The 48,132-nt window shown below is 74.7% G+C and carries 38 protein-coding genes and 1 tRNA gene; 22 read left to right on the top strand and 17 right to left on the bottom strand.

The genetic code is table 11. The annotated features are described in order from the left end of the window. The first annotated feature begins 210 nt into the window (after positions 1–210). From ACPYN7_RS16000 to ACPYN7_RS15990, 3 genes are all read left to right on the top strand, one after another. Positions 211–987, top strand: coding sequence for a creatininase (locus tag ACPYN7_RS16000; RefSeq protein WP_058873014.1), 777 nt, complete (start codon positions 211–213; stop codon positions 985–987). A gap of 7 nt (positions 988–994) precedes the next feature. Beyond that, positions 995–2,743: a BCCT family transporter gene (locus ACPYN7_RS15995; protein WP_424348295.1), complete on the top strand. Its 1,749-nt coding sequence runs from the start codon at positions 995–997 to the stop codon at positions 2,741–2,743. A gap of 157 nt (positions 2,744–2,900) precedes the next feature. Next, positions 2,901–3,731, top strand: coding sequence for an IclR family transcriptional regulator (locus tag ACPYN7_RS15990; protein ID WP_424348294.1), 831 nt, complete (start codon positions 2,901–2,903; stop codon positions 3,729–3,731). Between the two features lie 12 nt (positions 3,732–3,743). On the opposite strand, the gene ACPYN7_RS15985 is transcribed toward ACPYN7_RS15990, so the two are convergent. Continuing rightward, positions 3,744–4,937, bottom strand: coding sequence for an acyl-CoA dehydrogenase family protein (locus ACPYN7_RS15985; RefSeq protein ID WP_424348293.1), 1,194 nt, complete (start codon positions 4,935–4,937; stop codon positions 3,744–3,746). Beyond that, the gene (locus tag ACPYN7_RS15980; RefSeq protein ID WP_231738270.1) at positions 4,934–5,608 is read right to left on the bottom strand and encodes a TetR/AcrR family transcriptional regulator; all 675 of its coding nucleotides are present in this window, start codon (positions 5,606–5,608) and stop codon (positions 4,934–4,936) included. The genes ACPYN7_RS15985 and ACPYN7_RS15980 overlap by 4 nt, the downstream gene beginning before the upstream one ends. 121 nt (positions 5,609–5,729) lie before the next feature. Between ACPYN7_RS15980 and ACPYN7_RS15975 the strand changes: the two genes are divergently transcribed. From ACPYN7_RS15975 to ACPYN7_RS15945, 7 genes are all read left to right on the top strand, one after another. Continuing rightward, the gene (locus ACPYN7_RS15975; RefSeq protein ID WP_424348292.1) at positions 5,730–7,337 is read left to right on the top strand and encodes a carboxyl transferase domain-containing protein; all 1,608 of its coding nucleotides are present in this window, start codon (positions 5,730–5,732) and stop codon (positions 7,335–7,337) included. Further along, positions 7,334–9,388 (top strand): biotin carboxylase N-terminal domain-containing protein, encoded by a 2,055-nt coding sequence (locus ACPYN7_RS15970; protein WP_424348291.1) that lies wholly within the window; start codon positions 7,334–7,336, stop codon positions 9,386–9,388. The genes ACPYN7_RS15975 and ACPYN7_RS15970 overlap by 4 nt, the downstream gene beginning before the upstream one ends. Next, positions 9,385–10,545, top strand: a complete 1,161-nt coding sequence (locus tag ACPYN7_RS15965; protein WP_058873020.1) for an acyl-CoA dehydrogenase family protein — start codon at positions 9,385–9,387, stop codon at positions 10,543–10,545. The genes ACPYN7_RS15970 and ACPYN7_RS15965 overlap by 4 nt, the downstream gene beginning before the upstream one ends. A 10-nt stretch (positions 10,546–10,555) precedes the next feature. Continuing rightward, positions 10,556–11,044 carry a MaoC family dehydratase gene (locus ACPYN7_RS15960; protein WP_058873021.1) on the top strand — a complete coding sequence of 163 codons (489 nt, stop codon included), beginning with the start codon at positions 10,556–10,558 and terminating at the stop codon, positions 11,042–11,044. Between the two features lie 88 nt (positions 11,045–11,132). Further along, positions 11,133–11,954, top strand: a complete 822-nt coding sequence (locus ACPYN7_RS15955) for an HpcH/HpaI aldolase/citrate lyase family protein (RefSeq protein ID WP_058873022.1) — start codon at positions 11,133–11,135, stop codon at positions 11,952–11,954. 179 nt (positions 11,955–12,133) lie between these two features. Next, complete coding sequence (locus ACPYN7_RS15950; RefSeq protein ID WP_424348290.1) at positions 12,134–12,958, top strand: electron transfer flavoprotein subunit beta/FixA family protein; 825 nt, start codon at positions 12,134–12,136, stop codon at positions 12,956–12,958. Positions 12,959–13,025: 67 nt separating this feature from the next. Next, positions 13,026–14,183: an electron transfer flavoprotein subunit alpha/FixB family protein gene (locus tag ACPYN7_RS15945; protein WP_424348289.1), complete on the top strand. Its 1,158-nt coding sequence runs from the start codon at positions 13,026–13,028 to the stop codon at positions 14,181–14,183. 120 nt (positions 14,184–14,303) lie between these two features. On the opposite strand, the gene selB is transcribed toward ACPYN7_RS15945, so the two are convergent. The 3 genes from selB to ACPYN7_RS15930 all read right to left on the bottom strand — a co-directional run bounded on the left by selB (position 14,304) and on the right by ACPYN7_RS15930 (position 17,582). Then, a complete protein-coding gene (gene selB / locus ACPYN7_RS15940) occupies positions 14,304–16,100 on the bottom strand; it encodes a selenocysteine-specific translation elongation factor (protein WP_424348288.1) in 1,797 nt (598 codons plus the stop codon). Further along, positions 16,097–17,443: an L-seryl-tRNA(Sec) selenium transferase gene (selA, locus tag ACPYN7_RS15935; RefSeq protein WP_424348287.1), complete on the bottom strand. Its 1,347-nt coding sequence runs from the start codon at positions 17,441–17,443 to the stop codon at positions 16,097–16,099. The genes selB and selA overlap by 4 nt, the downstream gene beginning before the upstream one ends. Positions 17,444–17,487: 44 nt before the next feature. Next, positions 17,488–17,582 (bottom strand) — tRNA-Sec (locus ACPYN7_RS15930). A 68-nt stretch (positions 17,583–17,650) separates the two neighbouring features. On the opposite strand from ACPYN7_RS15930, the gene selD reads away from it, so the two are divergent. After that, the gene (selD, locus tag ACPYN7_RS15925) at positions 17,651–18,640 is read left to right on the top strand and encodes a selenide, water dikinase SelD (protein ID WP_424348296.1); all 990 of its coding nucleotides are present in this window, start codon (positions 17,651–17,653) and stop codon (positions 18,638–18,640) included. 27 nt (positions 18,641–18,667) lie between these two features. Here the strand turns inward: selD and nrfD are convergent, their stop codons facing one another. The 4 genes from nrfD to ACPYN7_RS15905 form a co-directional block, all read right to left on the bottom strand. Continuing rightward, positions 18,668–19,759 carry an NrfD/PsrC family molybdoenzyme membrane anchor subunit gene (nrfD, locus tag ACPYN7_RS15920; protein ID WP_058873026.1) on the bottom strand — a complete coding sequence of 364 codons (1,092 nt, stop codon included), beginning with the start codon at positions 19,757–19,759 and terminating at the stop codon, positions 18,668–18,670. Beyond that, on the bottom strand, positions 19,756–20,766 hold the full coding sequence (locus ACPYN7_RS15915; RefSeq protein ID WP_058873027.1) for a 4Fe-4S dicluster domain-containing protein: 1,011 nt from the start codon (positions 20,764–20,766) through the stop codon (positions 19,756–19,758). The genes nrfD and ACPYN7_RS15915 overlap by 4 nt, the downstream gene beginning before the upstream one ends. Next, the gene (gene fdh / locus ACPYN7_RS15910) at positions 20,767–24,138 is read right to left on the bottom strand and encodes a formate dehydrogenase (protein ID WP_424348286.1); all 3,372 of its coding nucleotides are present in this window, start codon (positions 24,136–24,138) and stop codon (positions 20,767–20,769) included. Positions 24,139–24,262: 124 nt separating this feature from the next. After that, entirely contained in the window at positions 24,263–25,522 is a 1,260-nt protein-coding gene (locus tag ACPYN7_RS15905) for a heparan-alpha-glucosaminide N-acetyltransferase domain-containing protein (protein ID WP_424348285.1), read from the bottom strand. Between the two features lie 443 nt (positions 25,523–25,965). Here ACPYN7_RS15905 and ACPYN7_RS15900 point away from each other — a divergent pair, with 443 nt between their 5' ends. The 8 genes from ACPYN7_RS15900 to ACPYN7_RS15865 all read left to right on the top strand — a co-directional run bounded on the left by ACPYN7_RS15900 (position 25,966) and on the right by ACPYN7_RS15865 (position 34,831). Beyond that, complete coding sequence (locus tag ACPYN7_RS15900; RefSeq protein WP_424348284.1) at positions 25,966–26,460, top strand: hypothetical protein; 495 nt, start codon at positions 25,966–25,968, stop codon at positions 26,458–26,460. A gap of 364 nt (positions 26,461–26,824) precedes the next feature. Beyond that, complete coding sequence (locus ACPYN7_RS15895; RefSeq protein WP_424348283.1) at positions 26,825–28,459, top strand: peptide ABC transporter substrate-binding protein; 1,635 nt, start codon at positions 26,825–26,827, stop codon at positions 28,457–28,459. Positions 28,460–28,560: 101 nt separating this feature from the next. Continuing rightward, complete coding sequence (locus tag ACPYN7_RS15890) at positions 28,561–29,484, top strand: ABC transporter permease (RefSeq protein WP_424348282.1); 924 nt, start codon at positions 28,561–28,563, stop codon at positions 29,482–29,484. Further along, a complete protein-coding gene (locus tag ACPYN7_RS15885) occupies positions 29,477–30,454 on the top strand; it encodes an ABC transporter permease (RefSeq protein ID WP_424348281.1) in 978 nt (325 codons plus the stop codon). Before ACPYN7_RS15890 ends, ACPYN7_RS15885 begins: the two co-directional genes overlap by 8 nt. Continuing rightward, positions 30,451–31,518 carry an ABC transporter ATP-binding protein gene (locus tag ACPYN7_RS15880; protein ID WP_424348280.1) on the top strand — a complete coding sequence of 356 codons (1,068 nt, stop codon included), beginning with the start codon at positions 30,451–30,453 and terminating at the stop codon, positions 31,516–31,518. Before ACPYN7_RS15885 ends, ACPYN7_RS15880 begins: the two co-directional genes overlap by 4 nt. Then, positions 31,511–32,557, top strand: a complete 1,047-nt coding sequence (locus ACPYN7_RS15875; protein WP_058873035.1) for an ABC transporter ATP-binding protein — start codon at positions 31,511–31,513, stop codon at positions 32,555–32,557. The genes ACPYN7_RS15880 and ACPYN7_RS15875 overlap by 8 nt, the downstream gene beginning before the upstream one ends. 214 nt (positions 32,558–32,771) lie before the next feature. Then, positions 32,772–34,025 carry an NRAMP family divalent metal transporter gene (locus ACPYN7_RS15870; protein WP_197412633.1) on the top strand — a complete coding sequence of 418 codons (1,254 nt, stop codon included), beginning with the start codon at positions 32,772–32,774 and terminating at the stop codon, positions 34,023–34,025. Beyond that, positions 34,022–34,831, top strand: coding sequence for a putative hydro-lyase (locus ACPYN7_RS15865; protein ID WP_424348279.1), 810 nt, complete (start codon positions 34,022–34,024; stop codon positions 34,829–34,831). The genes ACPYN7_RS15870 and ACPYN7_RS15865 overlap by 4 nt, the downstream gene beginning before the upstream one ends. Here the strand turns inward: ACPYN7_RS15865 and ACPYN7_RS15860 are convergent. Further along, positions 34,794–35,528 (bottom strand): GntR family transcriptional regulator, encoded by a 735-nt coding sequence (locus ACPYN7_RS15860; RefSeq protein ID WP_424348278.1) that lies wholly within the window; start codon positions 35,526–35,528, stop codon positions 34,794–34,796. The two genes, ACPYN7_RS15865 and ACPYN7_RS15860, sit on opposite strands and share 38 nt — an antisense overlap. A 113-nt stretch (positions 35,529–35,641) precedes the next feature. On the opposite strand from ACPYN7_RS15860, the gene ACPYN7_RS15855 reads away from it, so the two are divergent. Further along, on the top strand, positions 35,642–36,604 hold the full coding sequence (locus ACPYN7_RS15855) for an ABC transporter substrate-binding protein (protein WP_058873036.1): 963 nt from the start codon (positions 35,642–35,644) through the stop codon (positions 36,602–36,604). 32 nt (positions 36,605–36,636) lie between these two features. Here the strand turns inward: ACPYN7_RS15855 and ACPYN7_RS15850 are convergent, their stop codons facing one another. The 3 genes from ACPYN7_RS15850 to ACPYN7_RS15840 are packed head-to-tail and all read right to left on the bottom strand — an operon-like array spanning position 36,637 to position 40,785. Then, complete coding sequence (locus tag ACPYN7_RS15850) at positions 36,637–38,364, bottom strand: acetyl/propionyl/methylcrotonyl-CoA carboxylase subunit alpha (RefSeq protein WP_424348277.1); 1,728 nt, start codon at positions 38,362–38,364, stop codon at positions 36,637–36,639. Between the two features lie 4 nt (positions 38,365–38,368). Then, positions 38,369–40,024, bottom strand: a complete 1,656-nt coding sequence (locus ACPYN7_RS15845; RefSeq protein WP_424348276.1) for a 5-oxoprolinase/urea amidolyase family protein — start codon at positions 40,022–40,024, stop codon at positions 38,369–38,371. Then, entirely contained in the window at positions 40,021–40,785 is a 765-nt protein-coding gene (locus ACPYN7_RS15840) for a LamB/YcsF family protein (protein WP_058873038.1), read from the bottom strand. The genes ACPYN7_RS15845 and ACPYN7_RS15840 overlap by 4 nt, the downstream gene beginning before the upstream one ends. 212 nt (positions 40,786–40,997) lie before the next feature. Between ACPYN7_RS15840 and ACPYN7_RS15835 the strand changes: the two genes are divergently transcribed. Beyond that, entirely contained in the window at positions 40,998–41,504 is a 507-nt protein-coding gene (locus tag ACPYN7_RS15835; RefSeq protein ID WP_424348275.1) for a PTS sugar transporter subunit IIA, read from the top strand. 4 nt (positions 41,505–41,508) lie between these two features. On the opposite strand, the gene ACPYN7_RS15830 is transcribed toward ACPYN7_RS15835, so the two are convergent. The 3 genes from ACPYN7_RS15830 to xylA all read right to left on the bottom strand — a co-directional run bounded on the left by ACPYN7_RS15830 (position 41,509) and on the right by xylA (position 45,352). Next, the gene (locus ACPYN7_RS15830) at positions 41,509–42,549 is read right to left on the bottom strand and encodes an aldose epimerase family protein (RefSeq protein WP_424348274.1); all 1,041 of its coding nucleotides are present in this window, start codon (positions 42,547–42,549) and stop codon (positions 41,509–41,511) included. Further along, positions 42,539–43,963 (bottom strand): xylulokinase, encoded by a 1,425-nt coding sequence (gene xylB / locus ACPYN7_RS15825; protein ID WP_424348273.1) that lies wholly within the window; start codon positions 43,961–43,963, stop codon positions 42,539–42,541. The genes ACPYN7_RS15830 and xylB overlap by 11 nt, the downstream gene beginning before the upstream one ends. A gap of 165 nt (positions 43,964–44,128) precedes the next feature. After that, positions 44,129–45,352: a xylose isomerase gene (xylA, locus tag ACPYN7_RS15820; protein ID WP_424348272.1), complete on the bottom strand. Its 1,224-nt coding sequence runs from the start codon at positions 45,350–45,352 to the stop codon at positions 44,129–44,131. A 150-nt stretch (positions 45,353–45,502) separates the two neighbouring features. On the opposite strand from xylA, the gene ACPYN7_RS15815 reads away from it, so the two are divergent. Further along, positions 45,503–46,669, top strand: coding sequence for an ROK family transcriptional regulator (locus ACPYN7_RS15815; RefSeq protein WP_424348271.1), 1,167 nt, complete (start codon positions 45,503–45,505; stop codon positions 46,667–46,669). Positions 46,670–46,790: 121 nt separating this feature from the next. On the opposite strand, the gene ACPYN7_RS15810 is transcribed toward ACPYN7_RS15815, so the two are convergent. Next, positions 46,791–47,960 (bottom strand): endo-1,4-beta-xylanase, encoded by a 1,170-nt coding sequence (locus ACPYN7_RS15810; protein ID WP_424348270.1) that lies wholly within the window; start codon positions 47,958–47,960, stop codon positions 46,791–46,793. Between the last annotated feature and the right edge of the window lie 172 nt (positions 47,961–48,132).

The raw sequence follows: 48,132 nt of genomic DNA, 5'->3' as shown, positions 1-48,132 counted from the left end.
GGGTCCCCCCCCCCCCCCCCCCCCCCCCCCCCCCCCCCCCCCCCCCCCCCCCCCCCCCCCCCCGCCCGGCCGGGGCGCGGGGGGGGCGCCGGGGCGCCCCCCCCCCCCCCCCCCCCCCCCCCCCCCGGCCGGGTGCGGCCGCCCGGACCCGGCCGGTCGCACCCGGCACCGCCGCCAGTCCCACGCACCCAGGCACACGGAAGGAACCCTGTGGCCAGCACCCGTTTCCTCGAAGACCTCGACGCGCACAGCTACGAGGACTACACGTCCACCGGCCAGGGGCTGGTGCTCATCCCGACCGGGGCCACGGAGCAGCACGGGCCCCACATGCCGCTGGGCGTGGACGCCATGCTCTCCCGTGCCATCTCCGCCGCCGCGGCGGAGGACCTCGACGCCCTGGTCGCGCCGGTCTTCGCCTACGGCTACAAGTCCCAGCCCCGCTCCGGCGGCGGCAACCACCGCACCGGCACCACCAGCCTCTCGGCGCAGGCCCTCATCGCGCAGACCAAGGACGTCGTGCTGGAGCTCTTCCGCCACGGCATCCGCCGGGTCGTGGTCGTCAACGGCCACTTCGAGAACTACCAGTTCCTCTACGAGGGCCTCGACCTCGCGGTGCGGGAGGCCCGGGCCGACGGCCTCGACGGCAGCCGGGCCATGCTGCTCTCGTACTGGGACTTCGTCGACGACGCCACCCTGGAGGCCGTCTTCCCGGACGGCTTCCTCGGCTGGGACATCGAGCACGGAGGAGTGCTCGAGACGTCCCTGATGCTCCACCTGCACCCCGAGAAGGTCGACATGTCACGGGCTCCCGACCATCCCCCCGCTGAACTGACCGCCTACGACGTGTTCCCCGAGGACCCGGCCCGGACCCCCGGCTCGGGATGCCTCTCCTCTCCGGCAGGCGCCACCGCAGAGCGGGGCGAGCTGCTGCTCTCCACCGTCCGTTCCGGGATCGTCCGGGCGGTCACCAGCGAGTTCGGGAAGTGAGATCCATATGAAGAAGTCAGACCCCTCGGCGACGGCCGCCACGGAACCCGTGACCGTGCCGCGGTTCCGCGGGCGGAACCTGCCCGCCCTGGACCGGGCCGTCATCACGGTCCTGCCGCCGCTGCTCATCATCGCCGTGCTGGTGGTGGTCACCCTGGACCCGGGCGGCGCCGCCGAGGCCATCGCCACGGCGCGCACGTTCGTCACCGGGAACTTCACGTGGTTGTTCATCCTCTACTCGCTGGTGGCGGTCGCCGTCTGCGTGTGGCTGGTCTTCAGCCGCATCGGCAAGGTGCGCCTCGGCGGCCCGGACGCCCGCCCGGAGCACGGCAAGTTCGCCTGGTACTCGATGCTCTTCGCCTGCGGGCAGGGCATCGGCCTGATCTTCTGGTCGGTCGCCGAACCGATCCTGCTCCGGGACGAGAACCCCGTGGTCCCCGCCGGGCAGGACGGCGCGGCCGAGGGCGCCATGGTGTGGTCCTACTTCCACTGGGGGTTCACGGCCTGGGCCATGTACTGCGTGGTGGCCGTGTGCCTCGCCTACTCCCACCACAACCTCGGCAAGACCCTCACCTTCCGCGAGGCCACGGTGGACATCCTGCCGAAGTGGTCGCAGCGCGGAGCCGGCGTGGTCGTGGAGCTGCTCGCCATCATCGCCACCGTCCTGGGCCTGGCCACGTCCTTCGGCTTCGCCGCCATGCAGTTCAGCTCGGGCCTCTCGTCCTTCACCGGGATCTCCCCGAGCTCGGGCGTCTGGCTGCTCGTGATCCTGGGCCTGGGCGGGCTCACCGCCGTCTCCGCGTTCTTCGGCATCAACAAGGGCATGAAGCGGATCAGTGAGCTCAACTCGGTGCTGAGCATCGTGCTGCTCGTGGCCGTGTTCGTCTTCGGCCCCACGATCTTCCTCATCTCCAACATCACCCAGACCTTCGGCTCCTTCTTCGCCAACTTCGCGGCGATGAGCTTCTGGACCGACGCCGGCACCGCCGGTCAGGGCATCTCGACCTGGCAGGACAGCTGGAACGGCTGGTGGACCGTGTTCATCTGGTGCTGGGTCATCGCCTTCAGCCCGTTCGTGGCCGGCTTCATCGCCCGCATCTCCCGCGGCCGGACCATCCGCGAGTTCGTCATCGGCGTCACCGTGGTGCCGTCGCTGATCGTGATGGTGTGGATCGGGGTGATCGGCTCCGCCGCCCTGCACTACGACGACGCGAGCGAGCGCGGGATCTCCGCGGCCGTCGCGGCCGACACCTCCAGCGGACTGTTCGTGATGCTCGAGTCCGTGCCGGTCATCGGCTCGCTGCTGCTCGTCGTCGCGACCGTCCTCGTCGCCACCTACTACGTCACCTCCCTGGACTCCGGCGCCCACGCCCTGGCCGAGTTCGTCTCCGCGCCCCGCCGGGCCGGTCCGGTCTTCCGCGTGGTGCTGGTCGCCAGCATCGCCGCCGTGGCGGTCACGCTGCTCACCCTCGGCGGCACCGCGGTGGTCGACACGGTCCAGACCGGCACCATCATCGGCGCCTTCCCCTTCTCCTTCGTCATCCTGTTGATGATCGCGAACCTGGTCCGCCGGCTGCTGACCCGCACCCCGGACACCGTGCGCCTGGAGCGGGAGGTCAACGACCCCGCGCCGGACCCGGACACCGGCGTCCCCGGCAGCGGCACGGTGGAGCGGACGGCGCCGGTGCCCCCGGCGCGGCGGCTCGGGGCGGGTCCCGCACGGGAACCGGTCCCGGAGGCGCTCGCACGGCCGTGACCACCGTGCCGGCCCTCGCCCCCTGACGGCGTCCACTCCGTCAGGGGGGCGAGGCCCGGCACAACGGGTCCGGGATGCGGGACCGTGGACCACGGTCCCGCATCCCGGACACACCACAGCGGCGGCACCGCCGCCGTGCAGGAGAATGAGAAGTCCTATGACTGAGTCACCCGCAAGTGCATCCTCGCGCGAAGCGCGCGCCGCGTCCGTCGTCTCCCACGCCCTGCACGTCCTGCGCTGCTTCTCCGCGGACGAGCCGACGCTCGGGGTGACCGAGATCGCCGCCCGAGTGGGCCTGCACAAGAGCACCGTCTCCCGGCTCCTGGTCACCCTCGAGCAGGAGGACGTGGTGGAGCGCGACCCGCAGACACGGCGCTACCGCCTCGGGCTCGGGCTCATCTCCGTGGCCGGGCCGCTGCTCGCGGAACTGGACGAGCGGCGGGTGGCATATCCCGTGCTGCTCGAGCTGACCGAGCAGACCGGCGAGACCAGCGCGCTGCTGGTCTGGAACGGCGACCAGGCGGTCTGCGTGGAGCAGATTCCCAGTCCGCGGCAGATCAAGCACACCACTCCGCTGGGCACCCGCTACAACACGGCCCTCAGCTCCTCGGTGCAGCTCTTCCTCGCGGAGCAGCCCCCGGAGCGGGCCCGGGCGCTGCTCCTGTCCGGCATGCTCGAGCTCCCCGACCCCACCGAGGCGAGCATCGACGTCTACCTCGAGGCCCTGCGCCAGGTCGCCGACGACGGGGTGGCCGTCAACTACGGCAGGACCTCCCTGGACGAGGTCGGTGTCGCCGCCCCCGTCCGTGACCACCGGGACCAGGTGGTCGCCGCCGTCATGATCGCCGCTCCGCGCTACCGGGTCACGCCCGAGCAGGCCGAGCTGCTCGCGGCCGCGGCCGTGGCGGCGGCCCGGGAGGTGTCCCTGCGTCTCGGCGCCTCCCCGGTTTCCCGCCGGGCCGGGCGGGCGCCCCTGGAGGCGCGCTGACCCGGTACCTCCTCAGGCCCCGGCGGCCAGGTCCCGGCCGATCGTCTCCCGCAGGATCTCGCTGGTGCCCCCGAAGATCGTCAGCAGCCGGGAGGCGAGATACGCCTGCGCCACCGGGTAGTCGAGGATGTAGCCGTACCCGCCGTGCAGCTGGAGGCACCGGTCCGTGACGGACTTCGCCCGCTCCCCGGCCCAGTACTTGGCCTTGGACGCGCCGACCACGTCGAGCGCCCCCGCGTTGAACGCGTGCACCGCCCGCCGCACGTAGGCCTCGGTGACCTCCACCTCGACCGTCAGCTCCGCGAGCTCGAACCGGGTGTGCTGGAAGTCGAGCACCCGGGTGCCGAAGGCCGTGCGCTCGCCGGTGTACCGGAGCGTGCTCTCCAGGGTGGAGCGGGCCACGGCGCTCGCGGCCACGGCCACCGCCAGCCGCCCCTGGGGCAGCGCCTGCCGGATCTGCCGCAGCCCGCCGCCCTCGGTCCCCACCAGGTTCGCGGCGGGGACCCGGACGTCCTCGAAGAACAGCTCGACGGTGTCGGAGGCCCTGACCCCCATCTTGTCGAGCTGCCGGCCGGTCTCGTAGCCGGGGGAGTCCGCCTTGTGCACCAGGAACAGGCTGAAGCCGTCCTCCCCGGCCCGGCCGGTCCCGCCGTCCGTGCGCGCCAGGACCAGGGCGGCGTCCCCGCTCATCCCGTTGCCGATGAACGTCTTCTGGCCGGTGAGCACCCACTCCTCGCCGTCGCGCACGGCCCGGGTGCGCACCCCGCGCAGGTCGGAGCCCGCGCCCGGCTCGGTCCAGGCCACGGAGGTGACGAGCTCCCCCGTGAGCATCCGCGGCAGCCACCGCTGCTTCTGCTCGCCGGTGCCGTGGGCGAGCAGGTGGGGCAGCACCCAGTCGTCGTGCAGGTGCAGGGCCAGGGCCACGCCGAGGGCGCTCTGCCGGACCAGCTCCTCGTCGAGCACGGCGCGGAACCGGTAGTCGGTCAGGCCCATGCCCCCGAACTCCTCGGGCACCGCGAGGCCCAGCAGCCCCGCCTCGCCGGCGGCCGTCCACAGGCTGCGGGGCATCAGGTGCTGGGCGTCCCACTCGGCGTAGTGCGGAGCCACCTCGCGAGCCGTGAACGCACGGGCCACCTCGCGGAACTCCTCGTGCTCCTCCGCGTAGAACGGCTCGGGGAGCGGCTGGGCGGCCGGGGACTCGGTCACGGAGTGCCTCCTGGGGCGGTGGGGGCCGGCGCGAACGCGGTGCGCAGCGCGGCCCAGGTCATCTCCTCGAGGGCGGCCCGGGCGGTGTCGAGCCGCTCCGCCTCCGGCGGGGTGCGCAGCCGGTGCGCCGTCCGCAGGGAGTGGGGAGTCGAGTTGATGAGCCCGAAGGCGGCCTGGGCGCGCAGGGTGAGCTCCGCGACGTCGCGCGCGGGGGCCAGGTCCTGCAGGGCGTCCACCCACAGCGTCACGTAGCCGCGCTGCAGGGCCCGGACCGTGTGGCGGTCCTCCTCGGTGAGGTTCGGCAGCTCCCGGTCCTGCACCACGATCACGGCGGGCCGGTGCAGCGCGAACTCCACCTGGAAGGAGATCAGCGCCCGCAGCCGCCGGGCCGGATCGGGGGAGCGGGCCACGACCTCGCGACCCCGGTCCAGCAGGTCGTGGCTGACCTCGAGCAGGACCGCGCCGAGGACCGCCTGCTTGCTGGGGAAGTGCCGGTAGACCGCGGGGCCGCTGACCCCTGCGGCCGCGCCGATGTCGTCGATCGAGACGCCGGCGAAGCCCCGCTCGGCGAACAGCGCGGCGGCGGCGGTGAGCAGGTCCTCGCGCCGCTGGGCCTTCGCCCGTCCGCGCACGGTGGTGGGCGGACGGGGGGTGTGCTCGGTCTGCGTCACGGGTCCTGCTCTCGGTCGCGGATTCCTGGACATCCTAGTGAGTCGCCACTAACCTGAACTCCAAGTTAGTCGATATTAACCGAAATGGCACCCCAGGCCGCCGCCCGGACGGAGGGAACCGATGCGCGTGCTGAGCACCGAGGTCGATCCGGGCGGCGCGGAGTTCGCCGCCAACACGGCCGCCCAGCAGGAGCTGGTCGAGGAGCTGGCGCGGCGCCTCGATCGGGCGGCCCGGGGCGGCCCGGAGGCCTCCCGGCAGCGGCACGTGGGGCGCGGCAAGCTGCTGCCGCGCGAGCGGGTGGACCACCTCCTGGACACCGGCAGCCCGTTCCTGGAGATCGGTGCCCTCGCCGCGGAGGGGATGTACGACGACGAGTGCCCCGGGGCCGGCCTGATCGCCGGGATCGGCCTGGTCCACGGCCGGCAAGTGATGGTCGTGTGCAACGACGCCACGGTCAAGGGCGGCACCTACTACCCCATGACGGTCAAGAAGCACCTGCGCGCCCAGGAGATCGCCCTCGACAACCGGCTGCCCTGCGTCTACCTCGTCGACTCGGGCGGGGCGTACCTGCCCCTGCAGGACGAGGTCTTCCCGGACCGGGAGCACTTCGGGCGGATCTTCTACCACCAGGCCAACCTCTCCGCGGCCGGGATCCCGCAGCTCGCGGCCGTGCTCGGCTCCTGCACCGCGGGCGGGGCCTACGTCCCGGCGATGAGCGACGAGACGGTGATCGTGCGCGAGCAGGGCACCATCTTCCTGGGCGGGCCGCCGCTGGTGAAGGCCGCCACCGGGGAGGAGGTCACCGCCGAGGAGCTCGGCGGCGGGGACCTGCACGCCCGCACGTCCGGGGTGGTCGACCACCTCGCGGAGAACGACGTGCACGCCCTCGGGATCCTCCGGGACATCGTGGCGACCCTCCCGCCACCGGGTCCCCGCGCCTGGCCGGTGCTCGATCCGGTGCCCCCGGCCGTGGCCGAGGACGAGCTCGCCGGGGCCGTGCCGGTGGACCCCAACTCCGGCTACGACGTGCACGAGGTCATCGGCCGGCTCGTGGACGGCAGCCGCTTCGCCGAGTTCAAGGCGGAGTACGGCACCACGCTGGTCACCGGCTTCGCCCACGTGCACGGCCACCCCGTGGGGATCGTGGCCAACAACGGGGTGCTCTTCGGGGAGTCGGCGCTGAAGGGCGCGCACTTCGTGGAGCTGTGCGACCAGCGGGGGATCCCGCTGCTGTTCCTGCAGAACATCACCGGCTTCATGGTGGGCCGCGACTACGAGGCCGGCGGCATCGCCAAGCACGGCGCCAAGATGGTCACCGCCGTGGCCACCACCCGGGTGCCGAAGCTCACCGTGGTGATCGGCGGCTCCTTCGGAGCCGGCAACTACTCGATGTGCGGGCGGGCGTACTCCCCGCGCTTCCTGTTCCTCTGGCCCCAGGCGAGGATCTCGGTGATGGGCGGGACCCAGGCCGCCTCGGTGCTGGCCACCGTGAAGGCCGACCAGCTGGCGGCCCGCGGGCAGGAGTGGGACCCGGCCGAGCGCGAGGCGTTCATGGCGCCCATCCGGGCCCGGTACGAGGCCCAGGGCAGCCCCTGGTACTCCACCGCCCGGCTGTGGGACGACGGCGTGATCGCCCCCGCCGACACCCGGGAGGTGCTCGGGCTGGCCCTCGAGGTCTGCTCCCGGGTCCCGCTGCCCGAGCCCGCCCTCGGCCTCTTCAGGATGTGAGCCCCGTGACTGCCGGCACGCCCCCCGCCCGCTTCGACGTCGTCCTCGTGGCCAACCGCGGCGAGATCGCCCGCCGGGTCCTCCGCACGCTCAGGGCGCTGGGCATCCGCTCGGTCGCCGTCTACAGCGAGGCCGACCGGGACGCGGTGCACGTGCGCGAGGCCGACGTGGCCGTGTGCGTGGGCCCCGCCGCCCCGGCGCAGAGCTATCTGCGCATCGACGCCGTGCTCGGGGCCGCGCGGGCCACCGGCGCGCAGGCCATCCACCCCGGCTACGGGTTCCTGTCCGAGAACGCCGCCTTCGCCCGGGCGTGCGCCGCCGCCGGGATCGTGTTCATCGGCCCCGGCACCGAGGCGCTCGAGACCATGGGCGACAAGATCCGCGCCAAGCAGCACGTCGCGGCCGCCGGGGTGCCCGTCGTCGCCGGGGTCTCGGAGGCCGGGCTCGACGACGACGCCCTGGTCGCCGCGGCCGCCGGGATGGACTATCCCGTCCTGATCAAGCCCTCGGCCGGCGGCGGCGGCAAGGGCATGCACGTGGCCCGCACCCCTGCCGAGCTGCCGGAGGCCCTGGCCACGGCCCGGCGGGTGGCCGCGGCCGCCTTCGGGGACGACACCCTCCTGCTGGAGCAGCTGATCGAGTCGCCCCGGCACATCGAGGTGCAGGTCCTCGCCGACGCCCACGGCGCCGTGGTGCACCTGGGGGAGCGGGAGTGCTCCCTGCAGCGGCGGCACCAGAAGATCATCGAGGAGGCGCCCTCGCCGCTGCTGGACCCCGCCACCCGGGAACGGATCGGGGAGGCCGCCTGCACGGTGGCCCGCTCCGTCGGCTACACCGGTGCGGGCACCGTGGAGTTCCTGGTGCCGGCCGCGCAGCCCGAGACCTTCTTCTTCATGGAGATGAACACCCGCCTGCAGGTGGAGCACCCCGTCACCGAGCTGGTCACCGGCGTGGACCTCGTGGCCCAGCAGCTCCGCGTCGCCGCGGGAGAGCCGCTGGGCCTGGCGCAGGAGGACGTCGTGCTCACCGGCCACGCGGTCGAGGCCCGGCTCTACGCGGAGGACCCCGCGCGCGGCTTCCTGCCCACCGCCGGGACCGTGCTGGCGCTGGAGGAGGCCTCCGGCCCCGGGATCAGGGTGGACTCCTCGCTGGCGCCGGGTCTGCGGGTGGGCCCGGACTACGACCCGATGCTCGCCAAGGTCGTCGCGTGGGGCGCCGACCGGGCCCAGGCCCTCGACCGGCTGGACCTGGCCCTGGCCCGCACCGTGGTGCTCGGGGTCGGCACCAACACCGAGTACCTGCGCGCCCTGCTCGCCGATCCCGGCGTGCGCGCCGGGGACGTGGACACCACCCTCGTCGAGCGGCGCCTGCCCGAGCTGGAGTTCACGGCCCCCGACGAGACGCACCTCGCCGCCGCGGCCGCGTTCCTCGCCCGGCACCACCCCGCCGATCCGCGCCCCGCCGGAGACCTGAGCCCCTGGTCCCGCCCGGACGGCTGGCGGGCCACCGGGCGCGCCCGGCCCGCGGTGGTGCTGGCCCACGGGCTCGAGGAGCCCCGCCGGACCGTCGTGGACCCCGCCGTGCGCCTGAGCCCGCTGCCGGGCCGTCCGGCCGCGCACCTGCTCGAGGCCGGCGGCACGTCGCGGGTGGTCCACCTCGCCGCGGCCCCCGACGGGCTCAGCGTCTGGGTGGGCGAGGACGGCTTCGCCGTGCAGCTCGACGTCCTGTCCCGCGAGGCCCTGCTCGAGCGGGCGCTGGCCGCCCTGGAGCGCACGGCCGGGCCCGCCGCCCCGGAGCTGCACTCGCCCATGCCCGGCACCGTGGTCGCCGTGCCCGCGGCCACGGGGGAGCGGGTCGCCGAGGGCCGGACCGTGGTGGTGGTCGAGGCCATGAAGATGGAGCACCGGCTGACCGCGCCCACCGCCGGCACCGTCGAGGTCCTGGTCCGGCCGGGCGAGCAGGTGCGGCTGCACCAGCTGCTCGCCCGCGTGGTCCCCGACGCCCGTCAGCCGACCGAGCCCCTTCCGACCGACCAGGAGCAGAGCACATGAACTTCGAGCTCGACGAGGAGTACCAGGACCTCTCCGACACCGTCCGCGACTTCGCCGACGAGGTGATCGCCCCCGTCTCCGCGCGGTACGACGCGGCCCACGAGTTCCCCTACGACATCGTGGCGCAGATGGGGGAGATGGGCCTGTTCGGCCTGCCCTTCCCCGAGGAGTACGGAGGGATGGGCGGGGACAGTTTCGCCCTGTGCCTGGCGCTGGAGCAGATCGCCCGGGTCGACCAGTCCGTGGCCATCACCCTCGAGGCCGGGGTGTCGCTGGGCGCCATGCCGATCTTCCGCTTCGGCACCGAGGTGCAGAAGCAGCAGTGGCTCCCCGACCTCGCCGCGGGCCGGGCGCTCGCCGGGTTCGGTCTCACCGAGCCCGAGGCCGGCTCGGACGCCGGAGGCACCCGCACCACCGCGAAGCGCCAGGACGGGCAGTGGGTGCTCAACGGGGCCAAGGAGTTCATCACCAACTCCGGCACGGACATCACCCGCCTCGTGAACGTCACCGCGGTCACCAGCACCACGGAGCTGCCGGACGGGCGGGTCCGGAAGGACATCTCCACGATCATCGTCCCCACGGACACCCCCGGCTTCCGCGCCGAGAAGGCCTACGACAAGGTCGGCTGGAACGCCTCGGACACCCACCCGCTGTCCCTCCAGGACGTCCGGGTCCCCGAGGAGAACCTGCTGGGGGAGGAGGGCCGGGGCTACGCCAACTTCCTGTCCGTCCTGGACGAGGGCCGCATCGCCATCGCCGCCCTCGCCACGGGCGCGGCCCAGGGCTGCGTCGAGGAGTCCGTGCGCTATGCGCAGGAGCGGCAGTCCTTCGGGCGCCCCATCGGGGCGAACCAGGCCGTGTCCTTCAAGATCGCCCGCATGCAGGCCCGCGCGCACACCGCACGGCTGGCCTACTACGACGCCGCGTCCCGGATGCTCGCCGGCCGGCCGTTCAAGACGCAGGCCGCGATCGCCAAGCTCGTGGCCGGGGAGGCCGCGATGGACAACGCCCGGGACGCCACCCAGGTCTTCGGCGGCTACGGGTTCATCAACGAGTCCCGGGTGGCCCGCCACTACCGGGACGCCAAGATCCTCGAGGTCGGCGAGGGCACCACCGAGGTGCAGCTCATGCTCATCGCCCGCGAGCTGGGACTGTGAGGAGGCTGCCGTGACCGGGGAGCGCAAGGTGGTCCGCCAGCGCGGGCTGTGGTTCGAGGAGTTCGCGGTCGGCACGGTCTACGAGCACGCCCCGGGCCGGACCGTGACCGAGGCGGACAACGTGCTGTTCACGACCCTCACCATGAACACCCAGTCCCTGCACCTGGACGCCGCGTGGTCCGAGCGCCAGCCCTTCGGCCGGCGGCTCGTGAACTCCATGTTCACCCTCTCGACCCTCGTGGGGGCGTCCGTGGCCCAGCTGACCCAGGGCACCATCGTGGCGAACCTCGGCTTCGAGGAGGTCGCCTTCCCGCACCCGCTCTTCCACGGGGACACCCTGTACTCGTCCTCCGAGGTCCTCGGCGCGCGGGCCTCCTCCTCCCGGCCCGGGCAGGGAATCGTCCGGCTCCAGCACGTGGGCCGCAACCAGGACGGCGCCGTGGTCGCCCGGTGCACCCGCTCGGTGCTCGTGTGGTCCCGCGACGCCGCCCCGCAGTGACCGCCCGCCGCAACTCCCACGGCGATCCCCGCAACGACCCCGCCCGCAACGACCCCGCCCGCAGCGAGACCCCGGCGAAGGAGTCCCGATGACCGACCCGTTCCTCCTCGGACCGGCCCTGCTGTTCTGCCCGGCCGACCGCCCCGAGCGCTACGCCAAGGCGGCCCAGCGCGCCGACGCCGTGATCCTCGACCTCGAGGACGCCGTGGCGCCGTCCGCCAGGCCCGCCGCCCGGGACGCCCTCGTGGCCACGCCCCTGGACCCGGCCCGCACGATCGTGCGGATCAACGCCGAGGACACCGAGGACTTCGCCCACGACCTCGTCGCCCTCCGGCACACCGGGTACACCACCGTGATGCTGCCCAAGACGGCCTCCGCCGAACGGCTCGCCGTCGCCGCGGAACTGGGCCTGTACCGCGTGGTCGCCCTGTGCGAGACCGCCGAGGGCGTGGTCAACGCGGCCGAGATCGCCCGGTCCCCCAACGTGGTCGCCCTGATGTGGGGCGCCGAGGACCTCGTCGCCTCGCTCGGCGGCAGCTCGTCCCGGCGCGCGAACGGCACCTACCGGGACGTGGCCCGCCACGCCCGCTCCGCCGTCCTGCTCGCGGCCGGCGCCGCCGGCCGGCCGGCGATCGACGCGGTGCACCTCGACATCGCCGACCTCGACGGGCTGCGCGAGGAGGCCCTCGACGCCGTGGCCTCCGGCTTCACGGCCACCGCCTGCATCCACCCGGGGCAGGTCGAGACCGTCCGCGCCGCCTACCGGCCCGACGCCGCGGAGGTCGAGGCCGCCCGCGAGCTGCTCGACGCCGCCCGCCGCACCCCCGGGGTCTTCACGTTCCGCGGGCGGATGGTCGACGAGCCCCTGATCCGCCACGCCGAGCGCCTCGTGCGCCGCGCGGACGCCTGACGCTCCCGTGCCGTCCGGGCCCGAGCCGCCGGCCCCACCCGTCCGGCCCGGACCCGTCGAGTCCTGTCCCGTCCCGTCGAGCCCTGTTCCGTTCCGTCCCGTTCCGTTCCGTCCCGTTCCGTCCCGTTCCGTCCCGTTCTGTCCCGTTCTGTCCCGTCCCGTTCCGTCCGGAGGAGATCATGAGCCAGCCCCTGACGATCGTCGTCCCCGTCAAGCACGTCCCCGACGCCGCGGGCGACCGCGTCCTCGCCGGAAGCCCGCCCCTGCTCGATCGCTCGTCCGGGATCCTCTCCGAGCTCGACGAGTACGCGCTCGAGGCCGCACTGCAGATCGTGGGGATGCACGGCGGTCCGGGAGCCGGGCACCGCGTGCTCGCCCTGACCATGGGCCCGGCGGGCGCGACGGACGCGCTCAAGCGCGCCCTCCAGCTGGGCGCCGACGCCGGGTTCCACGTGCTCGACGACGCCCTCGCCGGCTCCGACGCGTGGGTCACCGCCCGCGTGCTCGCCGCCGCGGTCGAACGGATCGCCCGGGCCGAGGACCGCGCCGTGGACCTGGTGCTCACCGGCATGGCCGCCACCGACGGCGAGACGTCCCTGGTCCCGGGCCAGCTCGCCGAACGGCTCGGCCTCGCCCACGTCGGCTTCGCGAGCTCCCTGGCGGTGGCCGAGGACGCCGCCTCGCTGACGGCCGTGCGGCACACGGAGACCGAGGCCCTGCAGGTCGTCGCGGACCTCCCGGCCCTCGTGGCCGTGACCGACCAGGCCAACACCCCGCGCTACCCCAACTTCAAGGCGATCATGGCGGCCAAGAAGAAGCCCGTGCAGACGTGGTCGGCCGCCGACCTCGGCCTGGACGCGGACGCCGTGGGGCTCGCGGGCTCGCTCACCGAGGTGCTCGACGCCGTGCCCCGCCCGCCCCGCGCGCACGGCGAGGTCGTGGTCGACGAGGGCGAGGGCGGCGTCCGCCTCGCCGAGTTCCTCGTGGCCCGGCAGCTCGTCTGAGCGCCCGGCCGCACCGCGCCGGACCCGCAACGCACGCGCCCGCCCGCCGGGCAGGAGGAGGACCACCATGACCACGACCACCACGACCACCGGCGAGGCCGCCGCCCTGGTGGTGCTGGCCGGCACGGACCGGCTGCGCCGCGCCGACCGGGAGCTGCTCGTGCTCGCGGGCACCCTGGGGCAGACGCACGTCGTCGTGCCGGCCGCGCCCGGCGACGCCCTGCTCGACGCGCTCGCCGCCCACGCGGTGCACACCGTGCACGCCCCGGAGGGCGGGCCCGGCGACCGGCTCAGCACGCCCGCGGTCGCGCTTGCGGAGGCCGCCGCCCGGGCGACCGGGGCCCGGGTGCTGCTGCTCGCCGGCACCCCCGAGGCCAAGGACGTCGCCGCACGCCTGGGCGTGCGGCTCGAGGCCGGGGTCGTCACCGACGTCGTGGCCCTCGACGCCGACCTCGTCGCCACCAAGTCCGTGCTCGCCGGGGGCTGGACCACCCGGTGCCGGGCCACGAGCCCCGTGCTGATCGCGACCGTCCGCCCGAACTCGGTCGAGCTCCCGGCGGAACCCCCGGCGGAGAACCTGGGGGAGGTCCCAGCGGGGAACCCGGCGAAGGTCCCGGGGGAGGCCCCGGTGGAGAACCTGGCGGAGGTCCCGGGGGAGGTCCCGGGGGAGGACCCGGCGGAGGACGGCGCGGACGCTCCCGGCGGTCCTCCCGCGGCGGCCCCGGGCACCGGACCCGCCGCGGGGCAGCCCGGAGCGCGGCGCCCGCGGGTGCGCACGCACGCGCTCGAGGACACCGTGCCGGCGGCCCGGGTCGTGGGCCGGACCGAGCTGCCCGTCTCCGGGCGGCCCGCCCTGGGCGAGGCCCGCGTGGTCGTGGCCGGCGGCCGCGGCACGGGCGGGGACTTCGGTCCGCTCGAGGAGCTCGCGGACGCCCTCGGCGGGGCGGTCGGCGCCTCCCGCGCGGCGGTGGACGCCGGGTGGATCGGCCCCGAGGCGCAGGTGGGCCAGACCGGGCGCACCGTCTCCCCGCAGCTCTACGTCTCCTGCGGGATCTCCGGGGCCGTCCAGCAGCGCGCGGGCATGCAGACGGCGAGGACGATCGTGGCGGTGAACAAGGACGAGCAGGCCCCGGTCTTCGAGATCGCCGACCTCGGCATCGTGGGCGACCTCCGGACGGTGCTGCCCCAGGCCGTCGAGCACCTCCGGAGGCTGCGCGGGGAGTAGCGCGGGAGGCCGACCACCGGGGGACGCACCACCGGCCGGGGACCCGGGCGCCGGCGGGGACGCCGCCACCGGCGGGGGCCCGGGCGCCGGCGGGAACCGCTTCCTGCGGGGACCTCCCGGTCAGCGGGCCACCGTGCGGTGGCCGGCGTCCAGCCGCCGGGTCCAGCCGCGGGCGTCGAGGTGCTCGAGCAGCGGGATCGCGACGCGCCGGGTGGTGCCGAGCGCCTGGCGCGCCTGGCTGGTGGTGAAGGGCTGCGGCAGGCCGGTGAGCTCGCGCATCGCCAGCGCGGGGGCGGTGGGGAGCAGTACGACACCGTCCCCCAGGCGGAGCAGCCGGCCGGTGCGCTCGGCCGCGGCCAGCTCACGGGCGCCGAGCCGCAGCGCCGTCAGGTCGTCGGCCTCCGGGCTGCGGAAGGGCTCGGCCGCGAGCCGCCGCTCCAGCTCGAGCACCGCGGTCTCGTGGGCGCCGAGGCCCCCGCGGTGGTGCGGGGAGCGGATGTGCCCGGCGTCCTGCTCCAGGCCGGCGCCGCGGACCACGGGATCGACCAGCGCGGCGTCCGGCAGCGCGAGCAGGTCGCGGGCGGCGCCCCGCGAGAGCCCCGTGGCCAGGGGGTCCCGGGCGTGCAGCTCGTCCACCGCGGTGCGCAGCCGCCGGGTCCAGGACTCGAGCAGGGGGGCGTGCACCCACCAGTCACCGAGCACGCGCACGTCCCCGGGCGGGGCGGCGTCCGGGGCGGGCAGCAGCCCGAGGCGGTGCAGGTGCTGGGCCCGCACCGCGCCGCGGCGGGCCACCTCCCCGAGGACGTCCCCGCGGACGTCCGTGCGGGCGAGCCGGGCGGCCCGGCGCGCCCGGTCCCCGCGCCGCCGCAGCGCGGGGGGATCGGCGTCGAGGACCAGGGCGCCGCCGAGCACCGCGCGGCTGCCGGGGTCGCGGAGCACCAGGCGGTCCCCGAGGACCAGGGGCAGAGCCCGGTCGAGGACCAGCCGGGCGTGGTCGGCGTCGAACGGGCTCAGCCGGGCGGGCACCGCCGCGGTGCCGGCGTGGACCACGAGGTGCTCGGCCGTGGCCGTGAGAGCGGGCCCCGTGCTGCGGCGGACGTCGAGGACACCGGTGAGCGGCCACGTCCCCGGGGTGACCAGGGCGTCGCCGCGGTGCACGTCCTCGGCCGAGACCCCCCGCAGGTTCAGCGCCACGCGGGTGCACGGCTCCAGCGCCGTGTGCGGCTCGTTCCGGCTGTGCAGGCTCCGGACCACCGCCGGCCGGGCCCCGCCGGCGCCGAGCAGCTCCAGCCGGTCGCCCTGCCGGAGCGTGCCCGCCGTCAGCGTGCCGGTCACCACCGTGCCGGAACCGGTGATGGTGAAGGACCGGTCCACCCAGAGCCGCAGCCGCCCCTCGTCGGGTGCGGGCGCCGCCGCCAGGACGTCGTCGAGGGCGGCGCGCAGCTCGGCCAGGCCCGTGCCCTCGAGCGCCGAGACGGTGACCACGGGCGCGTCGCGCAGACCGGTCCTGGCCAGCTCCGCGCGCACCTGGGCGAGCACCTCGCCGATCCGCCCGGGCGCCCGGTCGGCGCGGGTGAGCACCACCACGCCGTGCTCGATGCCCAGGGCCGCGACGGCGTCGCGGTGGTCGCCGGACTGGGCCTGCCAGCCCTCGTCGGCCGCGACCACGAAGCAGACGACGGGAGCCGGCCCGAGCCCGGCGAGCATGTTGCCGAGGAAGCGCTCGTGGCCCGGCACGTCCACGAAGGCCACGTCGCGTCCGGACGGCAGCGTGGTCCAGGCGTAGCCCAGGTCGATGGTCAGCCCCCGGCGGCGCTCCTCCTCCCACCGGTCGGGCTCCATGCCGGTGAGGGCCCGCACCAGGGTGCTCTTGCCGTGGTCGACGTGCCCGGCCGTGGCGACGACGTGCGTGCTCACCGGGTCCGCCCGGCGACGTCGTCCGCCCGGTCCGCCACGCCCGGCGCGGCCAGGGCGGCCTGCACCGCCGCGCGCAGACGGTCGTCGTCGGACTCGGGCACGCAGCGCAGGTCGAGCAGGCACGCGCCGTCGTGCACCCGGGGCAGGACGGCGGGGCGGCCGGTGCGCAGCAGGGGGGCCGCCGCCTCGGGCAGCCGCACCGCCCACCCCGGCAGCGGCACGCCGGGCGCACCGCCGCCGCCGACCCGGCCGTCGTGGGCGACCACCGGGGCGCCGACGGCCGCGGCGAGCCGTTCGGCGCGCTCGCGGAGCCGCTCCGGGTCCGCGTGCAGCGCGCGCACGACCGGGACGGGCCCGCCGGCGAGCGTGGCCTCCAGCGCGGCGAGCGCGAGCTTGTCGGCACGGACGGCGCGGGCGAGGGGGTGGGCGGTCATCCGGGCGACGACGTCCGAGCCGCCGAGCACCAGCCCGGCCTGCGGACCGCCGAGCAGCTTGTCGCCGCTGGCGATGACGATGTCGGCCCCGCCCTCGAGGGCGGTGGCGGCGTCGGGCTCGCCCGGCAGCTGCGGGTCGGGGGTCAGCAGCCCGCTGCCGAGGTCGGCCACGAGGGGCACGCCGTGGGTCCGGGCCAGGGTCCGCAGCTCGTGGACCTCGACGGCCGCGGTGAACCCCTCCAGCCGGAAGTTGCTCGGATGCACCTTGAGCAGGCACCCGGTCTCCGGGCCGATCGCCTCGGCGTAGTCGCGCAGGTGGGTCCGGTTGGTCGTGCCGACCTCGCGCAGCCGGGCGCCGGTCGACTCGATCAGCTCCGGCAGCCGGAACCCGGCCCCGATCTCGACGAGCTCGCCGCGGCTGATCACCACCTCGCGGCCGGCGGCCAGGGCCGTGGTGGCCAGCACGAGGGCGGCCGCGCCGTTGTTGACCACCAGCGCGTCCTCGGCGGGCGGGCAGGCGGCGAGCAGGGCCGCCCGGGCCGCGGTGCCGCGGCGGGAGCGGGTGCCGGTGCCCAGGTCGAGCTCCACGTCGACGTACCCGGCGGCCGTGCGCAGCGCCTCGACCGCGGCCGCGGACAGCGGGGCGCGGCCCAGGTTGGTGTGCACGACCACGCCGGTGGCGTTGAGCACCGGCGTCAGGGTCGACGCGGAGCGGGTCCCCAGCGCGGCGAGCACCGCCGGCTCGACGTCCTCGGGGGCGAGCTCACCGCGCCGCGCCCGGTCCTGGGTCTCGCGCACCAGGGCGCGGAGCACGCCCTCGCTCAGCCGGTCGCGGGCGTCGCGGACGGGCGGCAGGGCCATGAGCTGGTCGGTGCGCGGGATCAGCCGGCGCGGGTCGTCCAGGGCCACGGGTCCTCCTCGTCGCGCGCGGCGCGGATGAGCGGTGCAGAGGTTGGCGGAGGCGGACGGGAATCGAACCCGCCAGGCCGAGATGCTCGGCCTCACCGGTTTTGAAGACCGGGGGGCCCACCAGGACCCGGACGCCTCCGCCGTCCAACCTAGCACCGCCACCAGTAGGCTGACGGCATGGAACAGACCCGGACGTCGACCCCACCCCTGTCCGCCGCCGGAGCGGTCCGGCTGACCGGCTTCGCCCACGGCGGCGGGTGCGCGTGCAAGATCCCTCCCGGCGAGCTCGAGGACGCGGTCCGGGGCCTGACCGGGCAGCCGGGGGCCGGCGTGCTGGTCGGACTCGACGACGGGGACGACGCCGCGGCCGTCCTGGTGCGCGAGGACCTCGCGGTGCTGTCCACCGCCGACTTCTTCACCCCGGTCGTCGACGACGCCTACGACTGGGGCCGGATCGCCGCCGCGAACGCGCTGTCGGACGTCTACGCCATGGGCGGGCGCCCGGTGATGGCGATCAACCTGGTCGGCTGGCCGCGGGAGAAGCTGCCGATGGAGCTGCTGACCGAGGTGCTCCGCGGCGGGCTGGCCGTCGCGTCCGAGGCGGGGTGTCCCGTGATCGGGGGGCACTCCATCGACGACCCGGAGCCCAAGTACGGCATGGCCGTGACCGGCGTGGCCGACCCGGACCGGCTGCTGCGCAACGACGCCGCCGCGCCGGGGCTGCCCCTGACCCTCACCAAGCCGATCGGCGTGGGGCTGCTCAACAACCGGCACAAGGCCACCGGCGAGGTGTTCGCCGAGGCGGTCGCCACGATGACCCGGCTGAACCGGGACGCGGCCGAGGCGGCGCTCGCGGCCGGGGCCCGGGCGGCCACGGACGTCACGGGCTTCGGCCTGCTCGGGCACCTGCACAAGATGTGCCGTGCCTCCGGCGTCGGCGCGGTGCTGGACCGGGCGGCCGTGCCCCTCGTCGAGGGGGCCGAGGAGGCGCTGCGGGACGGCTACGTCTCGGGGGGGACCCGCCGCAACCTCGACTGGGTGCGCCCCCACCTGCGCTCCGCCGCGGGCGTCGACGAGGACGACCTGCTGCTGCTGGCCGATGCGCAGACCTCCGGCGGGCTGCTCGTCGTCGGCGAGGTGCCCGGATACCCGGTGGTGGGCCACACCGTGGCGGGCTCCGGCATCGAGGTGCGCTGAGCGCCGTCGCGGGACGGCGCCGAGAACTCAGCCGACGGTGGTGATCGAGTCGTCGGTGACCCCGGCGGCCCGCCGCGCCGCCAGCCGCGCCTTCTGCGGCTCGATCGTGTAGCGCGGGTCCACGGCGGAGTGCAGACCGGCCTCCATCACGCCGAACCGGGTCAGCGCCGAGGAGGCCAGCAGCGCCAGCCCCGAGAGCGCGGCGACGGCCCGGTGCCGCCCGCCCAGCAGCGTGCCGAGACCGCCGGCGACCGCGAGCCGCTCGCTCCAGGCGAGCATCGTCCCCGCCTGACCGTGGTGCAGCGGCTCGGCGGCCACGGGGTCCATCCGGCGCTCCATGAGCTTCGTGGCGACCAGCTCGCCCGCCACCCCCAGCACCGCCAGCCGCCGGGCGGGGCCGGCCTCGCCCACGGACGTGGTGACCATCGCCAGACCGCCCGCGGCGAGGCTCGCCGAGCTCACGAAGACGAACGCCAGGTCCTCGCGGGCGGCGTTCCAGGTGGGCGTCGCCGTGTCGGAGAGCAGGGCCGCGGTGTAGGCGGCGAGCGGACCGGCGAGGACCGCGGCCTCCACACCGGCGGGCCCCTCCACGGCGCGCAGCACCGGGCGCAGCGGGCCCAGCGGGAGCCGGTCCCCGGTCATCCGGTCGACCTCGGAGGCGACCGCGGTCCCCATGCCGGCCCCGAACGCGCTGAGGATCCACGTGCCCATGCTCATCGGCGAGGTCGGTTTGAACGTGCGCAGCATGTGCAGGAACCGCTCGGGCCGGCCGAGGTCCGCGACGAGGGCCGCGCCGCCCAGACCGAGCGCGGTCACCGAGCCCAGCCGGGCGTTGCGCCGCAGCTCGTCCCGGCCGGTCAGCTGACCGCCGAGCGCGAGCAGCGCCGAGCCGCCGGCCACGCCGCCGAGGAACAGGTATGCAGCGACCTCGTGGCCCCAGGGCGCCGGCTTGACCACCGGGCGGCCGTAGTAGGAGCCGAACTCCGGCTCCGGGACCATCGGCATCTCCCGGGAGCCGTCGCCGCCGGCCTGGCCGGCGCCCCGCCGGCGCGCTCCGTCCCGCCGCCGGCGGCGCGGCGGCTCGGGCGGACGGTAGCTGTCGAACTCGGACAGGCTCACGAGCGGCCTCCCGCGAAGGCCAGGGCGGCGGCGGCGAGCATGCCCGCCGCGGCCAGGCCGGCCCGTTGGTACATCCGGGGCAGGTCCGCGGTGGGCACCCGCGGGTCCGGGGGCAGCCCGTAGACCTCCGGCTCGTCGAGCAGCAGGAACACCGAGCCGGTGCCGCCGACGCCGTCCAGCTCGTTGGCGCCGTAGAGCCGGGCCTCGGTGCGGCCCTCGGCGTGCAGCTCGGCGACCCGGTGCCGGGCCTGCTCGACCATGTCGTCGTGCTCGCCGTACTTGATGGAGGTCGTCGGGCACGTCTGCGCGCACGCCGGCGTCTGGTCGTCCACCATCCGGTCGTAGCACAGGGTGCACTTCTGGGCGACGCCCACGTTCTTCACCTCGGGCTTGCCGGGCTTGCCGGGCTTGCCCGGCTGCCCGTCCCGCTCCGTGCGGGGTGCGGCCGTGCCGTCGGTGCGCCGCTCGATCACGCCGAACGGGCAGCCGGCCACGCACGTGCCGCAGCCGTTGCACACGTCGTCCTGGACCACCACGGTGCCGTGCTCGGTGCGGAACAGCGCCCCGGTGGGGCACACGTCGAGGCACCCGGCGTGCGTGCAGTGCTTGCAGACGTCGGAGGACATCAGCCAGCGGAACTCCGGGGTGTCGGGCGGGGTCGTGTCCCCCGAGGGCTGCGGGCGCGCCTCGGGCGGGCCGACGCGCGGCATGCCCAGGCTCACGAGCTTGCGCCCGGACTCGCGGGCCTCCTCGATGCGCTCGCTGTCCTGCTCCACGAACGCCACGTGCCGCCAGGTGCTGGCCCCCAGGGAGCCGGTGTTGTCGTAGGAGGACTCGAGCAGCTCGAGCTCCCCGTCCTGCGGGTTCTGGTTCCACTCCTTGCACGCCACCTCGCAGGCCTTGCAGCCGATGCAGATCGAGGTGTCCGTGAAGAAGCCCTTCCGCGCGTGCTGGTGCTCCCAGTGCGCGTCGGCCGTGGGGTCGGTCGGTCCGGCCAGCTGGCCCATCTAGGTCTCCCTCGTCGGGTCGGTGGTCGTGTCAGTGGTCTCGCCGGCGGCCGGGTCCGGGCTCGGCTCGCCGCTCCGGCCGGGGTCCGGGATCCCGCCGGGCCGGTCGATCCGGGTGTTGCCGGTCGCCACCGTGGCGCCGGCGCGCTCCTGGTACTCCGCGACCAGGTCAAGCAGCTCGGCGCCCCGCGGCCGGCGGCCCGGGCGGATGTGGCACGAGCCCACCTTGGAGTCCTGGATCTGCACGTTGGGCTCGAGCGTGAGGCCCAGCAGGTCGTTGGCGGAGTCGCCGCTGACCACGGCGTCGTCGCCCACCCCCCAGTGGTACGGGAGCCCGATCTGGTGCACGGTGTGCCCGCGCACCGTCAGCGGGGTCATCCGCTCGGTGACCAGCACCCGCGCCTCGATCGCCGCCCGGGGGGAGACGATCGTGGCCCAGCCGTAGGGCTCCAGCCCGCACTCGGCGGCGAGCTCGGGGGAGACCTCGCAGAACATCTCGGGCTGCAGCTCGGAGAGGTACGGCAGCCAGCGGCTCATGCCGCCGGCCGTGTGGTGCTCGGTGAGCCGGTACGTGGTGAACACGTACGGATACACGTCCGCCCCCGGGGTCCCGGCGCTCGGGGCGCTGAGGTTGTCCTGGCGCGCGAACAGCACCCGGGAGGGATTGCGCTGCTGCGAGTACAGGGCGTTGGCGACCGGCGACTCCTGCGGCTCGTAGTGCGTGGGCAGCGGCCCGTCCACCACGCCCTTGGGCGCGTACAGCCACCCCTTGCCGTCGCTCTGCATGATGAAGGGGTCGTCACCGGCCAGCGCGGCCGCCCCTCCGGCGTCGGGCTCGGGGCGGGTGCCCGGGGCGAGGTGGAGCGGGAAGTCGGGAACGTCGTCCCCGACCCACCGGTTCTGCTCCTCGTCCCACCAGACGTACTTCTTGCGCTCGCTCCACGGCCGGCCCTCGGGGTCGGCCGAGGCCCGGTTGTAGAGGATCCGGCGGTTGGCGGGCCAGGCCCAGCCCCAGTCGGGGGCGGCGGGACCCTGCTCCCGGCCCGGGGTGCGGGCGGCCGCACGGTTGACGCCGTCGGCGTAGACCCCGGAGTAGATCCAGCAGCCGCCGGAGGTCGAGCCGTCCGCGCGCATCTCGGTGTACGAGGACAGCGGCCGGCCGGCGTCCGGGCCGGTGAGGTGCCGGCCGTTGATCTCGGCGAGCACCGCCTCGGGGTCCGGCTCGCCGTGCTCGTCCACGGGGTAGTCCCAGGTGAGGTCGAGCAGCGGGCGGTCGCGCTCGTCCTCGGAACCGGCCAGCCGCTCCCGGATCCGCCGGCCCAGCTCGAAGAAGAACTGCAGCTCGCTGCGGCACTCGCCCGGCGGGGCCACGGCCTGGTGGCGCCACTGCAGCAGCCGCTGGGTCTGGGTGAAGGTGCCCGACTTCTCCACGTGCGTGGCCGCGGGCAGGAAGAAGACCTCGGTCTCGATGTCCTCGGTGCGCAGCTCGCCCGAGGCGATCTCCGGACCGTCCTTCCACCAGGTCGCCGACTCGATGAGGTTGAGGTCGCGCACCACCAGCCACTTCAGGTGGGACATGGCCATGCGCTGCATCCGGCCGTTGGAGGACCCCACCGCGGGGTTCTGGCCGAGCAGGAAGTAGCCCTCCACCTCGTCGTCGAGCATGCTCGTCAGCGTCTGGAACGTGCCGTGGGCCCCGGTGAGGCGCGGGAGGTAGTCGTAGGCCCAGTCGTTGTCGGCGGTGGCGGCGTCCCCCCACCAGGCCTTGAGCAGGCTCGTCGTGTAGGCGTCGGCCTCGGCCCAGTAGCCCTTCTGCTGCTTCGACGCGATCGCGTCCAGGTAGTCCTCGAACGTGTCGTGCGTGCCGGCCACCGGCATCGGCAGGTAGCCGGGCAGCAGGTTGAACAGCGTGGGGATGTCGGTCGAGCCCTGGATGCTGGCGTGCCCGCGCAGGGCCATGATCCCCCCGCCCGGGCGTCCCATGTTGCCCAGCAGCAGCTGCAGGATCGCGGCGGTGCGGATGTACTGCGCGCCCAGGCTGTGCTGGGTCCAGCCGACGGCGTAGGCGAAGCAGGTGGTCCGCTCGCGCCCCGAGTTCTCGGTGACGGAGCGCGCCAGGTACGCGAAGTCCTCGGGGGAGATCCCGCACACCTCCTGCACCATCTCGGGGGTGTAGCGCGCGTAGTGCCGCCGGAGGATCTGGAACACCGTGCGCGGGTGCTGCAGGGTCTCGTCGCGCTCCACGCGGGCGTTCTCCATCGGGGCGCCGCCGCTGCCGAACTGCTGGCCGGCGGCCTCGGGCACGGACTCGGCACCGTGCTCGGGGTCCCCCTCGGGGCCCTGCACCCGGTCGTCGCCGCGCTCCTCGTAGGCCCACGTGGACATGTCGTACTGGCCGGTCTCCGGGTCGAATCCGGAGAACAGCCCGTCGAGGTCCTCGGCGTCCCGGTAGTCCTCGTCCACGATCGTGGCCGCGTTGGTGTAGGCGCGGACGTACTCCTCGAACCACAGGTCATGGCCGAGCACGTGGTTGATCAGCGCCCCGAGCAGGACGATGTCCGAACCGGCCCGGATCGGGACGTGGCGGTCGGCGACCGCCGAGGTGCGGGTGAAGCGCGGGTCGACGTGGATGACCCGGGCGCCACGGGCCTTGGCCTCCGTCACCCACTGGTAGCCCACGGGGTGGCACTCGGCCATGTTGGAGCCCTGGATGACGATGCAGTCGGCGTTGGCCATGTCCTGCAGGGACTGCGTCGCGCCACCGCGACCGAACGAGGCTCCCAGACTGGGAACCGTCGAGGAGTGTCAAATACGGGCCTGGTTCTCGATCTGGATCGCCCCGGCGGCGGTGAAGAGCTTCTTGATGAGGTAGTTCTCCTCGTTGTCCAGCGTCGCGCCGCCCAGGGAGGCGAAGCCCATGGTGCGGCGCAGCGGACGGCCCTGCTCGTCGGCGTCCTGCCATCCGTTGCGGCGGGCCTCGAGGACCCGGTCCGCCACCATCCCGACGGCGGTGTCGAGGTCCAGCCGCTGCCACTCGGTGGCCCGGGGCGCGCGGTAGAGCACCTCGGTCTGGCGGCCGGGCGCGTTGACGAGCTGCTCGCTGGCCGAGCCCTTGGGGCACAGCCGGCCGCGGGAGATCGGCGAGTCGGGGTCGCCCTCGATCTGGACGACCTTCTCGTCCTTGACGTAGACCCGCTGGCCGCAGCCGACCGCGCAGTACGGGCAGACGCTCTGCACGACCCGGTCGGCGGTGCTCGTGCGGGGAGCCGTCGTCCGGGTGCGCTCCGAGGTCACGGCCGGGCCGCGACCGAGCAGGTCGCCCGAGCGGATCTGACGGAGGACCGGCCACTCCAGTGGGCTGAATCGTGCCATGGCGAGAGCATAGCCCGCCGCGCGGCGATGTGTCAGGGGCCACACCGGCCGGTCGTGCCCGCGCGGCGTTTTCGGTGCACCGGACCGGCCGGACGCGCGGCGGTCCCGGCCCCGCCCGGCCGCTCTAGGCCGGCTCGGAACTCCGGGCCCGGGAGGGGCCCGCCGTCCGGTCGGAGGCGCCGAGCACCAGCCGGCGGGTGCCGCGCACGGCGGCCGCGATCCCCCGTTCGAGGGGACCCTGGCCGAGCGTTCTCTGCCACAGCACGGCGAAGGCCGCGGCCGCGGCCACGTGCACCGCGAACCAGAGCAGGCGGTCGTCGTCGTGGACCGCCGTGGCCAGTGCGAGCAGGTGGGCCGAGTACAGGGTCAGGGTGCGCCCGCCCATGGCGGCCAGCACCGTCCACAGCCGGTTCGGGCGGGCGAGGAGCAGGAAGAGCCCCAGCACGGCCAGGCCGGTGCCCAGGTCCATGAGCAGCGTCACCGGGGTGTTGCTGTGCGGGCCGGGGGTGAGCAGCCACCACCAGGTGGAGGTGGGCAGGTCGGGGCTCGGCCCCCAGACGATGATCTCGTCGATCTGGTCCTCGCTCAGCCACGGGGTGTGCTGCATCAGCCGGTCGTAGCCGCCGGTCTGCAGGACCAGCACCCAGTAGACGAACCACGCGCCGAGCGCGAGGACCGCACCGGTCACGGCGATCCGGACCCGCACCACGACCTCGTGCAGGTCCGTCCGGCCGAGGAGCAGGCCGGCGCAGAGGTAGGTCAGGTACGGCACGGCCGGATAGGTCCCGGTCAGCAGCACCTGGGCCAGGGCGGCGCCGGGATCCGCGAGCACGCTGTCGAGAGTGGGGTTGGCGACCTCGGGCCGGGGCAGGGCGGGCCCCAGCACGTGCACCAGCACGGGGCCCAGGACCGCGGCGCCCGCGGCGGCGGCGGCCAGGGCGCGGCGCCGCAGGCCCAGCAGGGGAACGGCGAGCAGGAAGAACGCGCCGTAGTAGACCAGGATGCCCAGCGCGGGCGCCGGGGACGGCATGACCTGGTTGATCGCCAGTCCGACGGACGTGATGAGCAGCGCCCGGACCACCAGTCCGGCGCGGGTGGCGGTGAGGGCGCGGCCGCGGTGCGGTGTGCGCCCGCCCGAGGAGAACGCCAGGCTCAGCCCGGCCAGCAGCGCGAACAACGCCGCGGCGCGCCCGCCGAACAGGCTCCACTGCAGGGTGGGCTCGAAGGTCTCGGGGTCGTGGACGGGCAGGACGTGGACCGCGATCATGCCGATCAGCGCCAGGCCGCGGGCGGCGTCCACGGCGATGAGGCGGGGCCTGCGGGCGGGCGCCGCACCGCTCGTGCGGGCCGCGCCGGGGGCGGGGGCTTCGGTCGTTCGGCTCAAGGGGGGTCTCCGGGGGGCGGGGGAGCGCACGGGGGCGTGACCGCTGCCGGCGGGGACCGGCGGGTCGTGCACGAGGGCGTGCGCGGGGGGTGTGCGCAGGGGGCGCGTGGACGGGGCGGCTCGCGGGGCTCCGGGCGGCCGGGCGGGGCGCCCGGCCGGTCCCTGGGGCAGGAACGGCGCGGACGTCGGTGCCCCGGGGTGGGAAGCCCGGTGCGGCGTCGGTCCCGGATCCCCTCGGGCCTCCTCGACCCTAGGAGCAGGAACGGCTCCTGTCCACTTTCCGGGAGGGCGTTGTCCCAGGTCACACGAGGATTTGTGCGGTGTTCACCGGGATCTTCCTGGACCTTCGCCGGGGTGGCTGGTTCGATGGGAGCGAGGCCCCGCCCGGCTGCGGCAGGCGCCGGCGCGGGGCCGCAGCAGCAGTTCTCCAGGAAGGATCCATGATGAGCAAGGCGCTGTCCCCGCAGTCGACCCGGTCGGCCGACCTCGTGCACGTCCCGCTCCTCCCGGAGCCCGCCGTGCCGCCGGCGCCCCCGGAGGGTCCGGCCGGGCCCGGCTCCGACCGTCCCGGCGGCGACCTCCGCTTCCAGCGCGCCGGGCTGCTCCAGCGGGTCCTCACCGCCGCGGGGGAGGCCGAGGCCGCGGAGTGGGCGCTCGACCAGGCCCTCGAGGCCGCCGCCTCGGGCGAGGAGGTGGGCATCGGTCTCGACGTCGCCCCCCTCGACGGCGCCCTGGAGTCGGCGCGCTGGTCCCTGGACCGGGCGGTGGAGGCCCTGCACGCCGAGATCCGCACCGCGGCGCGGCACGGCGTCCCGCTCGCCCGCCTCGCCGAGGCGTCCGGCGCGGAGACCGCGGAGCTGCAGTCGGTGCTGCGGCACCCTGCGGACGCCCCGTCGGACCCCGGGCTCGGGCCCGGCGGGCTGGCCGCCGCGGTCTGAGCCGAGCACCGCTCCCGGGGAGGCCTCCCGCCCCCGGTCCTCGTCCGCGCGGCCGGGCCCGGCCGTGCGGAGCCGTCCGGGCCGCGACCCGTCCGGTCGAGGTCCCGCCGTCCCCGACCCCGGGGTTACGAATGGGTAACTGATACCGGCAGTTCCTGTTTCTTCTGGCGTGTCTGCTCCCGTCCCGCGGCCGGAGACCATAGGTTTCTTCCTGGGCGCGGCGGACGGTGATCTCCGTCACGTCGGGCCCGGAGCCCTGTGCTCCACGACGTGCGAGCCCCGTGCTCGCCCCGGCGTGGCCCCGTCCCCCTCGGACTGCGAACCCAGCACTCCCGGCGGGCCCATATCGACCATGGAGGAAACGATGAGAACGAAGCGGATCGCGGGCACGGCAGTGGTGCTCTCCGGAGCCCTGCTGCTCACCGCGTGCGGTGGGGGAGGCGGCGGCGAGGCCGGTGCCGACGGCGGCGACGGCGGCGGCACCTTCAGCGCGTACATCGGCGAGCCCGAGAACCCGCTGGTCCCCGGCAACACCAGCGAGACCGAGGGCGGTCAGGTCGTCGACGCGCTGTGGACCGGCCTCGTCGAGTACGACCGCGAGAGCAACGAGGCCGTCTACACCGGCGTCGCGGAGTCCGTGGAGTCCGAGGACCAGAAGACGTGGACCGTCAGCCTCAAGGACGGCTGGACCTTCCACGACGGCACCCCGGTGACCGCGCAGAGCTACGTCGACACCTGGAACTACGTGGCCAACAGCACGAACGCCCAGGGCAACTCCTACTTCTTCGCCAACGTGGAGGGCTACGAGGACCTGCAGGCCGAGGAGGGCCAGGAGCCCGCCGGGACGGAGATGTCCGGGCTGGAGGTCGTCGACGACACCACGTTCCGGGTGACCCTCACCGAGCCCTACGCGCAGTTCCCCACGACCCTCGGCTACACGGCGTTCTTCCCGCTGCCGCAGGCGTTCTTCGACGACCCCGAGGGCTTCGGCGAGCAGCCGGTCGGCAACGGCCCCTTCAAGGCGGACGAGGCCTTCCAGGAGGGCCAGGGCATCACCCTGACCCGCTACGAGGAGTTCGGCGGCGAGGAGCCGGCCAAGGCCGCGGGCGTGGAGTTCCGCGTCTACACCGAGATCAACACCGCCTACAACGACCTGCAGGCCGGCTCCCTCGACGTGGTCGACCAGATCCCGCCGGACGCCATCGCCTCCGCCGAGGACCAGTTCGGCGAGCGGTTCAAGACCACCCCGCGCGGCGACATCACCTCGCTGGGCTTCCCGACCTACGACGAGCGCTTCGCCGACCCGCAGGTCCGCCGGGCGTTCTCCATGGCGATCGACCGGCAGGCGATCACCGACGCGATCTTCCAGGGCTCCCGCACCCCGGCCGCGTCCTTCGTCTCGCCCGTGATCGACGGCCACCGCGAGGACGCCTGCGACGCCTGCGAGCTGAACGTCGAGGAGGCCAACCGCCTCCTCGAGGAGGCCGGCTTCGACAAGTCCGAGCCCGTGGACCTGTGGTTCAACGCCGGCGCCGGGCACGAGGAGTGGATGCAGGCCGTGGGCAACCAGCTGCGCGAGAACCTCGGGGTCGAGTACCAGCTGCGCGGCGACCTCCAGTTCGCCGAGTACCTGCCCAAGCAGGACGAGAAGGGCATGACCGGCCCGTTCCGCTCCGGCTGGATCATGGACTACCCGGTCATGGAGAACATGCTCGGCCCGACCTACTCCACCGCGGCCCTGCCGCCGGCCGGCTCGAACGTGACCTTCTACTCGAACGAGGAGTTCGACGCCAAGCTGCAGGAGGGCAACGCCGCCGACTCGATCGACGCGGCGATCCAGGCCTACCAGGAGGCCGAGGACCTGCTCCTGGCCGACATGCCGGCCGCTCCGCTGTTCTTCGGGCTGGTCCAGTACGCCCACTCGGAGAACGTCAGCGACGTGTACGTCAACAGCTTCGGGCGCGTCGAGGTCGAGGACGTCGTCGTCGGCTCGGAGTGACCCGGCGCTGAGCCCGGGGCGCCCCCGATCGGGGCGTCCCGGGCCCGCGCGTGCGACCGAGCGCTCCGACCGAGCGCTCCGACCGTGAACGAAGGAGACCCATGGGGCGGTACGTCATCCGCCGTCTGCTGCTGACCATCCCGGTGCTGCTGGGGGCATCCCTGCTCATCTTCTCGATGGTCTACGCGCTGCCCGGCGACCCCATCCGAGCCCTGGGCGGGGACCGCCCGCTCTCCGAGGCGGTGCAGGCGCAGCTGCGCGCCGAGTACAACCTCGACGACCCGCTGCTGATCCAGTACCTGAAGTACCTCGCCGGGCTCGTGCAGGGCGACTTCGGCACCGACTTCTCCGGCCGGCCCGTGCTGGACACGATCCTGGACCGGCTGCCCGTGACCGCGCGCCTGGCCCTCGTGGCCGTGGCCTTCGAGATCCTCATCGGCATCGCGGCCGGCGTCCTGGCGGGACTGCGCCGGGGGTCGTTCTTCGACAACCTGGTGCTCGTCTCGACCACGGTGGTGGTCTCGATCCCCGTGTTCGTCCTCGGCTTCCTCGCCCAGTACGTCCTCGGGGTGCGGCTGGGCTGGTTCCCGATCGCGGGCATCTCCCAGGGCTGGTACAGCTACGTCCTGCCGGGCCTGGTGCTCGCGGCGCTCTCCCTGGCCTACGTGGCGCGGCTGACCCGCACGAGCCTCGCGGAGAACCTGCAGAGCGACTACGTGCGCACCGCCCGCGCCAAGGGCCTGAGCGAGGTCAGCGTGGTCGGCAAGCACACCCTGCGCAACAGCCTCATCCCCGTGATCACCTTCATCGGCGCCGACCTGGGCGCGCTGATGGGCGGGGCCATCGTCACCGAGTCGGTGTTCAACATCCCCGGCCTGGGCCGGGCGGTCTACGACGCGGTGCTGCGCCAGGAGGGCGCCGTCGTCGTCGGGATCGTGACCCTGTTCGTGTTCTTCTACATCTTCTTCAACCTGGTGGTCGACGTCCTCTACGCCGCCCTCGACCCGAGGATCCGCTATGAATGACCCCCGCACGGACGCCCTCGAGGAGCAGGCCCGCCCGGAGGGCGTGCACCGGGAGACCTACGCCGACCGGGTGGACGACCGCGCCGACGAGCTCGCCTCGGCGGCCGCGGCCGGGGACATCGAGCAGACCAGCCTGTGGCAGGACGCCTGGCGGCAGCTGCGCCGCAACCCGTTCTTCCTCGTCGGCGCGCTGCTGTTCCTGGTCTTCGCGACCATGGCGGTGGCCCCGGGGCTGTTCACCTCGACCGACCCGCGGGTCTGCGACCTCGCCCGCTCCGGCGACGGCCCGCAGCCCGGCGCCCCGTTCGGCTTCGACATCCAGGGCTGCGACTACTACGCCAACGTGGTGCACGGGGCCGGGGTGTCCCTGGCGATCGGCTTCCTCTCGGTCCTCGGCGTCCTCGCCATCGGCGTGGTCGTGGGCGCGCTGGCCGGCTACTACGGCGGGTGGATCGACTCGCTGCTGGCCCGCGTGACCGACATCTTCTACGGCCTGCCGCTGATCCTGGGCGCGATCATCCTGCTCTCCGTGCTGCCCGAGCGCGGGGTGCTCGAGGTCTCGCTCGCGCTGATCGCCTTCGGCTGGATGACCGCGATGCGCCTGGTGCGCTCCAACGTCATCGGGGTCAAGCAGTCCGACTACGTCCAGGCCGCCCGGGCCCTCGGGGCCCGCACCGGGCGGATCATCGTCCGGCACATCCTGCCCAACGCCGTGGCCCCCGTGCTCGTCTACGCCACGATCGCGGTGGGCACGATCATCGCCTCCGAGGCGACGCTGACCTTCCTGGGCGTGGGCCTGCAGCTGCCCGAGATCTCCTGGGGGCTGCAGATCAACGCCGCCCAGAACCGGCTGCGGGACGCCCCGCACCTGATCCTGTTCCCCTCGCTCTTCCTGTCCCTGACCGTGCTCGCGTTCATCCTCATGGGAGACGCGCTGCGCGACGCCCTCGACCCGAAACTGCGCCGATGAACCCCTCGCACCCCGTTCCCGCCCCCACCCCGGGGGCCGCCGCGGAGCCGCCCGCCGCGCAGTCGCCCGTCCTCGAGGTCGAGGACCTCGCGGTCGAGTTCCGCTCCCGCCGCCGCACCGTCCGGGCCGTCAACGGCATCTCCTACGCCGTCCGCCCGGGGGAGACCCTCGCCATCGTCGGCGAGTCCGGCTCGGGCAAGTCCGTCTCCGCCCAGGCGGTCATGGGCATCCTCGACGTCCCCCCGGCGCGCATCACCCGCGGCGCCATCCGCTTCCGCGGCCAGGACCTGCTGACGATGACCCGCAAGGAGCAGCGGGCCGTGCGCGGGCCGGGCATCGCGATGGTCTTCCAGGACGCGCTGTCCGCGCTCAACCCCGTCTTCACGGTCGGCCACCAGATCGGGGAGCTGTTCCGCGTCCACCGCGGCGCCTCCCGCGCCGAGGCCCGGGAGAAGGCGGTCGAGCTCATGGAGCGGGTCGGCATCCCCGCGGCCCGCGAGCGCGTCGACGCCTTTCCGCACCAGTTCTCCGGCGGGATGCGCCAGCGCGTGATGATCGCGATGGCCATCGCCCTGGACCCCGACCTGCTCATCGCCGACGAGCCCACGACCGCGCTCGACGTCACCGTGCAGGCCCAGATCATGGACCTGCTCACCGAGCTGCAGGAGCAGACGGGGATGGGGATGATCCTCATCACCCACGACCTCGGGGTGGTCAACGAGGTCGCCGACCGGGTGGCCGTGATGTACGCCGGCAGCATCGTGGAGAACGGCACGGTCGACGAGGTGCTGGCCGCCCCGCTGCATCCCTACACCAAGGGGCTGATGGCCTCGATGCCGAGCCTCGAGTCGCAGGGCGAGCGGCTGCACCCGGTCACCGGCACCCCGCCCGACCTCTCGGCCATCCCCTCCGGGTGCGCCTTCCACCCGCGCTGCCCGATGGCCCGCTCCGGGTCCGCGGCCGTCCCCGGCGGGGACTGCGCCGGGGACGTCCCGGCGCTGCGCGAGATCGTCCCGGGCCGCACGGCGGCCTGCCACTACAGCGAGGAGCTCGCCCATGGCTGAGACGGCACCGGTCCCCGAGGGGACGACGACGGGGCAGGCGCCGCTGCTCGAGGTGCGCGGGCTGACCAAGCACTTCCCGCTCACGCAGGGGATCGTCCTGCGGCGCACGATCGGGCAGGTGCGGGCGGTCGAGGGCGTGGACCTCACCGTGGGCGCCGGCGAGACGCTGGGGCTGGTCGGCGAGTCCGGCTCGGGCAAGTCCACGGTCGCGAAGCTCGTGATGGCCCTCGAGCGGCCCACCGCCGGGCAGGTGCTCTACAAGGGCCGGGACGTCGCGGCGATGTCCGCCCGCGAGCTGCGCGAGTACCGGCGCAACGTGCAGATCATCTTCCAGGACCCGTACTCCTCGCTGAACCCGCGGATGACGGTGGGCGACATCGTGGCCGAGGCCTGGGACGTGCACCCCAACACCCTCGACCGGAAGGACCGCGGGGCGCGGGTGCGGGACCTGCTCGAGCGCGTGGGGCTGCGCGCCGACTACGCCAACCGCTATCCGCACCAGTTCTCGGGCGGGCAGCGCCAGCGCATCGGGATCGCCCGCGCCCTGGCGCTGCGGCCCGAGCTGATCGTCTGCGACGAGCCCGTCTCCGCCCTCGACGTGTCCGTCCAGGCCCAGGTGATCAACCTGCTCCAGGACCTGCAGGACGAGTTCGGGCTGTCCTTCCTGTTCATCGCCCACGACCTCTCGGTCGTGCGCCACCTCAGCGACCGGGTCGCCGTGATGTACCTCGGCGGCGTGGTGGAGACCGGGGACCGGGACGCGATCTACGAGCGGGCCGCGCACCCGTACACGCAGGCCCTGCTCTCGGCGGTGCCGGTGCACGAGCCCGCGCTGCGCGGGTCGCGGGAGCGGATCATGCTCAGCGGCGACCTGCCCAGCCCGGCGGACCCGCCCTCGGGCTGCCGCTTCCGCACGCGCTGCTGGAAGGCCCAGGACGTCTGCGCCGAGGAGGTCCCGGCACTCGTCGACCGGGGACAGGGGCACCCCTCGGCCTGCCACTTCGCCGAGATCCGCGACCTGGCGGCCGGCACGGCCTGACCGGCCGCGGCACCCGGAGGGCCTCGTCCGCGGACAGCGGCCGGGGCCCTCGTCCTGGTCCTCCGCCGCCGCTGCCCGCCCGGACGGAAAGTTCTCCGGGCACCCTGTGCAGATTGTTCAACAATCACTACACTGGCAGGACAGTGACCGCGGCCACATCCAGGGTGGCCGGCGCCGGGCCCCGGTGCAGGTCGCCCCGTCCCGAGGAGACCGCATGTCCAGCTCCGCCCCCGTCCCGCCCGCCCCGGAGGGCCGCAGCGCGGTCGGCAGTCCCGCGGCGATGCGGGCCGTGAACCGCTCCGCCCTGCTCGGCGCCCTCTTCCTGATGGCCACCAGCGCCATCGGTCCCGGGTTCATCACCCAGACCGCGAACTTCACCGTCCGGCTGGGCGCCGCCTTCGCGTTCGCCATCGTCATCTCGATCGTCGTCGACATCGCCGTGCAGCTGAACGTCTGGCGGATCATCGGCGTCTCCGGGCTCAAGGCCCACGAGCTCGGCAACCGTGTGCTCCCGGGCCTCGGCTGGTTCATCGCCGCGCTGGTGGCCACCGGGGGGCTCGTCTTCAACGTGGGCAACACCGCCGGCGGCGGGCTCGGCCTGGACGCCCTGCTGGGGCTCGACCCCACCTGGGGAGGCCTCATCACCGCGCTGATCGCGGTGGGCGTGTTCGTCAGCAAGCGCGCCGGCGTGGCCCTGGACCGCATCGTGGTGGTCCTCGGCGTGCTCATGCTCATCGTGACCACCTATGTCGCGATCGTCTCGCGCCCCCCGGTGGGGGAGGCGCTGCGCAACGTGGTGCTGCCCGAGAACGTGGACTTCCTGGTCATCACCACCCTCATCGGCGGGACCGTGGGCGGGTACATCACCTACGCGGGGGCCCACCGCATCGTCGACGCCGGGATCACGGGGGTGGAGAGCGTCAAGCAGATCTCCCGCGGCTCCGTGGTGAGCATCGTGCTCACCGGCGTGATGCGCTTCCTGCTGTTCCTGGCGATCCTCGGCGTGGTGGCCGGCGGGGCCCAGCTCTCGGGCGAGAACCTGGCCGCCCAGGCGTTCCTCTCGGCCGCCGGCGAGGTCGGCCTGCGCCTGTTCGGCGTCATCCTGTGGGCGGCGTCCATCTCCTCGGTCATCGGCGCCGCCTACACCTCGGTGTCCTTCCTCACGACCTCGCGGACGGCGCCCCGCACCCGGAACCTGATGACCGTCGCGTTCATCGTGGTCTCGGCCACCGTGTTCGCCCTGCTCGGGCAGGCGCCCTCCACGCTGCTCATCGTGGCGGGCGCCGTGAACGGGCTCATCCTGCCGCTGGGCTTCGCGGTGCTGCTGTGGGTGGCCTGGCGGCGGCAGGACCTGCTGGGCGGCTACCGGTACCCCACCTGGCTCGCGCTGATCGGCACCGTGGTGTGGCTGCTCACCATCTACCTGGGATACCAGTCCCTCAGCGGCATCGCCGCGCTGTGGGCATGAGCGCGGTGGGAGCGCCGGAGCGCCGGGAGCGTGCCGCCCTGGCCCCGGCCGCCGCCCGGGCGATGTTCCGCAGCGGCCTGGTCACGCCCACGTCGGGCTGGTGCGACGGCTTCGCGCAGGCGAACCTGATCGTGGTCCCGCAGGACTGGGCGTTCGACGTCCTGCTCTTCGCGCAGCGCAACCCCAAGCCGTGCCCGGTGCTGGGCGTGCTCGAGGCCGGCGAGGTGACCGGACCGCTGCTGGGCGGGGGCGACGTCCGCACCGACGTCCCGCGCTACACCGTCTACCGGGACGGCGCGGCGGCGGGCACCCGCACGGACCTCCTCGACGTGTGGCGGGAGGACCTCGTGACCTTCGCCCTCGGCTGCAGCTTCACCTTCGAGGCGGCGCTGCAGGAGGCCGGGATCCCGGTGGCCCACATCGACCAGGGCGTCAACGTCCCGATGTACCGCACGGACCGCCCGTGCGCACCCGCCGGGCGGCTGTCCGGGCCGCTGGTCGTGTCCATGCGCCCGGTCCCGGCGGACCGGGTGGCGGACGCCGTGCGCATCACCTCGCGCTATCCCGCGGTGCACGGAGCCCCCGTGCACGTCGGGGCCCCGCAGGAGCTGGGCATCCGCGACCTCGCCGCGCCGGACTACGGGGACGCCGTGGAGGTCCCGGCCGGGCACCTGCCCGTGTTCTGGGCCTGCGGCGTGACGCCCCAGGCGGCGGTGCTCGCCTCCGGGGTGCCCTTCGCCCTGGGGCACGCCCCGGGGCACATGCTGGTCACGGACCTGCCCAACTGGCAGTACCAGGTGCCCTGACCGCGGCCGGAGGGGGCCCCTCCAGGACGTTGAGCAGCTGCTGCCGGGAGGCCGCCAGGTAGTCGTGCATCTGCACGGCGGCCTCCTCGCGCCGGCCCTGCTCGAAGAGCTCGAGGATCCGTGCGTTGCGCTCGATGTACGGCGCGTGGAAGGACAGGTCCTGCCGCATGGAGTAGAACACGAGCCGCATCTCGGCGAGGGTCCGGGACATCAGCTCGTCCTGGCGCGCCGAGCCGGCCAGCTCCACCACGCCGCGGTGGAAGCGCTGGTTCGCGTCGGCCATGCCCTGGACGTCCTGCCGGCGGCGGGCGGCCCGGCCGTCCTCGACGGCGGCGTGCAGGCCCGGCTGGGGGGCGGGCTCGGACCAGCGCAGCGCCGAGGTCTCCAGCGCGAGCCGCACCCGGTGGATCTCCCGCACGTCGTCCGCGCCGGGCCGGGCCACCGAGACCCCGCGGTTGGGCACCCGGACCAGCAGGTTCTCCCCGACGAGGATCGTGAACGCCTCGCGCAGGGTGTTGCGGGAGACCCGCAGCGCCTCGCTGACCCGGGCCTCCGATAGCCTGGTCCCGGGCGGCAGCCGGCCGGCCACGACGCCCTGGCGCAGGACGTCCACGGCCCACGGGATGGCCTCCGCCTGCGGCGCGGGCCCGGCCTGCGCGACGGCCGTCATCAGGAACTCGTTCTCCACGGTGTTCATCAGTCCACCATCCTGGCATCCCGCGGGGCCGGGCCGCGCAGCGGCACCCTGGTGGTGGACCCGGGCCGTCCTCTAGGCTTCCAGCACATCCGTCCCGAACCCTGGAGGCCCCGATGCCGAAGACCCGCGCAGCACTGGCCGCAGCCGCCGTCCTGACCGTGACCGCGTGCGGGGGAGGGGACTCCGGCGGGGGCGCGGCCGGGGACGGCGAGCTGACCACGGTCAGCATCGGCGTCATCGCGAGCACCGACGTGGCACCGCTCTACCTGGGGATCGAGCAGGGCTTCTTCGAGGAGGAGGGGCTGGAGCTCGACATCACCCAGGCCCAGGGCGGGGCGGCCATCGTGCCGTCCGTGGTCAGCGGGGAGCTGGACTTCGGCTTCAGCAACGTGACGTCGCTGATCGTGGCCCGCTCCCAGGGGCTGCCGCTGCAGATCGTCGCCAACGCCAACAACTCCACGGGCGTCCAGGGCGAGGACTTCGCCGACGTCCTGGTGCGCGGGGACAGCGACATCCAGGACGCGGCGGACCTGGAGGGCCGGACCGTCGGCGTGAACACCCTGAACAACATCAGCGACACCACCATCCGCGCCGCCATCGAGGCGCAGGGCGGGGATCCCGGGAACGTCGAGTTCGTCGAGATCCCGCTGCCCGACATGCCGGCGGCCCTGGACCGGGGCGAGGTGGACGCGATCGGGTCGATCGAGCCCTTCCGGACCATCGCCCTGCAGGACGGGGCGCGCTCGGCCGTCTCCAACTACGCCTTCCCCATCGAGAACCTGACGGTGGCCGTGTACTTCACCACGGACGACGTGGTCGCCGAGGAGCCGGAGAAGGTGGAGTCGTTCCGGACGGCCATCGAGAGGTCCCTCGAGTACGCGCAGGAGAACCCCGACGAGGTGCGCGCCGTCCTGCCCAGCTACACGCAGCTCGACGAGGAGCTGATCGACCAGCTCGTCCTGCCGTCCTACCCCACCGAGGTGAACCGGCAGTCCGTGCAGGAGCTCGCGGACCTCGCCGTGCAGCACGGTCTCATCGAGGAGGCGCCCGACCTGGACGAGCTGCTGCCCGAGTGACCGCCGCCCGGACGGGCGGCGGCCGGGCCCGCTCAGGACAGCCGGGCGAGCACCTGGTCGGCCTGCACCGCGTCCCCGGGCCCCACCACGAGCTCGCGGACCGTCCCGGCCCGCGGGGCGGACACCCGGGTCTCGGTCTTCATGGCCTCCAGCACGGCCACGTCCTGGCCCGCGGCCACCTCGTCCTGCTCGGACACCAGCCATGAGACGAGCGTGCCCGCGAAGGGCGCGGTGACGGCGCCGTCGTCGGCGGGCTCCGCCCCGGCGGGGGACGCGTCCGCGGCCGGCGCGGAGCCCAGGGCCGCGGCGAGGGCGTCGGGGATCCCGATGCGCAGGCGCCGCCCGTCCACGTCCACGGTGAAGCGGGTGCGGCCCTGCTCGTCCGCGCGGGCGTACCCGGCGTCCGGGGCCAGCCGGTCGGCGAACTCCTCCTCGATCCACGTGGTCCACACCCCGAGCTCGTCGTCCCCGGTGAAGGCGGGGGCGTCCAGCACGGCGCGGTGGAACGGGACCGTGGTGGCCACGCCGTGCACCTGCAGCTCGCGCAGGGCGGTGCGGGCGCGCACGAGCGCCTGCGCGCGGTCGGGGGCGCTGACCACGAGCTTGAGCAGGAGCGAGTCGAAGGTCGTGGCCACCCGGGTGCCGCGGCGCACCCCCGAGTCGACGCGCACGCCCGGGCCGGTGGGGGTGTCGACGGCCTCGACCGTGCCGCCGGAGGGCAGGAAGCCGCGGCCGGGGTCCTCGGCGTTGATCCGGAACTCGAACGCGTGCCCGCGGGCGGCCGGGGTCTCGAGCACCGGCAGGGGATCGCCGGCGGCCACGGTCAGCTGGGCGCGGACCAGGTCCACGCCGTAGACCTCCTCGGTGATCGGGTGCTCCACCTGCAGCCGGGTGTTGACCTCCAGGAAGGAGATCAGCCCGTCCGGGGCCACGAGGAACTCGGCCGTGCCCACCCCCACGTAGCCGGCCTCCCGGAAGATGCCCTCCGCGGCCGCGGCGATCCGCTCGCGCTGGTCGTCCGTGAGGAAGGGCGCGGGGGCCTCCTCGACGAGCTTCTGGTGGCGGCGCTGCAAGGAGCAGTCCCGGGTCCCCAGCACGACGACGTGGCCGTGGGCGTCGGCCACGACCTGGGCCTCCACGTGCCGCGGGCGGTCCAGGAAGCGCTCCACGAAGCACTCGCCGCGGCCGAACGCGCTCTGCGCCTCGCGGGCGGCGGAGCGGAAGGCGTCCTCGACCTGGTCGAGCTCCCGGACCACGCGCATGCCACGGCCCCCGCCGCCGTGGGCGGCCTTCACGATCACGGGCAGGCCGTGCTCCTGCGCGAAGGCGCGGGCCTCCTCCGCGGACTCGACCGGCCCGTCGCTGCCGGGCACGAGCGGGGCGCCGGCCCGCCGGGCGATCTCGCGGGCGGCGACCTTGTCCCCCAGCAGCACGATGGTCTCCGGGGAGGGACCGATCCAGGTGAGGCCGGCCTCGATCACCGCCCGGGCGAAGCCGGCGTTCTCGGAGAGGAACCCGTAGCCCGGGTGCACGGCGTCGGCGCCGCACCGGAGCGCGATGGCCAGGACCTCCTCCCCGTCCAGGTAGGTCTCGGTGGCCGAGGTGCCCTCCAGGGCGTACGCCTCGTCGGCCAGCGCCACGTGCGGGGCGTCGGCGTCGGGGTCGGCGTAGACGGCCACGGACTCGAGGCCGGCCTCGGCGCAGGCGTGGACGACGCGGACGGCGATCTCCCCGCGGTTGGCGATCAGGATCTTGCGCACGGTGCTACTCCTGGGAGGTGTCGGTGGAGAGGTCGGTGGAGTTCTCGGTGGTGGTGCCGGGGGTGCCGGGCGGCCCGGCGGTCCCGGCGGGGTCCTCCGGGGCGCCGAGCTCGGGCGCCGGGACCCGCACGAAGCGCAGGCGGTCGCCCGGGCGCAGCTGGGCGAGCACGGGCAGGTCCTCCGGGTGCACCACGCCGAGCACGGGGTAGCCGCCGGTGGTGGGCGCGTCCTGCAGCAGGACGACCGGCAGGCCCGAGGGCGGGACCTGGACGCAGCCGGGGACGGTCCCCTCGCTGGGCAGCTCGTCCGTGCGCTCCCGCGCCAGCGGCTCGCCCTCCAGCCGGGCGCCCACGCGGTCGGCGGAGGCGGCGAGCTCCCACGCCTGCGCGAAGAACGACGCCACGGCGGCGGGGGTGAACCAGTCGTCGCGGGGACCCGGGACCACGCGGACCGAGGACACCTCGGGCGGGTGGGGCACCGGCTCCGGGTGCCGGACGGCCGTGCCCGGGTCCGGTCCCACCGGCAGGGCGTCGCCGGCGGCGAGCGGATCCGGGCCCAGCCCCGCGAGGGTGTCCGCGGAGCGGCTGCCCAGCACCGGCGGGACCGCGAGGCCGCCCCGGACGCCCACGTAGACCCGCGCCCCGGCCGTCACGGCGCCGACGGCCAGCCGCTCGCCGTCGCGCAGGGCGAAGGGGGTGCCGAGCGGGGGGCGCCACGGGGCCGGGCCCGTCACCGTCAGCGCCGTCCGCGCGCCGGTGACCGCCAGGACGTGCTCGCCGTGGGCGGTCAGCTCGAGCCCGCCCAGCAGGTTCTCCAGCACCGCCGCTCCCGGGCCGTTGCCCACGAGCCGGTTGGCCGAGGCGGCGGCGGCGGGATCGAGCGCGCCGGAGGAGGAGACGCCCAGCGCGGCGGAGCCCGCGCGGCCGCGGTCCTCGACCAGCGTCTGCAGCCCGGGGGACCCGACCGCCAGGTGCGGCCCCCGCACGGGCGCGGGCACGGCGGCGCCCGGGGTGATCTCCGCGAGCTCGCGCACGGGCCGGTAGCGCACCCGGTCCCCGGGGCGCAGCAGGGCCGGGTCGTCGCGGTCGAGGTCGAACATCCGCGCCGCCGTGCGCCCGATGAGCTGCCAGCCGCCGGGGGAGCTGCGGGGGTAGACGGCGGAGAACCGGCCGGCCAGGGCCACCGACCCGGTGGGGACGGCGGTGCGCGGGGTGTCCCGGCGCGGGACGTCGAGGCCGTCCTCGGCGTCGCCCACGCAGTAGAAGAAGCCGGGGGCGAAGCCGGCGAAGGCCGCGGTCCACGTCTGCTCCGAGTGGGCCCGGACCACCCCGTCCGCGCCGAGGCCCGTGAGCTCGCCGACCGCCGCGAGGTCCTCGCCGTCGTAGACGACGTCGACGGTCACGGTGCGGGCCTCACCGGTGCCGGCGCTGCCGCGGGGCACGGCCCGGGCGGCGCGGACGATGCCCGCCAGGGCGGCGGTGGTGCTCGCCCGCACCACCACGGTCCGCGCGCCGGCCACGCAGTCCACGAGCCCGGGCAGGTCCGCGCCGGCGAGACGGGCGTGCACCGCCACGGCGTCGTGCAGGTCGGCGCACTCGACCAGCGCCGCGCGCGGGCCGAGCGGCCGGACCCCGCGGGGCCCGCCGGCCGGGGCGCTCACAGGAAGCTGCCGACCCGCAGGCCGGCCTCCTCGAGGGCGCGGCGCACGCGCTCGGCGATGGCCAGCGCGCCGGGGGTGTCCCCGTGCACGCAGATGCTCTGGGCGTCCACCGCCACGAGGGAGCCGTCGACGGCCTCGACGACGCCCTCGACGGCCATCCGCACCACGCGGGCGGCGATCGCCTCGGCGTCGTGCAGCACGGCGCCGGCCTCGGTGCGGGGCACGAGCGTGGCCTGCGGCGTGTAGCCGCGGTCCGCGAAGGCCTCGCGGACCGTGCGCAGCCCGGCCGCCCGCGCCTGCCGCTCGATCTCGGAGCCGGGCAGCACCAGCAGCGGCAGGGCGTCGTCGACGTCGCGCACGGCGTCCACGACGGCGCCCGCGTGCTCCTCGTGGTGGACGATCGCGTTGTACAGGGCGCCGTGCGGCTTGACGTAGCTCACCCGGGTGCCCGAGGCGCGGGCCAGGGCCTGGAGGGCGCCGATCTGGTAGACCAGCTGGTCGCTCAGCTCCGCCCGGGGCACGGCGATGAAGCGGCGCCCGAAGCCCTTCAGGTCGTCGTAGGAGACCTGGGCGCCCACGGCCACGCCCTGCTCCGCGGCCACGGTGCAGGTCCGGCGGGCGACCGTGGGGTCCCCCGCGTGGAAGCCGCAGGCCACGTTGGCGCTGCTGACCACGTGCAGGACGGCCTCGTCGCCGTCCATGGCCCAGGCGCTGAGCGACTCGCCGCAGTCCGCGTTGAGATCGATGTCGGAGGGGGACATGCTGTGCTCCTTGTCACGTCGGTCCCTCCAGCATGCCTGGTCCGTCAAGATTGTTCAACAATATTTGCCGACGGGATCGGGATCGGGTTCCGTCCCGACCGGTGGACGCACGGTGCCGCCCGCCGTATGTTGGCCCCCACCAGGGCGCAGCGGTGCCGCAGCCGGCACGGCGGGGCCGCGCCGCCCGTCCGCCTCCACCGATGGGACAGCACATGAGCGACAGGACCTCCCGCACCGCGGACGACTCCCCGGGACCTCCCGGGTCCGTCCTGGCGCACCTGAGCGAGTCGACCGTGCTCCTGGACGTCCACGGCGCGGACCGGGACGGCGTCATCCGCCAGCTCGCCGAGCTCGGCGCGCACACGGGGCGGGCCTACGACGCGGACGAGACCGTCGCGGCGGCCCTGGCCCGGGAGGAGGAGGGCTCCACCGGGGTGGGTCACGGCGTGGCGCTGCCGCACGCCCGGTCCGCCGGGGCCGAGCGCCCGATGGTCGCCTTTGCCCGCAGCAGGGACGGCGTGGAGTGGAACGCGCTGGACGGCGAGCCCGTTCACCTCGTCTTCCTGATCTCCCTCCCCCGGGAGCGGTCCGGGGACGAGCACCTCGAGCTGCTGGCCGAGCTCTCCGAGGCCCTGGCCGGGGAGTCCTGCCGGCAGGCCCTCCTCGGCGCGGGGAGCGCCTCCGAGGTGCTGGCCGTGCTGGAGGACGCGCTGGGCTGAGCGCTCAGGGCCGGAAGCGCCACTCGGTGCGGGAGCGGTAGGTCCCGCCCGGGCGCAGGACGGGGTCGGAGAGCTCGGGGCGGTTGGGGGAGTCGGGGTGGCGCTGGGGCTCCAGGGCCACGCCGTCGCCCTGGCGGTACCGGCGCCCCGAGCTTCCGGCGGCGTCCAGGGCGTTGCCCGTGTAGACCTGCAGGGCCGGCTGGTCGGTCCACAGCTCCACGGACCGCCCGCTCACCGGGTGCTCCAGCCGCGCCGCCCGGCGCAGGCCCGTCCCCCGCAGGTCGAAGGAGTGGTCGATCCCGCCCACGGCGATCGTCTGCGGGTGCTCCGCCCGCACCCGGTCCCCGATCCGGGCCGGTGCCGTGAGGTCGAACGGCGTCCCGGCCACGGCGGCGAGGCCGCCCAGCGGCAGGCCGTCCGGGCCCACGGGGAGGTACCGGTCGGCCTCGACGGTGAGCCGGTGGTCGTCGACGGTCCCGGAGCCCTCCCCGGCGAGGTTGAGGTAGACGTGGCTCGCGGGTCCGACCACGGTGGGGGCGTCGGTGCGGGCCTCCAGGTCCAGGCTCACGACGTCCTCCGCGACGGCGTAGACGGCGCGCAGGACGAGCCGGCCGGGGAAGCCCTGGTCCCCGTCCGGGCTCACCAGCTCCAGCACCAGCCGGTCGGGACCGGCGTCCAGCACCTGCCAGGTGCGGCGGTGGAAGCCGTCGGGTCCTCCGTGCAGGGTGTTGCCGCCCTCGTTGGCCGCCAGCTGCACGGGCTCGCCGTCGAGGCGGAAGCGGGCGCCCGAGATCCGGTTGGCGCAGCGGCCCACGACCGAGCCCAGGTACGCGTCCGCGTGCGCGGCGTAGCCGGCGGCGTCCGGGTGGCCCAGGACCACGTTCGTGCTGCCGCCGGAGCCGTCGGGCACGTGCAGGGCCTGCACGGTGGCGCCGAGGTCGAGCACGCGCAGGCTCAGCCCGCCCGGGGCGCGCAGGGTGTGCGCCGTGACCGGTCGGCCGTCGGGCAGCGTGCCGAAGTCCTGCGGGGCGGTCTCACCGCTCATGGCGGTCTCCGGCGGAGGAGGGGGACCAGCCGGCGGTCCGGTCCCGCAGGGTGCGGTAGGCCTCCACGACCTCGGGCGTCGGCTCCGCCTCGTGCTCCCGGGCGCCGGCGAGCGGCCAGGCGGGGGGCTCCTCGGCGCCCGAGAGGGCCCAGGCGGCCTGCCGGGCGGCCCCGAGGGCCACGTACTCCCCGGGGGCGGGCACGAGCACGGGCCGGCCGAGCACGGCCGGGGCGAGCCGGCGCACCGCCTCGGACTGCGCGCCGCCGCCGATCAGGAGGATCCGCTCCGCGGCGGTGCCGGTGGTCCGCTCGAGCGCCGCCACGCCGTCGGCGAGGGAGCAGAGCAGGCCCTCCACGCAGGCCCGCGCGATGTCCTCGCGGCCGGTGCGCGACGACATCCCGTCCAGGGTGGCGCGGGCCTCGGGGCGGTCGGGGGTGCGCTCGCCGTCGAGGTAGGGCAGCAGCGTGACGCCGCCGGCCCCGGGGCGGGCGGCCAGGGCCAGGGCGGAGAGCCCGGCGTGGTCGACGCCGAGGACCCGAGCCCCGAACTCCAGGATCCGCGCGGCGTTGAGGGTCGTGGCCATGGGCAGGTACCGGCCGGTGGCGTCGGCGAAGCCGGTCACGAGCCCGGCCGGGTCCGCCGTGCGGGTCTCCGAGACCATGGCCGCGACCCCCGAGGTGCCGATCGACAGGGACACGTCCCCGGGGCCGAGCGCGAGGCCCAGCGCGGCGGCCATGTTGTCGCCGGTGCCGGCCGCGAGCACCGCCCCGGCGGCCGTGCGGCCCACGGCCTCGTGCGGGGCGGCGGCCACCTGCGGCAGCTCGGCGTCGTGGCCGAGGGCCTGTTCGACGAGCTCGTGCTTCCAGGCGCCGGTGCGCGTGGAGAAGTAGCCGGTGCCGGAGGCGTCGCCGCGGTCGGTGCTGAAGGCGCCCTTGTCGGTGCCGAGGTGCCAGGAGAGGTAGTCGTGGGGCAGCAGCACCCGGTGGGTGCGGGCGGCGTGCTCCGGTTCGTGCTCCGCCATCCAGCGCAGCTTGGTGGACGTCATGGACGCGACCAGCACGCTGCCGAGCTCCTCGGCGCAGGCGGCCGCGCCGCCCATCTCCTCGACGAGCCGGCGGGCCTGCGGCGCCGAGCGGGTGTCGTTCCACAGGAGCGCGTCGCGCACCACGCGGTCCTGCTCGTCGAGGGCGACCATCCCGTGCTGCTGGCCGCCGACGGACACTGCGGCGGCCTCGTCGAGGAAGGGGCCGGCGGCGTCGTCGAGCGCGGCGAGCCAGGCGCGCGGGTCCACCTCGGTGCCGTCGGGGTGGGCGGCGCGGCGCTGCGCGAGCACCTCGCCGGTGCCGGCGTCGACGAGCAGCGCCTTGGTGGACTGGGTGGAGGAGTCGATGCCCAGGACGGTCGTGCGTGCCATGAAGAACCTCGGTGCGGGGTCGGGGCGGGGCGGCCGGGGAGGCCGCGGGAAGGGACAGGAGGTGCCCGGCCCGGCGCAGGGGGGCGTGCGCCGGGCCGGGCCGGGACGGGGTCCGGCACCCGGGATCGGGGGGAGCGGGGGGGCGGGTGCCGGGCCCCGGGCGGGTCAGCCGCGGGCGCCCATGAGGTGCTCGACGGCGAGCTGGTGCAGGCGCACGAAGCCGTAGTTGCGCTCGGAGGGCCCGGTCAGGTCGAGGTCCTCGTAGACGCTGCGGTCGGCCAGGAAGGCCTGCAGGTCCTCGCCCTCGGCGAGGGTCGGCTCGCCGAGCTCGAGGACGCCGGACTGCTCCATGGCCTCCTGCACGTCGGGGTCCTGGCGGAAGGCCACGGCCCGCTGCTTCAGGAGCAGGTACATCTGCATGTTCGCCGCGGCGGAGTCCCAGACGCCGTCGACGTGCTCGGTGCGGGAGGGCTTGTAGTCGAAGTGCCGGGCCCCCTGGTAGGCCCCCGGCTTGGACGGGAACCCGTTCTCCAGCAGGTCGACCGTGAAGAAGGCGCTGATCAGGTTGCCGTGGCCGAACACCAGGTCCTGGTCGTACATCGGGCCGTTCTGCCCGTTGAGGTCGATGTGGAACAGCTTCTCGCACCACAGCGCCTCGGCGAGGCCGTGCGTGTAGTTGAGGGTGGCCATCTGCTCGTGCCCGGTCTCCGGGTTCACGCCGACGACGTCCCCGTGGTCGAGCCGGTCGATGAAGGCGAGCGCGTGCCCGATGGTGGGCAGGAAGATGTTGCCGCGGGGCTCGTTGGGCTTCGGCTCGATCCCGATGCGCATGTCGTAGCCCTGGGACTTGATGTACCCGGCCACGGTGTCGATGCCCTCGGCGTAGCGGTCGAGGGCCGCGTAGAGGTCCTTGGAGGAGTCGTACTCGGTGCCCTCGCGCCCGCCCCACATCACGAAGGTCGTGGCGCCGAGCTCGGCGGCGAGGTCCACGTTGCGCAGCACCTTGCGCAGGCCGTAGCGCCGGACCCGCCGGTCGTTGGACGTGAAGGCGCCGTCCTTGAAGACCGGCTCCGCGAAGGTGTCGGTGGTGACCATCTCGCAGACCATGCCGGTCTCGTCGATGGTCTCCTTGAGCTGCCCGATCAGCTTCTCGCGCTGCGCCTCGGACGCGTCGAAGGGGATCAGGTCGTTGTCGTGGAAGGTGAAGCCCCAGGCGCCGAGCTCCTTGAGCTTCCGCACGGACTCGAGCGGGTCGAGGTCGGGCCGGGAGGCGGTGCCGAACTGGTCGCGGGCCGCCCAGCCGACGGTCCAGAGACCGAAGGAGAACTTGTCCGCGGGGGACGGGACGAGCGTGCTGGACGCCGAGGTGGCGGGGGACGCAGTGGGCATCGGAGTTCCTCTCCCTTTGGGTTAGTTACCGTTACTTACTCTAGGTGCTGGAGTACCGTGGGGAAAGAGCGGCGGGAGTTTTTTCTTTCCCGCCGGTCGGCCGGGATCCGCGCCGGACCCGTCCCCGCCCGCACCAGAGGAGAGCCGCCCGTGCAGTCGAGCCACCTGCGGGAGCACAACCTCTCCACCGTGCTCCGCGCCGTCGCCGGGGCGGAGGCCCCGGTCTCCCGGGCCGGGCTCGCGAAGCGCACGGGCCTCACCAAGCCCACGGTCTCCAAGCTGGTGCAGGAGCTGCTGGCGGCGGGGCTGCTCGTCGAGGGGCAGCAGGCGGCGGCCCGGGTGTCCGGCCGGCCGATGATCCCCCTGACTGTGGCCCGGGGGACCGTGCTGGGCGTGGGCCTGGAGATCGCCGCCGACCACCTCGCGTGCCTCGTCACGGACCTCGGCGGCCGCGTCCTGCACGAGGAGTCCCGGTTCGGGGCCTTCGCCGGGGCCTCCGTGGACGAGGTCGCCTCCGTGCTGGCCGGGCTGCTCGAGACCGCCCTGTCCCCGCGCCGGGACGTGCCCCTGGCCGGGGTCTGCGTCTCGGTCCCCGGCCGGCTCTCCACGGACCGCGCCACCGTGCTCTCCGCCCCCAACCTGGCCTGGCGGGACGTCCCGCTGGTCGAGCGGCTCCGCCGGCTCCCGCCGTTCCGGGCGGCGGCGCTGACCGCCGGCAACGACAGCATGCTCGCCGCGCGCACGGAGGTCCTGCGCCGGCCCGGGGAGTCCTTCCTGTTCCTGCACGGCCAGACCGGCATCGGGGGCGCCGTGGTCCTGGGGGGGCGCATCCACCGGGGCGAGCACGGCTGGGCCGGGGAGCTGGGCCACGTCACGATCACCCCCGGCGGGGAGCTGTGCCGGTGCGGCCGGCGCGGCTGCCTCGAGGCCTACGCCAGCTACCACGCGCTGCGGGGCAGGACGGGACTGCCGGAGGACGTCCGGATCGAGGACCTCGTGGCGGCCACGGCCGAACGGCTGCGGAGCCGGGCGGCGGTCATGGAGATGATCGGGCGGCCCCTGGGCGTGGTGCTCGCGAACTCGATGAACCTGCTGGACCTGTCGACGGTCGTGCTGTCCGGGTACTTCGCCCCCATCGCGCCGGAGCTGGAGCCCGTGCTGCGCGAGGTCCTCGAGGCGCACGCCCTCACGGCGGAGGTGGGGCCCGTCGAGATCCAGCGGTCGGCGGCGGACGCCCGTCCCGCCCTGACCGGTGCGGCCGCGACGGCGCTCGAGCCGATCTACGACTCCCCGGCCCGCTGGATCGACCGGCGCTGATCCTCCCGCGTTGATCCTCCCGCGCTGATCCGCCGGCGCCCCGCGGCCGGTCCCCACAGGGGACGACGGCGGGGCCCGCTCGTGCGAGCGGGCCCCGCCGCGCTCCGGCCGGACGATCGGCTCAGCGGAACGCGGGGTGGTGCTTCCACTTCGCGTCGCCGCCCGGCTGGGACCGGACCAGGGTCTCCTGCAGCGCGTCGTAGGCGGGCTTGCGCTCGTGGTCGCCCTCCATGGTCAGGGCGTCCCCGTAGCCGGGGAAGGTGTTCGGCACCCAGGAGTGCTCGTCGAGCACGCCCCACACGGTGAAGGAGTTGCAGTCCTCCACGGCCAGGCACGCCTCGAGGGCCATGCGGTACCAGTCGGCCTGCTTCTGCCGCAGCTCCTCGCTCATCTGCCCGTCCGCACCGACCGGGCCGCGGACGTCGATCTCGGTGACGGCCGTCTCCAGGCCGAGGTCGTCGAAGCGCTGGAGGTTCTGCTGCATCCGCCCGTCGAAGCCGTACTGGAGGCCCAGGTGGGTCTGCATGCCGAAGCCGTGGACGGGCACGCCCTGGGCGAGCAGGTCCTGGATCAGGGCGTAGTAGGCGTCGGACTTCGCGTTGAGGCCCTCCACATTGTAGTCGTTGAAGAACAGCTGGGCGTTCGGGTCCGCGTCGTGGGCCCAGCGGAAGATGTCGGCAATGATCCCCGGCCCCAGCTCGCGCAGCCAGATGTTGTCCTGCGTGCGCAGCCTCCCGCTGTCGTCGAAGATCTCGTTGGCGACCTCCCACTGCTGGATCCGGCCCTCGTAGTGGCCGACCACCGTGTAGATGTGCTCCTTGAGGAGGGCCCGCAGCTCCTCGGGGGTGTGGTCCCCGTTCTCGAGCCAGTCGGGGTTCTGGCTGTGCCAGAAGAGGGTGTGGCCGCGCACGACCTGCCCGTTGGCCTCGGCGAAGTCGACGATGTCGTCGGCGGGGCCGAAGTCGTACACGCCCTCCTCGGGGTGGATGAACTCCCACTTCATCTGGTTCTCCGGGGTCAGGGAGCTGAACTCCCGGGCCAGGACCGAGCGGTACTCGGGGTCGGAGGGGAAGGGCTCCGGGTAGTCGGCGCTGGTGTGGTGGCCTCCGCCGGCCACGGCGCTGCCGATGCGGAAGTCCTCCGGCGTGTTCCAGCGCAGGGTGTCCTGCTTCGCCAGGCCGGGGGGCCGGGAGTCGGGGGCGGCGGTCGCGGCCTGGGGGGCCACGGTGAGGCACAGGGCGGCGACGGCGGTGGCCGCCCCGGCGCGGAGGAAGGGGGCTCGTCTGCTCATCTTGGGGGTTCCTTCGTCGGGGATGGGGGATGGCGAGGAGGGTGGGAACGGGGGAGGGGGTCAGAGGGACGGCGGAGTCGGAGGGGCGGGTGGACGGGGGGGGGGGGGGGGGGGGGGGGGGGGGGGGGGGGGGGGGGGGGGGGGGGGGGGGGGGGGGGGGGGGGGGGGGGGG

Source organism: Kocuria sp. CH-021, assembly GCF_049716185.1.
Taxonomy (GTDB): Bacteria; Actinomycetota; Actinomycetes; order Actinomycetales; family Micrococcaceae; genus Kocuria; species Kocuria cellulosilytica.
The sequence above is the reverse complement of the archived record's forward strand: the minus strand, read 5'-3'. Positions and strand labels throughout refer to the sequence as shown.

What these genes read in the sequence shown, in the direction of transcription:
- ACPYN7_RS15900 (WP_424348284.1), top strand. Translation starts at nt 25,966, where the DNA reads ATGAGCAAGGCGCTGTCCCCGCAGTCGACCCGGTCGGCCGACCTCGTG.
- ACPYN7_RS15890 (WP_424348282.1), top strand. Translation starts at nt 28,561, where the DNA reads ATGGGGCGGTACGTCATCCGCCGTCTGCTGCTGACCATCCCGGTGCTG.
- ACPYN7_RS15840 (WP_058873038.1), bottom strand. Translation starts at nt 40,785, where the DNA reads ATGTCCCCCTCCGACATCGATCTCAACGCGGACTGCGGCGAGTCGCTC.
- ACPYN7_RS15855 (WP_058873036.1), top strand. Translation starts at nt 35,642, where the DNA reads ATGCCGAAGACCCGCGCAGCACTGGCCGCAGCCGCCGTCCTGACCGTG.
- ACPYN7_RS15990 (WP_424348294.1), top strand. Translation starts at nt 2,901, where the DNA reads ATGACTGAGTCACCCGCAAGTGCATCCTCGCGCGAAGCGCGCGCCGCG.
- ACPYN7_RS15895 (WP_424348283.1), top strand. Translation starts at nt 26,825, where the DNA reads ATGAGAACGAAGCGGATCGCGGGCACGGCAGTGGTGCTCTCCGGAGCC.
- ACPYN7_RS15880 (WP_424348280.1), top strand. Translation starts at nt 30,451, where the DNA reads ATGAACCCCTCGCACCCCGTTCCCGCCCCCACCCCGGGGGCCGCCGCG.
- ACPYN7_RS15860 (WP_424348278.1), bottom strand. Translation starts at nt 35,528, where the DNA reads ATGAACACCGTGGAGAACGAGTTCCTGATGACGGCCGTCGCGCAGGCC.
- ACPYN7_RS15830 (WP_424348274.1), bottom strand. Translation starts at nt 42,549, where the DNA reads ATGAGCGGTGAGACCGCCCCGCAGGACTTCGGCACGCTGCCCGACGGC.
- ACPYN7_RS15870 (WP_197412633.1), top strand. Translation starts at nt 32,772, where the DNA reads ATGTCCAGCTCCGCCCCCGTCCCGCCCGCCCCGGAGGGCCGCAGCGCG.
- ACPYN7_RS15955 (WP_058873022.1), top strand. Translation starts at nt 11,133, where the DNA reads ATGACCGACCCGTTCCTCCTCGGACCGGCCCTGCTGTTCTGCCCGGCC.
- ACPYN7_RS15945 (WP_424348289.1), top strand. Translation starts at nt 13,026, where the DNA reads ATGACCACGACCACCACGACCACCGGCGAGGCCGCCGCCCTGGTGGTG.
- ACPYN7_RS15885 (WP_424348281.1), top strand. Translation starts at nt 29,477, where the DNA reads ATGAATGACCCCCGCACGGACGCCCTCGAGGAGCAGGCCCGCCCGGAG.
- xylA (WP_424348272.1), bottom strand. Translation starts at nt 45,352, where the DNA reads ATGCCCACTGCGTCCCCCGCCACCTCGGCGTCCAGCACGCTCGTCCCG.
- xylB (WP_424348273.1), bottom strand. Translation starts at nt 43,963, where the DNA reads ATGGCACGCACGACCGTCCTGGGCATCGACTCCTCCACCCAGTCCACC.
- ACPYN7_RS15865 (WP_424348279.1), top strand. Translation starts at nt 34,022, where the DNA reads ATGAGCGCGGTGGGAGCGCCGGAGCGCCGGGAGCGTGCCGCCCTGGCC.
- ACPYN7_RS15995 (WP_424348295.1), top strand. Translation starts at nt 995, where the DNA reads ATGAAGAAGTCAGACCCCTCGGCGACGGCCGCCACGGAACCCGTGACC.
- ACPYN7_RS15950 (WP_424348290.1), top strand. Translation starts at nt 12,134, where the DNA reads ATGAGCCAGCCCCTGACGATCGTCGTCCCCGTCAAGCACGTCCCCGAC.
- ACPYN7_RS15875 (WP_058873035.1), top strand. Translation starts at nt 31,511, where the DNA reads ATGGCTGAGACGGCACCGGTCCCCGAGGGGACGACGACGGGGCAGGCG.
- ACPYN7_RS15810 (WP_424348270.1), bottom strand. Translation starts at nt 47,960, where the DNA reads ATGAGCAGACGAGCCCCCTTCCTCCGCGCCGGGGCGGCCACCGCCGTC.
- ACPYN7_RS15975 (WP_424348292.1), top strand. Translation starts at nt 5,730, where the DNA reads ATGCGCGTGCTGAGCACCGAGGTCGATCCGGGCGGCGCGGAGTTCGCC.
- ACPYN7_RS15915 (WP_058873027.1), bottom strand. Translation starts at nt 20,766, where the DNA reads ATGGGCCAGCTGGCCGGACCGACCGACCCCACGGCCGACGCGCACTGG.
- ACPYN7_RS15835 (WP_424348275.1), top strand. Translation starts at nt 40,998, where the DNA reads ATGAGCGACAGGACCTCCCGCACCGCGGACGACTCCCCGGGACCTCCC.
- ACPYN7_RS15965 (WP_058873020.1), top strand. Translation starts at nt 9,385, where the DNA reads ATGAACTTCGAGCTCGACGAGGAGTACCAGGACCTCTCCGACACCGTC.